Source organism: Pseudomonas sp. MWU16-30323 (assembly GCF_020515595.1).
Lineage (GTDB): Bacteria > Pseudomonadota > Gammaproteobacteria > Pseudomonadales > Pseudomonadaceae > Aquipseudomonas > Aquipseudomonas yamanorum.
In genome coordinates this window covers 1-54,413 of the sequence record NZ_JAIWYM010000018.1, presented here as the reverse complement: position 1 = coordinate 54,413, position 54,413 = coordinate 1, and the positions used below count along the sequence as shown (strand labels likewise).

At 60.2% G+C, this 54,413-nt stretch carries 60 protein-coding genes and 1 tRNA gene (1 of these 61 running past the window's edge); 21 read left to right on the top strand and 40 right to left on the bottom strand.

What is annotated here, in order from left to right; all coding sequences use genetic code 11:
• The 11 genes from sctJ to LIY45_RS19965 form a co-directional block, all read right to left on the bottom strand.
• A protein-coding gene (gene sctJ / locus LIY45_RS20015; RefSeq protein WP_226477346.1) for a type III secretion inner membrane ring lipoprotein SctJ crosses the window boundary here: on the bottom strand, positions 1–262 show its 5' portion. It extends 524 nt beyond the left edge of the window; 262 of the gene's 786 nt are visible here — the first part of the coding sequence; it begins with the start codon at positions 260–262; its stop codon lies off the left edge, out of view.
• A 4-nt stretch (positions 263–266) separates the two neighbouring features.
• Positions 267–626, bottom strand: coding sequence for a hypothetical protein (locus LIY45_RS20010; protein WP_226477345.1), 360 nt, complete (start codon positions 624–626; stop codon positions 267–269).
• 493 nt (positions 627–1,119) lie between these two features.
• The gene (locus tag LIY45_RS20005) at positions 1,120–2,037 is read right to left on the bottom strand and encodes a sigma 54-interacting transcriptional regulator (protein ID WP_226477344.1); all 918 of its coding nucleotides are present in this window, start codon (positions 2,035–2,037) and stop codon (positions 1,120–1,122) included.
• Between the two features lie 402 nt (positions 2,038–2,439).
• Positions 2,440–3,540, bottom strand: a complete 1,101-nt coding sequence (ychF, locus tag LIY45_RS20000; protein ID WP_017475978.1) for a redox-regulated ATPase YchF — start codon at positions 3,538–3,540, stop codon at positions 2,440–2,442.
• 23 nt (positions 3,541–3,563) lie between these two features.
• A complete protein-coding gene (pth, locus tag LIY45_RS19995) occupies positions 3,564–4,148 on the bottom strand; it encodes an aminoacyl-tRNA hydrolase (protein ID WP_017475979.1) in 585 nt (194 codons plus the stop codon).
• A gap of 164 nt (positions 4,149–4,312) precedes the next feature.
• Complete coding sequence (locus LIY45_RS19990) at positions 4,313–4,912, bottom strand: 50S ribosomal protein L25/general stress protein Ctc (protein WP_017475980.1); 600 nt, start codon at positions 4,910–4,912, stop codon at positions 4,313–4,315.
• 138 nt (positions 4,913–5,050) lie between these two features.
• Positions 5,051–5,992 (bottom strand): ribose-phosphate pyrophosphokinase, encoded by a 942-nt coding sequence (locus tag LIY45_RS19985; protein ID WP_003208392.1) that lies wholly within the window; start codon positions 5,990–5,992, stop codon positions 5,051–5,053.
• Between the two features lie 45 nt (positions 5,993–6,037).
• A tRNA-Gln gene (locus LIY45_RS19980) sits at positions 6,038–6,112 on the bottom strand.
• Positions 6,113–6,148: 36 nt separating this feature from the next.
• Entirely contained in the window at positions 6,149–7,000 is an 852-nt protein-coding gene (ispE, locus tag LIY45_RS19975; RefSeq protein ID WP_226477343.1) for a 4-(cytidine 5'-diphospho)-2-C-methyl-D-erythritol kinase, read from the bottom strand.
• A 1-nt stretch (position 7,001) separates the two neighbouring features.
• On the bottom strand, positions 7,002–7,619 hold the full coding sequence (gene lolB / locus LIY45_RS19970; RefSeq protein ID WP_063033130.1) for a lipoprotein insertase outer membrane protein LolB: 618 nt from the start codon (positions 7,617–7,619) through the stop codon (positions 7,002–7,004).
• Between the two features lie 4 nt (positions 7,620–7,623).
• The gene (locus LIY45_RS19965) at positions 7,624–9,348 is read right to left on the bottom strand and encodes a tetratricopeptide repeat protein (protein WP_226477342.1); all 1,725 of its coding nucleotides are present in this window, start codon (positions 9,346–9,348) and stop codon (positions 7,624–7,626) included.
• Positions 9,349–9,530: 182 nt separating this feature from the next.
• Here LIY45_RS19965 and hemA point away from each other — a divergent pair, with 182 nt between their 5' ends.
• The 6 genes from hemA (at position 9,531) to LIY45_RS19935 (ending at position 14,896) form a co-directional block, all read left to right on the top strand.
• The gene (gene hemA / locus LIY45_RS19960; protein ID WP_226477341.1) at positions 9,531–10,820 is read left to right on the top strand and encodes a glutamyl-tRNA reductase; all 1,290 of its coding nucleotides are present in this window, start codon (positions 9,531–9,533) and stop codon (positions 10,818–10,820) included.
• A complete protein-coding gene (prfA, locus tag LIY45_RS19955) occupies positions 10,817–11,899 on the top strand; it encodes a peptide chain release factor 1 (protein ID WP_003208405.1) in 1,083 nt (360 codons plus the stop codon). The genes hemA and prfA overlap by 4 nt, the downstream gene beginning before the upstream one ends.
• Entirely contained in the window at positions 11,900–12,727 is an 828-nt protein-coding gene (prmC, locus tag LIY45_RS19950; RefSeq protein ID WP_226477340.1) for a peptide chain release factor N(5)-glutamine methyltransferase, read from the top strand. It begins immediately after the preceding gene.
• Complete coding sequence (locus LIY45_RS19945; RefSeq protein WP_226477339.1) at positions 12,724–13,479, top strand: molybdopterin-synthase adenylyltransferase MoeB; 756 nt, start codon at positions 12,724–12,726, stop codon at positions 13,477–13,479. The genes prmC and LIY45_RS19945 overlap by 4 nt, the downstream gene beginning before the upstream one ends.
• Positions 13,472–14,266 (top strand): glutamate racemase, encoded by a 795-nt coding sequence (gene murI, locus LIY45_RS19940; RefSeq protein ID WP_226477338.1) that lies wholly within the window; start codon positions 13,472–13,474, stop codon positions 14,264–14,266. Before LIY45_RS19945 ends, murI begins: the two co-directional genes overlap by 8 nt.
• A 111-nt stretch (positions 14,267–14,377) precedes the next feature.
• Positions 14,378–14,896, top strand: coding sequence for an acyloxyacyl hydrolase (locus LIY45_RS19935; RefSeq protein ID WP_017475990.1), 519 nt, complete (start codon positions 14,378–14,380; stop codon positions 14,894–14,896).
• Positions 14,897–14,971: 75 nt separating this feature from the next.
• On the opposite strand, the gene LIY45_RS19930 is transcribed toward LIY45_RS19935, so the two are convergent.
• The 12 genes from LIY45_RS19930 to LIY45_RS19875 all read right to left on the bottom strand — a co-directional run bounded on the left by LIY45_RS19930 (position 14,972) and on the right by LIY45_RS19875 (position 24,976).
• A complete protein-coding gene (locus LIY45_RS19930) occupies positions 14,972–15,277 on the bottom strand; it encodes a YkgJ family cysteine cluster protein (RefSeq protein WP_017475991.1) in 306 nt (101 codons plus the stop codon).
• Between the two features lie 54 nt (positions 15,278–15,331).
• On the bottom strand, positions 15,332–15,823 hold the full coding sequence (locus tag LIY45_RS19925; RefSeq protein ID WP_226477337.1) for a DUF2878 domain-containing protein: 492 nt from the start codon (positions 15,821–15,823) through the stop codon (positions 15,332–15,334).
• Complete coding sequence (locus LIY45_RS19920; protein WP_017475993.1) at positions 15,816–17,087, bottom strand: cyclopropane-fatty-acyl-phospholipid synthase family protein; 1,272 nt, start codon at positions 17,085–17,087, stop codon at positions 15,816–15,818. Before LIY45_RS19920 ends, LIY45_RS19925 begins: the two co-directional genes overlap by 8 nt.
• The gene (locus LIY45_RS19915; protein ID WP_226477336.1) at positions 17,074–17,880 is read right to left on the bottom strand and encodes a DUF1365 domain-containing protein; all 807 of its coding nucleotides are present in this window, start codon (positions 17,878–17,880) and stop codon (positions 17,074–17,076) included. Before LIY45_RS19915 ends, LIY45_RS19920 begins: the two co-directional genes overlap by 14 nt.
• Complete coding sequence (locus tag LIY45_RS19910) at positions 17,877–19,124, bottom strand: FAD-dependent oxidoreductase (RefSeq protein ID WP_226477335.1); 1,248 nt, start codon at positions 19,122–19,124, stop codon at positions 17,877–17,879. The genes LIY45_RS19915 and LIY45_RS19910 overlap by 4 nt, the downstream gene beginning before the upstream one ends.
• Positions 19,121–19,903: an SDR family NAD(P)-dependent oxidoreductase gene (locus LIY45_RS19905; protein ID WP_226477334.1), complete on the bottom strand. Its 783-nt coding sequence runs from the start codon at positions 19,901–19,903 to the stop codon at positions 19,121–19,123. Before LIY45_RS19905 ends, LIY45_RS19910 begins: the two co-directional genes overlap by 4 nt.
• Positions 19,900–20,322 (bottom strand): nuclear transport factor 2 family protein, encoded by a 423-nt coding sequence (locus LIY45_RS19900; protein WP_226477333.1) that lies wholly within the window; start codon positions 20,320–20,322, stop codon positions 19,900–19,902. The genes LIY45_RS19905 and LIY45_RS19900 overlap by 4 nt, the downstream gene beginning before the upstream one ends.
• Positions 20,315–21,760: a deoxyribodipyrimidine photo-lyase gene (phrB, locus tag LIY45_RS19895; protein WP_226477332.1), complete on the bottom strand. Its 1,446-nt coding sequence runs from the start codon at positions 21,758–21,760 to the stop codon at positions 20,315–20,317. Before phrB ends, LIY45_RS19900 begins: the two co-directional genes overlap by 8 nt.
• Complete coding sequence (locus LIY45_RS19890) at positions 21,761–22,690, bottom strand: MerR family transcriptional regulator (RefSeq protein WP_226477331.1); 930 nt, start codon at positions 22,688–22,690, stop codon at positions 21,761–21,763.
• Positions 22,691–22,693: 3 nt separating this feature from the next.
• Complete coding sequence (locus tag LIY45_RS19885; RefSeq protein ID WP_226477330.1) at positions 22,694–23,665, bottom strand: DUF523 and DUF1722 domain-containing protein; 972 nt, start codon at positions 23,663–23,665, stop codon at positions 22,694–22,696.
• A gap of 112 nt (positions 23,666–23,777) precedes the next feature.
• Positions 23,778–23,993, bottom strand: coding sequence for a TIGR02450 family Trp-rich protein (locus tag LIY45_RS19880; protein WP_226477329.1), 216 nt, complete (start codon positions 23,991–23,993; stop codon positions 23,778–23,780).
• Positions 23,990–24,976: an FAD-dependent oxidoreductase gene (locus tag LIY45_RS19875; protein WP_226477328.1), complete on the bottom strand. Its 987-nt coding sequence runs from the start codon at positions 24,974–24,976 to the stop codon at positions 23,990–23,992. The genes LIY45_RS19880 and LIY45_RS19875 overlap by 4 nt, the downstream gene beginning before the upstream one ends.
• A 209-nt stretch (positions 24,977–25,185) precedes the next feature.
• On the opposite strand from LIY45_RS19875, the gene LIY45_RS19870 reads away from it, so the two are divergent.
• Together LIY45_RS19870 and hemH are read left to right on the top strand one after the other, a co-directional pair.
• Positions 25,186–26,085, top strand: coding sequence for a TIGR01777 family oxidoreductase (locus LIY45_RS19870; protein WP_017476003.1), 900 nt, complete (start codon positions 25,186–25,188; stop codon positions 26,083–26,085).
• Between the two features lie 14 nt (positions 26,086–26,099).
• The gene (gene hemH, locus LIY45_RS19865) at positions 26,100–27,125 is read left to right on the top strand and encodes a ferrochelatase (protein ID WP_017476004.1); all 1,026 of its coding nucleotides are present in this window, start codon (positions 26,100–26,102) and stop codon (positions 27,123–27,125) included.
• Between the two features lie 140 nt (positions 27,126–27,265).
• Here hemH and LIY45_RS19860 read toward each other — a convergent pair whose 3' ends face one another.
• From LIY45_RS19860 to algW, 3 genes are all read right to left on the bottom strand, one after another.
• Positions 27,266–27,985, bottom strand: a complete 720-nt coding sequence (locus LIY45_RS19860; RefSeq protein ID WP_226477327.1) for a DUF4198 domain-containing protein — start codon at positions 27,983–27,985, stop codon at positions 27,266–27,268.
• Between the two features lie 12 nt (positions 27,986–27,997).
• Positions 27,998–30,109, bottom strand: coding sequence for a TonB-dependent siderophore receptor (locus LIY45_RS19855; protein WP_226477326.1), 2,112 nt, complete (start codon positions 30,107–30,109; stop codon positions 27,998–28,000).
• Positions 30,110–30,217: 108 nt separating this feature from the next.
• Positions 30,218–31,372, bottom strand: coding sequence for a Do family serine endopeptidase AlgW (algW, locus tag LIY45_RS19850; protein ID WP_017476007.1), 1,155 nt, complete (start codon positions 31,370–31,372; stop codon positions 30,218–30,220).
• 103 nt (positions 31,373–31,475) lie between these two features.
• On the opposite strand from algW, the gene LIY45_RS19845 reads away from it, so the two are divergent.
• The 3 genes from LIY45_RS19845 (at position 31,476) to cysN (ending at position 35,316) form a co-directional block, all read left to right on the top strand.
• Entirely contained in the window at positions 31,476–32,234 is a 759-nt protein-coding gene (locus LIY45_RS19845; RefSeq protein ID WP_010177002.1) for a Nif3-like dinuclear metal center hexameric protein, read from the top strand.
• A 256-nt stretch (positions 32,235–32,490) separates the two neighbouring features.
• Positions 32,491–33,408, top strand: coding sequence for a sulfate adenylyltransferase subunit CysD (gene cysD, locus LIY45_RS19840; protein WP_003208447.1), 918 nt, complete (start codon positions 32,491–32,493; stop codon positions 33,406–33,408).
• 9 nt (positions 33,409–33,417) lie between these two features.
• Complete coding sequence (gene cysN / locus LIY45_RS19835) at positions 33,418–35,316, top strand: sulfate adenylyltransferase subunit CysN (protein WP_093201693.1); 1,899 nt, start codon at positions 33,418–33,420, stop codon at positions 35,314–35,316.
• A 167-nt stretch (positions 35,317–35,483) separates the two neighbouring features.
• On the opposite strand, the gene LIY45_RS19830 is transcribed toward cysN, so the two are convergent.
• Genes LIY45_RS19830 through LIY45_RS19820 form a run of 3 tightly spaced genes read right to left on the bottom strand, consistent with a single transcriptional unit; the run spans position 35,484 to position 38,882 of the window.
• On the bottom strand, positions 35,484–36,383 hold the full coding sequence (locus tag LIY45_RS19830; RefSeq protein ID WP_017476009.1) for an acyltransferase: 900 nt from the start codon (positions 36,381–36,383) through the stop codon (positions 35,484–35,486).
• Positions 36,384–38,483 carry a phosphate acetyltransferase gene (pta, locus tag LIY45_RS19825; RefSeq protein ID WP_017476010.1) on the bottom strand — a complete coding sequence of 700 codons (2,100 nt, stop codon included), beginning with the start codon at positions 38,481–38,483 and terminating at the stop codon, positions 36,384–36,386.
• A 60-nt stretch (positions 38,484–38,543) separates the two neighbouring features.
• The gene (locus tag LIY45_RS19820) at positions 38,544–38,882 is read right to left on the bottom strand and encodes a DUF3565 domain-containing protein (protein WP_226477325.1); all 339 of its coding nucleotides are present in this window, start codon (positions 38,880–38,882) and stop codon (positions 38,544–38,546) included.
• On the opposite strand from LIY45_RS19820, the gene LIY45_RS19815 reads away from it, so the two are divergent.
• The 3 genes from LIY45_RS19815 (at position 38,851) to LIY45_RS19805 (ending at position 41,253) form a co-directional block, all read left to right on the top strand.
• On the top strand, positions 38,851–39,336 hold the full coding sequence (locus tag LIY45_RS19815; protein ID WP_017476012.1) for a peptidylprolyl isomerase: 486 nt from the start codon (positions 38,851–38,853) through the stop codon (positions 39,334–39,336). The two genes, LIY45_RS19820 and LIY45_RS19815, sit on opposite strands and share 32 nt — an antisense overlap.
• A 134-nt stretch (positions 39,337–39,470) precedes the next feature.
• Complete coding sequence (locus LIY45_RS19810) at positions 39,471–39,953, top strand: glutathione peroxidase (RefSeq protein WP_226477390.1); 483 nt, start codon at positions 39,471–39,473, stop codon at positions 39,951–39,953.
• A gap of 196 nt (positions 39,954–40,149) precedes the next feature.
• Positions 40,150–41,253: an NADH:flavin oxidoreductase gene (locus tag LIY45_RS19805; protein ID WP_017476014.1), complete on the top strand. Its 1,104-nt coding sequence runs from the start codon at positions 40,150–40,152 to the stop codon at positions 41,251–41,253.
• On the opposite strand, the gene LIY45_RS19800 is transcribed toward LIY45_RS19805, so the two are convergent.
• Positions 41,222–42,424, bottom strand: a complete 1,203-nt coding sequence (locus tag LIY45_RS19800; RefSeq protein WP_226477324.1) for a glycosyltransferase family 1 protein — start codon at positions 42,422–42,424, stop codon at positions 41,222–41,224. The two genes, LIY45_RS19805 and LIY45_RS19800, sit on opposite strands and share 32 nt — an antisense overlap.
• Before the next feature lie 64 nt (positions 42,425–42,488).
• Complete coding sequence (gene cysZ, locus LIY45_RS19795) at positions 42,489–43,244, bottom strand: sulfate transporter CysZ (protein ID WP_017476016.1); 756 nt, start codon at positions 43,242–43,244, stop codon at positions 42,489–42,491.
• A 293-nt stretch (positions 43,245–43,537) separates the two neighbouring features.
• Here cysZ and trxB point away from each other — a divergent pair, with 293 nt between their 5' ends.
• On the top strand, positions 43,538–44,500 hold the full coding sequence (gene trxB, locus LIY45_RS19790; RefSeq protein WP_010176992.1) for a thioredoxin-disulfide reductase: 963 nt from the start codon (positions 43,538–43,540) through the stop codon (positions 44,498–44,500).
• A 185-nt stretch (positions 44,501–44,685) separates the two neighbouring features.
• Here trxB and LIY45_RS19785 read toward each other — a convergent pair whose 3' ends face one another.
• Genes LIY45_RS19785 through LIY45_RS19760 form a run of 6 tightly spaced genes read right to left on the bottom strand, consistent with a single transcriptional unit; the run spans position 44,686 to position 47,620 of the window.
• On the bottom strand, positions 44,686–45,024 hold the full coding sequence (locus LIY45_RS19785) for a HopJ type III effector protein (RefSeq protein WP_226477323.1): 339 nt from the start codon (positions 45,022–45,024) through the stop codon (positions 44,686–44,688).
• Positions 45,017–45,313, bottom strand: a complete 297-nt coding sequence (locus tag LIY45_RS19780) for a DUF1244 domain-containing protein (protein WP_008432302.1) — start codon at positions 45,311–45,313, stop codon at positions 45,017–45,019. The genes LIY45_RS19785 and LIY45_RS19780 overlap by 8 nt, the downstream gene beginning before the upstream one ends.
• Positions 45,314–45,336: 23 nt before the next feature.
• On the bottom strand, positions 45,337–45,708 hold the full coding sequence (gene folX, locus LIY45_RS19775; protein WP_003208474.1) for a dihydroneopterin triphosphate 2'-epimerase: 372 nt from the start codon (positions 45,706–45,708) through the stop codon (positions 45,337–45,339).
• 2 nt (positions 45,709–45,710) lie between these two features.
• Complete coding sequence (folE, locus tag LIY45_RS19770; protein ID WP_017476020.1) at positions 45,711–46,271, bottom strand: GTP cyclohydrolase I FolE; 561 nt, start codon at positions 46,269–46,271, stop codon at positions 45,711–45,713.
• A 20-nt stretch (positions 46,272–46,291) separates the two neighbouring features.
• Positions 46,292–47,002: a dihydromonapterin reductase gene (gene folM, locus LIY45_RS19765; RefSeq protein ID WP_226477322.1), complete on the bottom strand. Its 711-nt coding sequence runs from the start codon at positions 47,000–47,002 to the stop codon at positions 46,292–46,294.
• 57 nt (positions 47,003–47,059) lie between these two features.
• Complete coding sequence (locus LIY45_RS19760; RefSeq protein WP_226477321.1) at positions 47,060–47,620, bottom strand: antibiotic biosynthesis monooxygenase; 561 nt, start codon at positions 47,618–47,620, stop codon at positions 47,060–47,062.
• A gap of 224 nt (positions 47,621–47,844) precedes the next feature.
• Here LIY45_RS19760 and LIY45_RS19755 point away from each other — a divergent pair, with 224 nt between their 5' ends.
• Complete coding sequence (locus LIY45_RS19755) at positions 47,845–48,792, top strand: MerR family transcriptional regulator (RefSeq protein ID WP_226477320.1); 948 nt, start codon at positions 47,845–47,847, stop codon at positions 48,790–48,792.
• A gap of 2 nt (positions 48,793–48,794) precedes the next feature.
• Here LIY45_RS19755 and LIY45_RS19750 read toward each other — a convergent pair whose 3' ends face one another.
• Both LIY45_RS19750 and LIY45_RS19745 read right to left on the bottom strand, forming a co-directional pair.
• A complete protein-coding gene (locus tag LIY45_RS19750; protein ID WP_226477319.1) occupies positions 48,795–49,400 on the bottom strand; it encodes a hypothetical protein in 606 nt (201 codons plus the stop codon).
• A gap of 58 nt (positions 49,401–49,458) precedes the next feature.
• A complete protein-coding gene (locus LIY45_RS19745; RefSeq protein WP_226477318.1) occupies positions 49,459–49,926 on the bottom strand; it encodes a PAS domain S-box protein in 468 nt (155 codons plus the stop codon).
• A 113-nt stretch (positions 49,927–50,039) separates the two neighbouring features.
• Here LIY45_RS19745 and LIY45_RS19740 point away from each other — a divergent pair, with 113 nt between their 5' ends.
• Positions 50,040–50,495 carry a flavodoxin gene (locus LIY45_RS19740; protein ID WP_003208486.1) on the top strand — a complete coding sequence of 152 codons (456 nt, stop codon included), beginning with the start codon at positions 50,040–50,042 and terminating at the stop codon, positions 50,493–50,495.
• Here the strand turns inward: LIY45_RS19740 and LIY45_RS19735 are convergent.
• The gene (locus LIY45_RS19735; RefSeq protein WP_017476027.1) at positions 50,476–51,372 is read right to left on the bottom strand and encodes a LysR family transcriptional regulator; all 897 of its coding nucleotides are present in this window, start codon (positions 51,370–51,372) and stop codon (positions 50,476–50,478) included. The genes LIY45_RS19740 and LIY45_RS19735 overlap by 20 nt on opposite strands.
• Positions 51,373–51,471: 99 nt before the next feature.
• On the opposite strand from LIY45_RS19735, the gene LIY45_RS19730 reads away from it, so the two are divergent.
• The 4 genes from LIY45_RS19730 (at position 51,472) to LIY45_RS19715 (ending at position 54,369) form a co-directional block, all read left to right on the top strand.
• Positions 51,472–51,858: a CidA/LrgA family protein gene (locus LIY45_RS19730; RefSeq protein WP_017476028.1), complete on the top strand. Its 387-nt coding sequence runs from the start codon at positions 51,472–51,474 to the stop codon at positions 51,856–51,858.
• The gene (locus LIY45_RS19725) at positions 51,848–52,534 is read left to right on the top strand and encodes an LrgB family protein (RefSeq protein ID WP_017476029.1); all 687 of its coding nucleotides are present in this window, start codon (positions 51,848–51,850) and stop codon (positions 52,532–52,534) included. Before LIY45_RS19730 ends, LIY45_RS19725 begins: the two co-directional genes overlap by 11 nt.
• A gap of 150 nt (positions 52,535–52,684) precedes the next feature.
• A complete protein-coding gene (locus LIY45_RS19720; RefSeq protein ID WP_017476030.1) occupies positions 52,685–53,467 on the top strand; it encodes a class II aldolase/adducin family protein in 783 nt (260 codons plus the stop codon).
• Positions 53,467–54,369, top strand: coding sequence for an alpha/beta fold hydrolase (locus LIY45_RS19715; RefSeq protein WP_017476031.1), 903 nt, complete (start codon positions 53,467–53,469; stop codon positions 54,367–54,369). The genes LIY45_RS19720 and LIY45_RS19715 overlap by 1 nt, the downstream gene beginning before the upstream one ends.
• Positions 54,370–54,413: the final 44 nt, after the last annotated feature.

The following is a 54,413-nucleotide window of genomic DNA, read 5'->3' as shown; positions in this document are numbered from 1 at the left end:
CCAAGGTGGAGCGGCCCACTTTGGGTAGACCGGCGGCCTCCAGCGTGCGAACAGCCCGGCTGATGTCGTTTGCCCGGACGCGAACGACCACGCCGTCTTTGGCCGGAATCTTCTGGGCGCGGATCTGCTTGTCCGCCAACTCGGCAACAACTTCGTTTGCTTCCTGCTCGGACAGCTGACGATGGAGTTCTACGCTCTCACCGCAGCCGGCGAGCATCAATGTCGATAAACAAAAGAGCGTGATGGATAGATAGCGATGCATGCGGCTATGCCAGGTTGGAGATTTTATCGAGGCCTTTCACCAGCATGCCGCACACCTTGACCGGAGCCACCACTTCAAAGTTCGCGAGGGCAAGTGCTTGTGGCAGCGCATGGGAGGCCTCGGTCTGCTTGTTCCGCAGCACGTCATCCATTCCTTTTTTCACGCGGGCGAACGACGACTTGGAATCGCTCAGGTTGAATAGGTTATCGGGCATAGAGGGGGCGATTCTTTTGTAGTGCGCTGCGGAATGATCAAGTTGCGCGTTGAAGAAATTCATATCGGAGGTCCCGTTAAATGCGGTGGGCGACTCAGCCGCAACATCCCAGGACCTTTTTTGCACCCTCTCGGCGTCGTTGATGTACATATGAAACTCCCTGGAACGTGTCCATTACAGTGCTAGTGGTAACACTGGCACTCCCCGGCACAGGCAGGGGAGGCCAGGATTATTTAGTTTGGAAACCGTACTTTGCCAGCGAGCGTCATTTTCGAGTTGGCGCTATCAATTGCCCTGCCCGTCTTCGTGTCCGCGACGCCGTCTATCATCCTTGATATGGCAACTTTGTTGTTTTCTTCCCTGGCCCACGCTGCCGTAGATTCTACCGCCGCCGAAGACGACCCTTGAGACGGACCACCGATTGGAGGAGTACTCATTTAATTTACCTTTGTATGAGGTAGGATGGTGTGCAGAGATTGTTCGTTCTGTATCTACACAGTTTGTGAGCAATTGTGATCGCTCGTAGGCTAAGTGGCTGATGCCGTGAGTTTCGTTCCTGACGTGAACAAGGTACATGTTTGTAAATGTTTCAAACCTGTTTGAAAGAGGCGCTTGAAATCAACTTGAATATCTCTGCTTGATTTCAAGGGGTAAATACTTTCAGTTGTTTCATTCGATAGTAAAGCGTGCGAAGCGCGACCCCCAACTCTGCCGCTGCACTGTCGACGCTGTGTTCATGACGCTGCAGCGACTCCTCAATCAATACTTTTTCGATCTGTTGCAGGCGTGCCTTCAAATTCATCTCGGTCTGTGGCGCAAGGCTTGTAGGGAGCGGGGCTAGGCCCAAAACGAAGCGTTTAGCGGCTGAGCGAAGTTCGCGAATATTACCGAGCCAAGGGTGACAGAGTAACTCCTGTAGCAGCGCGCCTGCTGGGGCTTGCACGGGGCACTTAAAGGCCTCTGCTTCTTGTTTGATCATATTAAGAAACAACGGGATAATTAACTCCCGACGCTCCCGCAAAGGGGGGAGATGGATATTGACGACATTGAGACGGAAATACAGATCCCGTCGGAAGGCACCTCGTTCCACCATCTCGTGCAACGATTGCTGGGCAGAAGCGATGACACGCATATCCACTTGGATTAATCGGGTCGAGCCCAGGCGTTCGACCCCTCGACATTCCAGTACCCGCAGCAGCTTGGCTTGGAGCGACAACGGCATGCTGTCGATTTCGTCGAGGTATAAGGTGCCCAGGTGTGCAGCTTCGACAAAGCCTGCCCGTGATTGCATTGCACCGGTGTAGGCGCCGCTGTTGACCCCGAATAGTTGGCTTTCCGCCAGGCTTTCGGGAATTGCAGCACAGTTGACGGCGACGAAGTTACCTCGCCGGCCCGACAAGCGATGGATGCGTTGGGCCAAAGTATCCTTACCAGTGCCGGTTTCTCCCAGCAAAAGTATATCGATGTTTAATGCCGCAGTATTGTTGATAGTGGCTTCAATGGTTGGGCATTCAGTAAATGGATCATCCGTTTCAAACTTGCTTTGATAGGAGGCCGACATATCGCTGTTGCTCCTATTGTATCCCATTGTTTTACTGAGGGGCTTCCCTGCTGACCTGCATAAGTAGAACGGAATTTATCTGGTTTGTCATTCTGTTGGAAAGTGCGAAATAGACGTTTGTGATGTGCGAAAACCAAAAAATCTTAAGTTAAATATTATTCAAGTGGGGGCTCACTCGTGATTGCCTGATAATGGGTCGGAATAATCTTAAGTTCTGGGGTGTTATGGAGGATTGGCGTATTTTTACGTATTGAGGGCTGTGGTTGTTTTATAGGTTTGCCGTATTAAGATGTTAGGGGATTTTTCAAAGTCGATCGTTGTAGAGGGTTGCAAACATCGCCCACAAAAAAGCCGATGCAGTGCATCGGCTTTTTGTGCTGCGGCATAGGCCGCAGATGACGCTTAGACGTTGAAGCGGAAGTGCATCACGTCACCATCCTTGACGATGTATTCCTTGCCTTCCAAGCGCCATTTACCGGCTTCCTTGGCACCGGCTTCACCCTTGAACTGGATGAAGTCGTTGTAGGCGATGACTTCGGCGCGGATGAAGCCTTTTTCGAAGTCGGTGTGGATCACGCCAGCCGCTTGCGGGGCAGTGGCACCGACCTTGACGGTCCAGGCGCGCACTTCTTCAACACCGGCGGTGAAGTAGGTCTGCAGGTGCAGCATTTCGTAGCCGGCACGGATCACGCGGTTCAGGCCAGGCTCTTCCAGGCCCAGGGCCTCGAGGAACATGTCTTTCTCTTCGCCGTCTTCCAGCTCGGCGATTTCCGCTTCGATCTTGTTGCACACCGGAACAACCATCGCGCCTTCTTCTTCGGCAATGGCCATGACCACGTCGAGCAGCGGGTTGTTCTCGAAACCGTCTTCAGCCACGTTGGCGATGTACATCACCGGCTTGGTGGTCAGCAGGTGGAAGCCCTTGATCACGGCCTTTTCGTCGGCGCTCATGCTCTTCATCAGGCTGCGTGCCGGCTTGCCCAGGGTGAAGTGGGCAATCAACTGCTCCAGCAGGGCTTTCTGGACCACTGCGTCCTTGTCGCCGCCCTTGGCGTTACGCGTCACTTTTTGCAGCTGCTTCTCGCAGCTGTCGAGGTCGGCGAAGATCAGTTCCAGGTCGATGATCTCGATGTCGCGTTTCGGGTCGACGCTGTTGGAAACGTGAATCACGTTCTCGTCTTCGAAGCAGCGGACCACGTGCGCAATGGCATCGGTCTCGCGGATGTTGGCGAGGAACTTGTTGCCCAGGCCTTCACCTTTCGACGCGCCGGCAACCAGGCCTGCGATGTCGACGAACTCCATGGTGGTCGGCAGGATGCGCTTTGGATTCACGATGGCCGCCAGGGCGTCCAGGCGTGTATCGGGCATCGGCACGATACCGGTGTTCGGCTCGATGGTGCAGAAGGGGAAGTTCTCCGCCGCAATCCCGGATTTGGTCAGGGCGTTGAACAGGGTGGACTTGCCGACGTTAGGTAGGCCGACGATGCCGCAATTGAATCCCATGGTGTTTCCCCTCGGGTAAAGAGTCAGGCCTTCTGGCTGTGCAGGTTTTTCATCGCACGGTTCCATTCACCGGCGAAGATATCCGGCAGCACGCCGAGGGCAAAATCGATGCTGGCATCGAGTTTTTCCTGTTCGGCGCGTGGCGCACGACCCAGGACGAAATTTGAAACCATACTGGCAACGCCCGGGTGGCCGATGCCAAGCCGCAAGCGGTAAAACGTATTCTGATTGCCCAACTGCGCGATGATGTCCCGCAGGCCATTATGCCCGCCATGGCCGCCGCCTTGCTTGAGCTTGGCAACGCCGGGTGGCAGGTCAAGTTCGTCATGGGCCACCAGGATTTCTTCGGGTTTGATCCGGAAGAAGCCCGCAAGCGCCGCGACAGCCTGGCCGCTGCGGTTCATGTAGGTGGTGGGAATCAACAGACGAACATCCTGACCTTGATGCGAAAAGCGTCCGGTCAGGCCGAAATATTTGCGATCGGCCGTAAGGTTTACACCTTGTGCGTGGGCGATGCGCTCAACAAAAAGGGCCCCCGCGTTATGCCGGGTCTGTTCGTATTCGGCGCCTGGATTTCCCAGGCCAACGATCAGTTTAATGGCAGTCACGACAGGGGCCCTTCCTTTGGAGTTGTGGATAACATCGCCGTGGGTGCGGCGAAAGTGGACGACAAAAACTCATTAACCGTAGAGGCCAACTTCGCATTCTCGCCCGCTTTCTCGCTACGTTCCGGTCCGCGATGTTTCCTCAAGCTCCGGCATTACAGAGTGAATTACTCTGCAGCGCCTTCTTCAGCTTCTGGTGCAACGCGTGGAGCGTGTACGTTTGCAACAGCTTTGTCATCACCGTGAGCCAGTGCAACAAACTCAACGCCTTTAGGGGCCTTGAGGTCGGACAGGTGGATGATGTCGCCGATTTCAGCAGCCGACAGGTCGACTTCGATGAACTCAGGCAGGTCTTTCGGCAGGCAGGTCACTTCGATCTCGGCTACAACGTGCGAGATTTCGCCGCCTTTCTTGACCGGAGCTTCTTCACCAACAAAGTGCACAGGCACGATAGCGGTCAGTTTTTGACCGGCTACAACGCGAATGAAGTCAGCGTGCAGTACGTGGCCCTTGGCTGGGTGACGTTGCAGTGCCTTGATGATGACGTTCTGCTTCTTGCCACCCACGTTCAGCTCGATGATGTGGCTGTAGGCCGCGTCGTTTTCGAGCAGTTTGGCGATTTCTTTAGCCAGCATGCTGATGGATTCAGGGGCTTTTTCGCCACCGTAAACTACAGCTGGAACCAGGCTTGCGAGACGACGCAGGCGGCGGCTCGCACCTTTCCCCAGGTCGGAACGCAGTTCAGCATTCAAAGTAAATTCGTTCATGTTGTATCTCCAAAATAACCACATTCGCCCTAGCGTTTGCGACCAGCGCTAAAGGCGATATGGGCAAAAAAGCCCCGCCCCAGCAGAATGCTGGGGCGGGGCGCTTTTCGTCAGGTTGATGCGGCTAAGGTTTGACCCTTAACGGAACATCGCGCTGATCGATTCTTCGTTGCTGATGCGGCGAACCGCTTCGGCAACTACCGGTGCGATATCCAGTTGGCGGATACGCGAACAGGCTTGAGCGGCAGCGGACAACGGGATGGTGTTAGTCACCACCAGTTCGTCCAGCATTGAGTTCTCGATGTTCTCGATCGCTCGGCCCGACAGCACAGGGTGTGTGCAGTAGGCGAAGACTTTTGCTGCACCGTGCTCTTTCAAGGCTTTCGCCGCATGGCACAGGGTGCCGGCGGTGTCGACCATGTCATCAACCAGAATACAGGTACGCCCTTCGACATCACCGATGATATGCATCACTTCAGAGTGATTGGCTTTCTCGCGGCGTTTGTCGATGATCCCGAGGTCCACGCCCAGGGATTTGGCAACAGCCCGTGCACGCACGACGCCACCAATGTCCGGGGACACGATCATCAGGTTTTCAAAGCGCTGGTCTTCGATGTCATCCACCAGGACGGGGGAGCCGTAGATGTTATCTACCGGAATATCGAAGAACCCCTGGATTTGGTCAGCGTGCAGGTCAACCGTGAGAACACGGTCGATGCCTACCACGGTCAGCATGTCAGCAACGACTTTCGCGCTGATAGCCACACGTGCGGAACGCGGACGGCGATCCTGACGGGCATAACCAAAGTAAGGGATTACAGCTGTGATTCGAGTCGCTGAGGAGCGGCGGAAGGCATCAGCCATCACGACGAGTTCCATCAGGTTATCGTTGGTCGGAGCGCAAGTCGGCTGAATAATGAAGACGTCTTTACCGCGAACGTTTTCATTGATCTCGGCAGTAATTTCGCCGTCGGAGAATTTACCGACAGAGATGTCACCGAGAGGGATATGCAGCTGACGTACAACACGCCGAGCCAGATCGGGGTTAGCATTCCCCGTAAAGACCATCATCTTGGACACGCGCAGTACCTAGAGGCTGAGGGTAACCTGGATGAGTATAGAAAATGGCAGGGGCGGCTGGATTCGAACCAACGCATGGCAGGATCAAAACCTGCTGCCTTACCGCTTGGCGACGCCCCTGTATCTGTTGCAACGAGTACCCAGTACTCGGTTCCTTTAGAGCAGACTTTGCAGCTTGCGATGCAACATCGAAACGTTGCTTCCCTTTGCTACAAACCCTGTAAGGGTCTCTGTAAGAAGGGCCGAGACTTTATCAGCTTCAGCTTTGTTTGGGAAGCCCCCAAACACACAACTTCCAGTTCCGGTTAATTTTGCTTCGGTAAATTTACCTAACAAATTCAAAGCGTTACGTACATCTGGATAACGCCTTGCTACAACCGGTAAGCAGTCATTTCGACTGTTTCCCTTGGGAACGGGGCGCACTTTAATGGGAGGAGAGTTACGTGTCAACAGTGGATCTGAAAAAATTTCTGCTGTACTTACAGATACTTGCGGAACAAGCACGACATACCACGGCTCTTCGGGGTCTACAGGGGTGAGTTTCTCCCCCACGCCTTCGGCAAAAGCAGCGTGCCCACGCACGAAAACCGGGACGTCCGCGCCCAGTGTCAGGCCCAGCGCCGCCAGGCGATCGTGGTCCCAACCCAGCTGCCACAAGTGATTCAGGCCGAGCAATGTCGTTGCGGCATTCGAGCTGCCGCCACCGATGCCGCCGCCCATGGGCAGGATTTTTTCGATCCAGATGTCGATGCCCAATGGGCAACCGGATTGTTCCTGGAGTTTTTTCGCGGCCTTCACAATCAGGTTGCTGTCGTGAGGCACGCCTTCGAATTCGGTGTGCAGTTGAATCACGCCGTCATCGCGAACGGCAAAGGTCAGCTCATCGCCGTAGTCGAGAAATTGAAAAATAGTCTGCAGCTCGTGATAGCCGTCTTCACGACGACCGAGAATGTGCAGCATCAAATTCAGTTTGGCCGGGGAGGGCAGGGTCAGACGTTGCGCTGTCATCTCACTGCCCCAGCTTGCGCGGTTGCCAGTCCTTGATCACCAGCGTGACGTCAAGGTCGGTGCCATGCAGCTTGATACGCTCAGGCAGCCAGTAACCGTTCTGTTGCACATAGCTCAGGTATTCGACCTGCCAGCCATCCTGTTCCAGCGAAGCCAGGCGGCTGTCGCCATTGAGGCTCAGGCGGCTCTTGCTGTCTGGCGCCGGAAGACCGCGTACCCACCACACCAGGTGCGATACGGGGAGTTTCCAGCCCATCTGTTCTTCCAGCAGGGCTTCCGGCGTCGGCGCCTCAAAGCGGCCCTGATTGGCCACTTCCAGGCTGACTTGCCCCGGTCGGCCGGTCAGGCGTGCCGCACCGCGGCCCAGCGGGCCGGACAGGCGAATGTCGTAATAGTCCTGGCGTTGCAGCCAGAACAAGGTGCCACTGCCTGAATCTTTCGGGGCGCGAATGCCGACCTTGCCCTCAATCTGCCAGCCATCAAGGCTGCTCAGTTGATCCTTGTGCTGCTGCCATTGCGCGGGGTTACCCGGGCCCTCGACAGATTCACGGGTGCCAAGGCCTGAACAGCCGGCGAGCAGGGCGATAAAGCTGAAAACGATGACGTGGCGCAAAAACATAAAATTAAAGGGTCTCGGATCCGGTCAGGCGCTTGATGGTACTGCGCAGGATTGGGCTTTCGGGCTGTTCCTTGAGGAACTTCTCCCAGATTTGTCGCGCTTCACGCTGCTTGCCGTTGGCCCAGAGCACTTCGCCCAGGTGTGCGGCCACTTCCTGGTCGGGGAAGCGCTCCAGCGCCTGGCGCAGCAGCCGTTCGGCTTCGTCCAGGTTACCCAGGCGGTAATTCACCCAGCCGAGGCTGTCGAGTACGGCCGGGTCTTCCGGGTTCAGCTGGTGAGCCTTTTCAATCAACTCCTTGGCTTCGGCGTAACGCGTTGTACGGTCGGACAAGGTGTAACCCAGGGCGTTCAGTGCCATGGCGTTGTCCGGATCGCGCTTGATGATCAGGCGCAGGTCTTTTTCCATCTGCGCCAGGTCATTGCGTTTTTCCGCCTGCATGGCGCGGGTGTACAGCAGGTTCAGGTCGTCCGGGTATTGCAGCAAGGCTTGCTGGAGGATTTTCCAGGCGCGATCGCCTTGCTTATTGGCCGACAACGTCTCGGCCTGGATCAGGTACAGCTGGATCGCGTAGTCCGGCTCGGCCTCCCGTGCGGCGGCCAGGCGTTTTTCGGCCTCGTCGGTGCGACCGTTGCTCATCAGGATATCGGCCTGGCGCAGTTGGGCCGGCAGGTAATCATTGCCTGGGCCGACCTGGGCGTACTCAAGCAATGCGGCCTGCGGGTCGTTACGCTCTTCAGCGATGCGGCCCAGGTTCAGGTGCGCTGAATCCACGTGGCTTTCGCGGGCGATCAAGTCTTCCAGGTAGCCCTTGGCCTCATCCCATGCCTTGGCTTCCAGGCACACCAGTGCCAGGGAGTAGCGCAGTTCGTCATCGTCCGGGTATTGCTGGACGAGGTTGGCGAACTGCACCTTGGCGTCTTCCATGCGGTCCTGTTCAACCAGCATGCGGGCATAGGTCAGCAACAGGCGCTTGTCGCCCGGGTACTTCTTGATGCTTTTTTCCAGCAGCGGAATCGCTTCCTTGCCGCGGTTGAGGTTCTGCAGCAGGCGGGCGCGCAGCAGGATCGGCGCGATCTCGCCCTCTTCCGGCGGGTGTTGCTCCAGCAACTTCAGCGCGGCCTCGGGCTCATCATCCTGTTGCAGCAACAGCGCCTTGCCGAAAATCAGCTGGCTGTTGTTCGGGTGTTTTTGCAGCAGGCGGTCGAAACTCTTCATCAGGCCGTTGCGGGTGTCCTGATCGGTGTCGGCGGCCGACAGCGCGAGGAAGTCGAAATGCGTGTCGCCCTTGCCCTGCAGGACTTTCTCCATATACACCATGGAGTCGTCATAGCGCCCGGCGCGGGCCAGTTGAATGGCGGCTGCCCGTTGCGCCTCGAGATCGTCCGGGGCGTTTTTCGCCCAGATCAGTGAGGTGTCCAGGGCGGCCTGATCGGCGCCCAGGTACTCGGCGATACGAAACGCGCGCTCGGAAATCCCCGGGTCCTGAGTATTGATGGCCTGGGTCACGTAGTTATCCAGGGCAATGTCGAAACGATTGCGCTGGCCGGCCAGCTCCGCGCTCAGCAGGCTGAAGACCGTTTCTTCACTGAACGAGGAATAAACCTTGGGCTTTTCAGGGGCGGGGGTGCTGTCTTCTACCGGCGGCGTACCGTCCGGCGACACGGGTGCCATGGCCTGGCAGCCGCTGAGAAAGACAAAAGCAAGGAGCAACGCGGAAGATCTATTCATATAGGAGGAGGACGACTAACCTGCGGTCGGATCATCATGACACAAGCCTTCGGCCAAACATAACCGAGTCTCAGTGGATGCCTTTATAGACACAAGGCATTAGGACAATAGACTACGGTGGTTGTTCTGAATCATTCGAAGTAGGACAATTGTCGGCTTCCCGACATCATCAGCGATATTGAATGGCCTTCCTTGCACTCGGTATTAACCACAAGACTGCTTCTGTAGACGTCCGCGAGCGCGTGGCTTTTACTCCCGAGCAGTTGGTTGAGGCCTTGCAGCAGCTCTGCCGGCTCACCGACAGTCGCGAAGCTGCGATCCTTTCGACCTGCAATCGCAGCGAGCTCTATATAGAGCAGGAACATCTTTGCGCGGATGGGGTGCTGCGTTGGCTGGCCGATTACCACCATTTGAGCCTTGATGAGCTGCGCCAAAGCTCATATGTGCACGAAGAGGATGCGGCAGTTCGTCACATGATGCGCGTCGCCTCCGGGCTCGATTCGCTGGTGCTGGGCGAACCGCAGATCCTCGGCCAGATGAAGTCGGCCTACGCCGTGGCCCGCGAGGCCGGCACTATCGGTCCGCTGCTGGGGCGCTTGTTCCAGGCCACCTTCAATTCCGCCAAGCAGGTGCGCACCGACACCGCCATCGGTGAAAACCCGGTGTCCGTGGCGTTTGCCGCCGTCAGCCTGGCCAAACAGATTTTCAGTGACTTGCAGCGCAGCCAGGCCCTGCTGATCGGCGCCGGCGAGACCATCACCCTGGTCGCCCGCCATCTGCACGAGCTGGGGGTGAAGCGCATCGTCGTCGCCAACCGTACCCTAGAACGCGCCAGCATCCTGGCCGAGCAGTTCGGTGCCCACGCGGTGTTGCTTTCCGACATCCCGGCCGAGCTGGTGCGCAGCGACATCGTCATCAGTTCCACCGCCAGCCAGTTGCCGATCCTTGGAAAAGGCGCGGTGGAAAGCGCGCTGAAACTGCGCAAGCACAAGCCGATTTTCATGGTGGATATCGCCGTTCCCCGGGATATCGAGCCTGAAGTCGGCGAGTTGGACGACGTTTACCTCTACAGCGTCGACGACCTGCACGAAGTGGTGGCCGAAAACCTCAAGAGTCGCCAGGGTGCAGCCCAGGCCGCCGAGGAGATGGTCAGCACCGGTGCCGACGATTTCATGGTGCGCCTGCGTGAACTGGCGGCAGTGGACGTGCTCAAGGCTTACCGTCAGCAAGGCGAACGCTTGCGGGACGAGGAATTGATCAAGGCCCAGCGTATGCTCGCCAATGGCAGCAGCGCTGAAGACGTGCTGATGCAACTGGCGCGCGGCCTGACCAACAAATTGCTGCACGCCCCCAGTGTTCAGTTGAAAAAGCTTACCGCCGAAGGCCGCCTCGATGCGCTGGCCATGGCCCAGGAACTCTTTGCCCTCGGTGAGGGCGCGACAGAAAGCTCTTCGGATAAAAAACCGCAATGAAAGCGTCACTGCTCAATAAACTGGACGTCCTTCAGGACCGTTTCGAAGAACTGACCGCCCTGCTCGGCGACGGCGAGGTCATCTCCGATCAGACCAAGTTCCGCACCTATTCCAAGGAATACGCGGAAGTTGAGCCGATCGTGGGCACCTATAAACAGTTGCTCAAGGTTCAGGCTGACCTCGAGGGCGCCCAGGCGCTGCTCAAGGACAGCGACCCGGACATGCGCGAAATGGCCGTTGAAGAAGTGCGAGAAGCCAAGGACAAGCTGATCGAACTGGAAGGCGACCTGCAGCGCATGCTGCTGCCCAAGGACCCTAACGACGGGCGCAACGTGTTCCTCGAAATCCGCGCCGGCACCGGCGGTGACGAGGCGGCGATTTTCTCCGGCGACCTGTTCCGCATGTACTCGCGGTATGCCGAACGTCGCGGCTGGCGGGTGGAGATCCTGTCCGAGAACGAGGGCGAACACGGCGGCTATAAAGAAGTCATCGCCCGGGTTGAAGGCGAGAATGTCTACGGCAAGCTGAAGTTCGAGTCGGGCGTGCACCGCGTGCAGCGGGTTCCGGCAACGGAATCCCAGGGCCGCATCCACACCTCGGCGTGCACCGTGGCCGTGTTGCCCGAGCCGGACGAGCAGGAAGCCATCGAGATCAACCCGGCAGACCTGCGGGTCGACACCTACCGCTCATCGGGCGCCGGTGGCCAGCACGTGAACAAGACCGACTCGGCGATCCGTATCACTCACTTGCCTTCGGGCATCGTGGTGGAGTGCCAGGAAGAACGTTCCCAGCACAAGAACCGTGCGCGGGCCATGTCCTGGCTGTCGGCCAAGCTCAATGACCAGCAGACCAGCGCCGCCGCCAACGCGATTGCCAGCGAGCGTAAATTGCTGGTGGGCTCGGGCGACCGGTCCGAGCGTATCCGTACCTACAACTTTGCCCAGGGCCGGGTCACCGACCACCGCGTCAACCTGACGCTGTACTCCCTGGACGAAATCCTTGCCGGTGGCGTTGATGCGGTAATCGAGCCATTGTTGGCCGAATACCAGGCCGACCAGCTCGCGGCGATAGGTGAATAAATGACCATTATCGCCAGCCTGTTACGCGCCGCCGACCTGCCGGACTCGCCCACTGCGCGCCTGGACGTGGAATTGTTGCTGGCCGCTGCCTTGGGCAAGTCCCGCAGCTACCTGCACACCTGGCCGGAAAAAATCGTCAGCAGCGAAGACGCACTGACCTTTGCCGACTACCTGCAACGCCGCCGCACCGGCGAGCCTGTGGCCTACATCCTCGGCCAGCAAGGCTTCTGGAAACTCGATCTGGAAGTGGCGCCGCACACGCTGATCCCGCGTCCGGAAACCGAGATGCTGGTGGAAGCCGCTCTCGAATTGCTGCCTGCCACACCGGCCAAGGTCCTGGACCTGGGCACCGGCAGCGGCGCAATTGCCCTGGCCCTGGCCAGCGAACGCCCGGCCTGGCAAGTCACGGCTGTCGACCGTGTGCTGGAAGCCGTGGCCCTGGCCGAACGCAACCGCCAGCGCCTGCACCTGAATAACGCCACGGTGCTGAACAGCCATTGGTTCAGCGCCCTTGAAGGTCGCACTTACAACCTGATCATCAGCAACCCGCCTTATATAGCCGATACCGATCCGCACCTGGTGGCGGGGGATGTGCGCTTTGAGCCGGCCAGCGCGCTGGTGGCCGGGCATGACGGCCTGGACGATTTGCGGCTGATCATCGCCCAGGCGCCTGCGCACCTCGACGCCGCGGGCTGGTTGTTGCTGGAACACGGTTACGACCAGGCGCCCGCCGTGCGCGACCTGCTGCTGGGCGAAGGCTTCGAAGACGTCCACAGCCGCATCGACCTCGGTGGCCATGAGCGCATCACCTTGGGGCGCCGGCCGTGATGAATGATCAGGAGCTGTTGCGCTATAGCCGACAGATTCTGTTGCAGCATGTCGACATCGAAGGCCAGTTGCGCCTGAAAAACAGCCGCGCGCTGATCGTCGGGCTCGGTGGCCTTGGTTCGCCGGTGGCGCTGTATCTGGCGGCGGCGGGTGTGGGTGAGCTGCATTTGGCGGATTTCGACACGGTCGACCTGACCAACCTGCAACGCCAGATCATCCATGACACCGACAGCGTCGGCCTGAGCAAGGTCGATTCGGCGATTCGCCGCCTGAGTGCGATCAATCCTGAAATACAGTTGGTCGCCCATCGCAGTGCGCTGGATGTTGATTCCCTCGCGGCTGCCGTGGCGGCGGTCGACGTGGTGCTCGATTGCAGCGACAACTTCTCCACCCGCGAAGCAGTCAACGCTGCCTGTGTCGCCGCCGGCAAGCCTCTGGTCAGCGGCGCGGCGATTCGCCTGGAAGGCCAGCTGTCGGTGTTCGACCCACGGCGCGCCGAAAGCCCGTGCTACCACTGTTTATACGGGCACGGCAGCGAAACCGAACTGACCTGCAGCGAAGCCGGCGTCATCGGCCCGTTGGTGGGCCTGGTCGGCAGCCTGCAAGCCCTGGAAGCCTTGAAATTGCTGGCCGGTTTCGGCGAGCCGCTGGTGGGGCGGCTGTTGTTGATCGACGCCCTGACCACACGTTTTCGCGAGCTGCGGGTCAAGCGTGACCCCGGTTGCAGCGTCTGCGGCAGTCAACATGGTTAAGGATGCGCCGATTGGTGTGTTCGACTCCGGTGTCGGCGGCCTGTCGGTGCTGGACGAAATCCAGCGGCTGCTGCCCCACGAATCGCTGCTGTACGTGGCGGATTGCGGGCACATTCCCTACGGCGAGAAAACCCCGGCCTTCATCCTTGAGCGCTCGCGACGGGTGGCCGAGTTTTTCCGGGAGAAGGGCGCCAAAGCCTTTGTGATTGCCTGCAACACGGCGACTGTTGCCGCAGTCGCCGACTTGCGCCAGGACTATCCCGACTGGCCGCTGGTAGGTATGGAGCCTGCGGTCAAACCCGCCGCCGCCGCGACCCGCAGTGGGGTGGTCGGAGTGCTGGCGACCACCGGCACCCTGCAAAGCGCCAAGTTCGCCGCCTTGCTCGACCGCTTCGCCACCGATGTGCGGGTGATCACCCAGCCGTGCCCGGGCCTGGTGGAACTGATCGAGACCGGCGATTTGGGCAGCCCGGCCTTGCGCCAACTGTTGCAGGGGTATGTCGAACCGCTGATCGCAGCGGGTTGCGACACCATCATCCTCGGCTGTACCCACTACCCCTTTCTCAAGCCGTTGCTCGCCGAAATGCTCCCGCCGACGATCATTCTGATCGACACGGGCGCGGCCGTAGCGCGTCAGTTGCAACGTCTGTTGAGTGATCGCGAACTGCTGGCCACTGGCAATCCCGTGCCGGCACAGTTCTGGACCAGCGGCGATCCAGAGCACCTAAGAAAAATCCTACCCACCCTATGGAATTTTCCCGGCGTTGTGCGTAGCTTTGGCCTGTGAAAAATTCGTGAAATAACCGAATTACTGACTGAACTTCTGCATAAACGGCGACTTCTATAGCAAGTTAGCCTGTACAAAATCATACAACTTCGTTCGTAAAGGATGTTTCTTATGAAGCGCTGGTTCTGTTTGGCCGCGATTGCGGCCGCTGTGGTGGGACACTCTATTTCAGCGCAGGCGGCAGGCCTGGAATTTGGAGTGGGGAGTACCAGCGATTCGACCATGACTTATCGGTTGGGGCTGACCTCTGATTGGGATAAAAGCTGGTGGCAGACCGATACGGGCCGCGTGACCGGGTACTGGAGCGGTGCCTACACCTACTGGGACGGTGACAAGCGCGCCAGCGTCAGCAGCCTTTCGTTCTCGCCGGTTTTTGTTTATGAGTTTGCCGGGGAAAGGGTGAAGCCCTACATCGAAGCTGGGGTTGGCGTGGCCGTGTTCTCCCGCACGCGGGTCGAAGACAACAACATCGGCCAGGCTTTCCAGTTTGAAGACCGACTGGGCTTTGGCCTGCGCTTTGTCGGTGGGAGTGAAGTGGGTATTCGGGCTACCCATTACTCGAATGCCGGGATCAGCAGCAACAACGATGGTGTCGAGAGCTATTCGCTGCACTACACCATGCCACTGTAATTCTTCAGAACAGCGCAAAACCATTGTGGGAGCGGGCTTGCTCGCTCCCACATTTGCTCATCGTTGGTTTCAACATCAGCGATACACCGTTGCCAGCCCCTGGCGCTCATCGATGCACTCCGGTGCGCCCATCTCGAACTCCCGGCAGATCAGCGGCCGCTTCTCATAAATCGTGCACATCATCGTGTCGCGATCCAGCGCCGCACACCAGCCATCATCCAGGCGCAACATGACTTCGCCGCCCCAATCGTCGGTATCGATAAAGCGGTCAGGCACGCCGGTGTCGGTGATCAGCATGACTTCCAACTGGCAGCAGCACGCGGCGCAGGTGGAGCAGGTGACGGCGGGTTCGTCGATTTGCGTATGGGGGATGTTGGTCATAGGCGCGCAGTGTAAGGCAAGCGGCTGATGTGTGTGTGAAAGGCCTGACGGACGTCAGTGTGCCAACTGCCGCGCGACCCAGTGCAGCAGCGGAAAGATCATGCCCCAGAGGACCGCCAGGCCGATAACGGTCGGCACGGTGCCATAGCCGAAACTGACTCCGGCCAACTGGCTGCCGGCGTAATAAGACAACGGCCCGCCCACCGCCCCCAATACGCTGGCGCGCCACCAGGGGTGGGCGCTCCAGGCCAGGCAATGGCGCAGGGTGGTTGCCAGCAGCGCCCACAACAGGATCAGCCAAAAAGGCGCCAGCGGCCCGGGCAAGCTGAAATGAAACACACCAAAGGCGCGCAGCGCGGTGTCGATCACCGTGCCCAGCAAGGTCACGGCCAGCATCACCTGGCCTTCTTCCGACCACGAACTTATCCACAGCAGGTGGACCGCCAGCACCGCCACTCCTACCAACAGCCACAGGCTGTCGCCGCCCAACACGCAGGCAAACCAACCGCACTGGAACAGCACGGCATTGGCCAGCGGTTTAAGCATCAAAGCGCCCGAGCAGGGGCTGGGTCAGGGCCGCCGGCTTGGCCAGGAGCATCTGTGCGGTGCCAATGGTGCGTTCCATAAAGCCGCCCTCGCAGTAGCACAGGTAAAACTCCCACAGCCGCAGGAAATATTCGTCGTAGCCCATTTCCGTCAGGCGGCTGTGGGCGCGGCGAAAGTTCTCATGCCACAGGCGCAGGGTTCGTGCGTAGTGCAGGCCGAAATCCTCCATGTGCAGCAGGTTCATGTCGGTGTCGCGGCTGACGATCTCGAGCATTTTCTGCACGCAGGGTAAGGCGCCGCCGGGGAAAATGTAGCGCTGGATGAAATCCACGCTGCTCTTGGCCTGTTCGTAGCGCTGCTCGCGAATGGTGATGGCTTGCAGCAACATCAGGCCGTTGCTCTTGAGCAACTGCGCGCATTGTTTGAAGTAGGTCGGCAGAAAGCGATGGCCCACGGCTTCGATCATCTCGATGGACACCAGCTTGTCGTACTGGCCGGTCAGGTCGCGGTAGTCCTCCAGCAGCAGTGTCACCTGATTCTGCAAACCCAGGGCCTCGATACGTTTTTCGGTGTAGGCAAACTGCTCTTTGGACAAGGTCGTGGTGGTGACCTTGCAGCCATACTGCTGCGCGGCATAGATCGCCATGCTGCCCCAGCCGGTGCCGATTTCCAGCAGATGGTCCGACGGTTTCAGCGCGAGCTTCTGGCAAATGCGTTCGAGCTTGTTCAGCTGTGCCTGTTCCAGGGTGTCGTCGGCGGTGAGGAACTGTGCGGCCGAATACATCATGGTGGGATCGAGGAATTCTTCGAACAGGTCATTGCCCAGGTCGTAGTGGGCGGCGATGTTTTTCTGCGAGCCCTTGCGGGTATTGCGGTTGAGCCAGTGCAGGCCTTGGGTGAAGGGCCGCGCGAGTTTCGCCAGGCCACCTTCCAGCGCATCCAGCACGTCGAGGTTGCTGACCATCACCCGCACCACGGCAGTCAGGTCCGGGCTGCTCCAGTAGCCATGAATAAATGCCTCGCCCGCGCCGATGGAACCGTTGGCTGCCACCAGCCCCCACACGGCCGAATCGAGGATCTGGATTTCCCCCAGCAGGTGCGCTTCCCGTGCGCCGAAGACTTGTCGCTCACCGTCCTCGATCACCACCAACTGGCCGTGGCGCAGTTGGCCGAGCTGGCGCAGCACCGCTTTGCGCAACAGCGCGGCGGTCATGCCGTTGACGTTCAAGCGATTGGATTTGACCGATAAGCTAGGGGATTTCATGGCGGCGATCCTTGGTGTACCCGACTGCGGTGCGAGAAGCGCCTTCGGCGGCGTGATGGGAAAAAATCGGCGTGCGTTTAAGCAAGAGGCGCAGGGCCTGCCAATAAATGGCCAGGCAGGTCTTGGCGGTCATCCACGGGAAGCGCCACAAATAACGGTGCAGGCTGGCGCGGTTCAATGCCTCGCGTTGCAGGCTCAAGGTGGCGTCGAAGACTTTCAGCTCGCCCTGCCAGTCGGCCATGTGCACGCCGAGTCTGGCGGCGGGCGGGCTGAAACTCATGCGGTATTCCAGGTCCCGGGGCAAAAACGGCGACACATGAAAGGCCTTGGCCACGGCGAAGTGCTGATGCTCACCAGCAGGCAGCGCCATGGCCGGCAACACGTAGTGATAGCGTTCGCGCCACGGGGTGTTGGTCACTTCACACAGAATCGCGGCCAAGGTGCCATCGGCCTCGAAACAGTAGAAGAAACTCACCGGATTAAAAGCCAGGCCCCAACTGCGGGCCTGGGTCAGCAGGCAGATTGCGCCCTCGGGGATGCGCCCGAGGGCCTTGCCGACTTCTTGGCGCACGGCATCGGTCAAGCTCATGCCGTGACGGGTAAACTCACGCAGGTAGTCCTGCTGGCGAAACGCGAACGGCGCCCAGCGGTCACCGGCCAATGGCGACAAGCCGAACACTTCGTTTTGTTCGCTGAGGTCCAGGTACAGCAGGCCTATCCGATAACGGAAGGTGTGGCCCTTGGGCGTAAAACGCCGATGGGCGATCCAGCCGCTGTACAGGGCGCTGTTCACAGGGTTTCCCCAAACGCCTTGGCCACGCGCAACGCGCTGACCACGCCGTCTTCGTGGAAACCGTTGGCCCAATAGGCGCCGCAATAATAGGTGTGCTGCGTGCCGTGCAATTCTTCCCAGCGCGCTTGAGCGGCCACGGCGGCCAGGCTGTATTGCGGGTGGGCGTAGGTGTAGCGGGCGAGGACTTTGAGCGGGTTGATCATCGCCGTCTGGTTGAGGCTGACGCAAAAGGTGGTGGCGCTGTCGATGCCCTGCAGAATGTTCATGTCGTAGGTCACGGCAGCCTGTTTTTGCGTGTTGCTGTTCAGGCGGTAATTCCAGCTGGCCCAGGCCAGTTTGCGCTGGGGCAGCAAGCGGGTGTCGGTGTGCAGGACGACGTCGTTGTCGGCGTAGGGCAAGGCGCCGAGGATCTGTTGCTCGGCCAGGCTCGCATCCCCCAGCAACCCCAGGGCCTGGTCGCTGTGGCAGGCGAACACCACTTTGTCGAACGCCTCGCTGCCCGCCGCGCTGTGGATAACCACGCCGATGGGGGTGCGCTCAACCCGGGTGACGGGGCAATTGAGGCGAATTTTTTCACGGAAGGATTGGGTCAGCGGCTCGATATAGCGGCTGGACCCGCCTTCGATCACGCACCACTGCGGGCGGTTACTTACCGATAACAAACCGTGGTTCTTGAAGAACCGCACGAAGAATTGCAGGGGAAACCCGAGCATGTCAGCCAGGGACATCGACCAGATCGCCGCCCCCATCGGCACGATGTAGTGCTGGATAAATCGCTGGCCGTAGCCGCCCGCTTGCAGGTACTCGCCCAGGGTCATTTCGGCATTGATGCGTTGCGCTTGCAGGTCCAGCGGTGCCTGGCGGTTGAAGCGCAGGATGTCGCGCAACATGCCCCAGAACCCCGGCGACAGAATATTGCGGCGCTGGGCGAACAGGCTGTTGAGGTTGTTGCCGTTGTACTCAAACCCGGCGTTCGGGTCGCACACCGAAAAACTCATTTCGGTGGGTTTGAACGTCACACCGATCTGCCCCAGCAGCTTGATGAAGTTGGGGTAGGTCCAGTTGTTGAACACGATAAAGCCGGTGTCCACTGCGTAGCTTTTGCCATCCACCGTGACATTCACCGTATGGGTGTGCCCGCCGATGCGGTCGCCCGCTTCGAACAGGGTGATGTCGTGGCGGCGGCTGAGCAGGTAGGCACTGGTCAGCCCGGCAATGCCGCTGCCGATAATGGCGATCTTCACAGCGTGTCCTTGCGCGGCGGCGGACTGCGTAACATGCGTTTGCCGATGATCAGCTTGGCGCGGTTCGGCAGTTTCGACAGCGGCCACAGCGCGGCAATAAACAGGGCAGGGAAGGCAATTTCCAAGGGCCGGTTTTGCAGCTTGGCAAAGATGTGCCGCGCAGCCTTGTCTGCCGGCCAACTCAAGGGCATCGGGAAGTCATTGCGGGCGGTCAGCGGTGTATCGACGAAGCCCGGGCTGACCACGGTGACGTCAATGCCCTCGGGCGACAGGTCGATGCGCAGGGATTCGAACAGATAACGCAGGCCGGCTTTGGAGGCGCCGTAGGCTTCGGCCCTGGGCATCGGCAGGTAGGTCACGGCGCTGGCCACGCCGACCAGGTGCGGTGTATGGCCGGCCCGCAATAGCGGCAGGGCGGCTTCGATGCAGTAACTGCTGGCCAGCAGGTTGGTGCGCACCACGTGCTCGATGATCGAGGAATCAAACTGTTTGGCGTCCACGTATTCGCAGGTGCCGGCATTCAGGATCACGGTGTCCAGCGAGCCCCAGACCCCCGCGATATGCTCGCCAATTTCCCGTACGGTCTGGCTGTTGGTCAGGTCGCCCGCCACCACCAGCACTTGCCCGGGGTACTGCTGGGCGAGCTGTTCCAGTGGCTCTTTGGAGCGGGAACTGACAGCCACATGGGCACCGCTGTCGAGCAGCGCTTTGGCCAGTTCGGCACCGATGCCACTGCTGGCACCGGTCAGCCAATAACGACGGGGCAGCGTAAGGTTCATCCCATTCTCCTTTTCAGCCAACTGACCACGCCGCCGAGGACCGGCACGTGTTCATACAGCAGCGCACCCGCATCGAAATAATCCCGGTGGTGGTACACCTTGTCGCGCCACAGCAGATGCGAGCAGCCTTCGACACGAATCACTTTCCCCCCGCCCAGGCGTGGGTGGCAGAAGCTCATTTTCCAGCGCAGGTAACCTTCGCCTTCAGTCACTTGATCGAAGCCATGGAAGTCAAAACGCAACTGGGTAACGTTGTCGTACAGCTCGGTGAAGTAACGGTGCAGCGCCGGCAGCCCGTGCACTTCGTGCAACGGGTCGGTGAAGCTGACGTCCTTGCTGTACAGGCTGTCGAGCAGGTGCAGGTTGTATTTGTCCACACTGGCAAAGGCCTGGGCGAAGCGGCGCAGAAAGTCACTCATAACCACCCCCGACTGCCTGGCGTGAAGGCAGGCTGCGGAAGGCGGCGAGGGCGCGATCACGGGATTTTTTCAAATCGACGATAGGACGAGGATAGTCCGCCACGCCAAAAAGGCCGCCCACCGCGTCGGGGTTGTGCACTTCCTTTTTGTTCAGCGCCGACAACTGTGGCAGCCAATGCTTGATAAACACGCCTTCACCGTCGAATTTTTCCGACTGGCTCAAGGGGCTGAAAATCCGGAAGTACGGCGCCGAGTCGGTGCCGGTGGACGAACTCCACTGCCAGCCACCGTTGTTCGCCGCCAGGTCGCCGTCGATCAGGTGACGCATGAAAAAGCGCTCGCCTTCGCGCCAGTCGATCAGCAGGTTTTTAGTCAGGAACATCGCCACCACCATGCGCAGGCGATTGTGCATCCAGCCGGTTTCCAGCAATTGGCGCATGGCTGCGTCGATGATCGGCAGGCCGGTGCGGGCTTCCTGCCAGGCCTTCAAGTCTTCCGGGCTGTTGCGCCAGGCCACGGCTTCAGTTTCCGGGCGGAACGCGCGGTGGCGCGAGACCCGTGGGTAACCCACCAGGATATGTTTGTAGAACTCGCGCCACAGCAGCTCGTTGATCCAGGTAATTGCACCGGTGTCGCCGCTTTCGAATTCCCCCTGGTTGCTTTGCAGGGCGGCATGCAGGCATTGGCGCGGCGAAACCACACCGGCGGCCAGGTAGGCCGAAAGTTGGCTGGTGCCGGGCTTGGCCGGGAAATCGCGTTCGTCCTTGTAGTAGCTGATTTGCCCGTCGGCGAATTGATCGAGGCGGCGCCGGGCTTCGGCCTCGCCGGCAGGCCACAGGGCGCGCAAGGCTTCACTTGGGGGGGCAAAACCCTCGACCTGATCCGGGATTGGGTCGCTTTTGAGCTTGAGTGCCGCCTGTGCCTTGGGTGTAGCGACCAGGCGCGGCAAGGCGCCGTGCAGACGGTTGTAGCAGACCTTGCGGAACTGGCTGAACACCTGGAAGTAGGTGCCGGTCTTGGTCAGTACGCTGCCGGGCTGGAAAAACAACTGGTCCAGGTAGTTGTGAAAGGTGACGCCCCGTGCTTCGAGGGCCTGGGCCACGGCGGCGTCGCGGCGCTCTTCGTGGATGCCGTATTCGTCATTGACGTGCACCGACTCGACCGACAGTTCCTGGCACAGGTCTGCCAGGACTTGCGGTGCCTGGTCCCAGGTCGAGGCATGGCGGATCAAAAGAGGAATGTTCAACTCCCCCAGCGCCACGCTCAGGCTCTTGAGGTTGCGCAGCCAGAAGTCGACTTTGCACGGCGCATCATCGTGGGCCAGCCATTGCTCGGGGCTGATCAGGTAGACAGCCGCTGTCGGGCCACGCTGTGCGGCGGCGGCGAGGGCGGTGTTGTCATGTAGGCGCAGGTCGGTGCGCAGCCAGATCAAGTGCATTTAAATAAGTCCACGCTGGATCAGTACCTGATGGGCCGACAATGGGTCCTCGGCCAGGAGCAATTCAGGAATGTCTTGGGTTAATACGGACAGCTCGGCGTGATGGATGCATACCGCTGGTCCGGTTATCAGTTTTGGGCAACTGAAGCCGCTCAAAAGTTTTTCCAGCGCCGACGTATGGAGCGTCTTGCTCGAATACAAGAGCACCGCGCGGGGTTGCAGGTGTTCGACGGCCAGGGCCAGTTCGCCCGCCGGCAATGGCCAGTCGAAGACTTCCACCGGGCAATCGGCGCTGCTGACGAGCCAGGCGGTGAGCCACAGGTGCGGCTCCAGCGGCAGGTCGGAATGGTTGATCAGCAGCAACGGCGCGCCGTTGAGCTGGCGGTTGTTGTGATACATCCGCGCGCCGAATTTGCTGCGCAGCCAGGAATAGAAAAACACCCGCTCCATCTGCGCACCGAACTGGCCTTGCCAGCGCAGTTCAAGCTCCTTGAGCAAGGGCAATAACAGTTGCTCGCACAAGGTGCGTGGCGGATACAGGGCCATGGCCTGGTTGAAGGCGTCATCCACCCGGCGCTCGGCCAGTTCGCTGATGGCCTGCACCAGGTGTTGGCGGCGGTTATGCCATTCGTTTTCCTCCGGCGGTTGGCTGGCGGTTTGTGCGGTGTCGATCAGGCTCTTGACCTGGCTGACCGGCACACCGCGGTTGAGCCAGGTCAGGATGGTGTGGATGCGTTGTACATGCTCGGCACTGAACAGCCGGTGCCCCTTGGGCGTGCGCTGGGGCACGATCAGGCCATAACGCCGCTCCCAGGCGCGCAGGGTCACGGCGTTGACACCGGTCTGGCGCGCCACTTCGCGGATCGGCAGCCAGCCTTGTTCGAGGGCCTCGGCGATGTCATCCACAGGTGCTTGCAGGGGGAAAGTCATAGGTTAAATCGCATTACGCAGGCTGAGGTTTTCCGGGTGCGGTTGCAGGTAAGCCTGCTGCGCGATGTAGCGGTCCGGGTGCTGGCGAAAGTGGTGCTTGAGCAGCGTCAGCGGCACCACCAGCGGCACGATGCCCTGGCGGTATTGGCCAATGATGGTCTGCATTTCCTGTTTGTCTTCGGCGCTGATGGCTTGCTTGAGGTAGCCGCTGATGTGTTGCAGCACGTTGGTGTGGGTGCCGCGTGTGGCGCACTGGGTCAGGGCGCTCATCAGTTCGCTGAAGTAGCCGGCGGCCAAGGCGTCGAGGTCGACGTCCTTGGGCATGCTGCCCAGCAGGTTGCCCAGGCTTTTGTAATGCACGGGGCTGTGGGCCATCAGCAGGTATTTGTAGCGCGAGTGAAATTCCAGCAGGCGATGACGGGTCAGGCCTGCGGCGAGTACCTGCTGCCAAGTGGCGTAGACGAACACCCGGGTCAGGAAATTTTCCCGCAGCACCGGGTCATTCAGCCGACCGTCTTCTTCCACCGGCAGATTGGGGTGGCGCGCGCAGAATGCCTGGGCGTAGATGCCGCGTCCGCCGCCGTCGATGGGCATGCCGTTGTCTTGATAGACCTTGACCCGTTCCAGGCCGCAGGACGGCGATTTCTGCATGAAGATGTAGCCGCAGAGGTCAGTGTGTTCAGCGGCCATTTGCCGGCCGTAATCGTGCAGCGGTTGGGTCACGTTGAGCTCGCGGTGCACGGTGCCGACGGCCTGGGGATTAAGCGGGTCGCCCACCAGGCGAATCGGCTCGCGGGGAATGCCCAGGCCGATGGCGACTTCAGGGCACAGCGGCACGAAGTCGAAATAATCGGCAAGGGTCTGGCTGCACAGTTGGGATTGTTTGTGCCCGCCGTTGAAGCGCACGTTCTCGCCCAACAGGCAGGCGCTGATGGCGATTTTCGGTTTTCCGGTGGCGGGCAGGGTGCTGGACATGGCCAAACCTCAATGAAATTCCTGTACAGACTTAAATTTCTGTACAACTTAATCTCATCATAGGTTTGAAGCTGTACAAGTCAAATAATTTGTACAGGTATTTGCGTAATAGCTATTTCCAGCCGATTTTCCAGTCTTCAGCGTTTTGCAGGGTTTGCCAGGGCAGGCGCTGAACGCGATGGCTCATCACCGCTTCCAGTTCGATTTCCTGCACATCGCCTTCATCGTCGCGCAGCAACTGGGTGACCAGGAAATGTTTTTCCTTGTGCTGCGGGCGGGCTGCTGTCCACTTCGACAGCAGCAACTTGGCGGGATTGATGCGGTTCATTGCAGATGCTCGATCAACCGCCGCGCCGCCTCCTGGCCGCTGAGCCAGGCACCTTCCACACGGCCCGACAGGCACCAGTCGCCACACACGTACAAGCCCAGGTCGGCGTCAGCCAGCACGCCAAATTCATGGCTGGTGGACGGCCGTGCATACAGCCAGCGGTGGGCGAGGGTGAAGGATGGCGCCGGCATGGCGCTGTGCAACAGTTCGGCGAAGGCACCGTGCAGGTGTTCGATCACCGCTTCCTTGGACAGGTCCAGGTGTTGCTTGCTCCAGGTACTGGTGGCGTGCAGTACCCAGGTGTCGAGGGTGGTGTCGCGCCCAGGTTTGCTGCGGTTGCGGGCCAACCAGTCCAGCGGGCTGTCTTGCACGAAGCAGCCTTCCATGGGGGTATCCAAGGGTTTGTCGAAGGCCAGGGCGATGGCCCAGGTCGGGTCCATCTTCACGCCGGCGGCGGCACTCGCGAGTTTGGGCGCGGCGGCCAGCAAGGCGGTGGCTTGGGGCGCCGGGGTGGCAATGACGACGTGGCTGAACGGGCCGTGGCTTTCGCCGTCGGCGTCCAGCAGGTTCCAGTGGTGTTTGCCCTGGAACACTTCGGTGATGCGGCAACCGAACTGCACCGGCAAGTCATCCAGCAGGGCGCGGGTGATCGCACTCATGCGCGGCGTGCCGACCCAGCGGATCTGTTCATCGGGGGAGGGCGTGAGTTGCCCGGACTTGAAGTTGTACAGCTGCGGCTTCCATTGCTCGGCACAACCCTGGGCTTGCCAGCGTTGCACCTCGTTGACGAAGCGTCGGTCGCGGGCGGTGAAGTACTGCGCGCCCATGTCCAGTGCCCCCGCATCGCTGCGCTTGCTGGACATGCGACCGCCACTGCCGCGGCTTTTATCGAAGAGTTGTACAACGTGCCCCGCGTCTTTCAACGCTCGGGCGGCGGAGAGACCGGCGATGCCGGTGCCGATGATCGCGATGGGAACAGTCATGGGAGGCCTCGTTTTACCGTTGGGTACAGACTACGCCGACACCAATAGCTGTACAATATTGTTTTTTGGTATAAGTTTTGGCGTACCTGATCGTTTGGCGTGACCTATGGTTAACCCTGAGGGTTTAACCACCGTTGCGCCCGATTAAAACATTCCTGTTTATAAAATAGACTAACGGTGGTCGGCGAACGTTACACGAGGAACGACTCATGCACATTTTGCTGACCGGCGGTACGGGTTTGATCGGCCGCCAACTTTGCCAATACTGGCTTGCCCAGGGCCATCGCCTCACGGTCTGGAGCCGCCATCCCGAACAAGTGGCCAAATTGTGTGGTGCCCCAGTGCGTGGCATTGCTCGCCTGCAAGACATAAACGAGCCGGTGGACGCGGTGATCAACCTGGCCGGCGCACCGATTGCCGACCGGCCCTGGACGCATAAACGCAAGGCGCTGCTATGGAGCAGCCGCATCGGCCTGACCGAGACCTTGCTGGCATGGCTTGAGGGCCTTGAGCAAAAACCGGCGGTGTTGATTTCCGGTTCTGCGGTCGGCTGGTACGGCGACGGCGGCGAGCGTGAGCTGACCGAAGACAGCGGCCCGGTACAGGACGATTTCGGCAGCCAGCTCTCTATTGCCTGGGAAGAAACCGCCCAGCGCGCCGAAGCATTTGGCATCCGCGTGGTGCTGGTACGTACAGGACTGGTGCTGGCGGCCGAGGGCGGCTTTTTGTCGCGGCTGTTACTGCCGTTCAAACTGGCGCTGGGCGGGCCTATCGGCAATGGTCGGCAGTGGATGCCGTGGGTCCATATAAAGGATCAAATCGCCCTGATTGATTTTCTTCTGCACAAGAGCGATGCCCGCGGTCCTTATAATGCCTGCGCGCCACACCCGGTGCGCAACCTCGAATTCGCCAAGACTTTGGGCAAGGTGCTGCACCGCCCGGCGTTCATGCCCATGCCGGCGTTTGCTTTGCGCATTGGCCTGGGCGAGTTGTCCGGGTTGTTGCTGGGTGGCCAGCGGGCGTTGCCGCAGCGGCTGTTGGCCGCTGGGTTCATTTTCCAGTTCACTGAGTTGCACGCGGCCCTGGACGACTTGTCCAGCCGCCTCTAGAAATAGGATGTTGCATGACGGATCACGCGTTGTTACTGGTCAACCTGGGTTCACCGGCGTCCACCTCGGTGGCGGATGTGCGCAGCTACCTTAATCAATTCCTGATGGACCCTTACGTCATCGACCTGCCGTGGCCGGTTCGGCGCTTGCTGGTGTCGCTGATCCTGATCAAGCGCCCGGAGCAATCGGCCCATGCCTACGCCTCGATCTGGTGGGACGAAGGCTCGCCGCTGGTAGTCCTTAGCCGTCGCCTGCAACAACAGATGACCGCACAGTGGACCCAGGGGCCGGTGGAATTGGCAATGCGCTACGGCGAGCCGTCGATTGAAAGCGTACTGACTCGGCTGGCGTCCCAAGGCATCAAGAAAGTGACCCTGGCGCCGTTGTACCCGCAGTTTGCCGACAGCACCGTGACCACGGTAATCGAAGAGGCTCGGCGCGTGGTGCGGGACAAAAAGCTGGCGATCGCGTTTTCGATTCTGCAGCCGTTCTACGATGAACCGGAGTACCTCGACGCCTTGGCCAACAGCGCCAGAGCCTATGTGGAGCAGGATTTCGATCACCTCCTGCTGAGCTTTCATGGGTTGCCCGAGCGCCACCTGAAAAAGCTCGACCCTACCGGACAGCACTGTTTCAAGGACGCCAACTGCTGCCAGAACGCCTCCCCCGAGGTGCTTGCCACGTGCTATCGCGCGCAGTGCTTCAGTGTTGCGCGGGACTTCGCGGAGCGCCTTGGCTTGCCGGAGGGCAAATGGTCGGTGGCGTTCCAGTCGCGGCTGGGCCGGGCCAAGTGGATCGAACCCTACACCGAGGCACGCCTTGAAGCGTTGGCTCAGCAAGGGGTGAAGAAGTTGCTGGTGATGTGCCCGGCGTTTGTCGCGGACTGCATCGAGACACTGGAGGAGATTGGTGATCGCGGCCTGGAGCAATTCCGCGAAGCGGGGGGCGAGGAGCTGGTGTTGGTGCCTTGCTTGAACGATGACCCGCAGTGGGCGGTGGCGCTCAATACCCTGTGTGAAAGAGCGCCGGTGGCCCTGTAATCAAGCCGAGTGAGGACTAAATGTGGGAGCGGGCTTGCTCGCGAATACGGTGGGTCAGTTAATGAATTTGGCGACTGACATACCGCCTTCGCGAGCAAGCCCGCTCCCACATTGACTGTGCCCACCCTAAATTTTCGGTGTTACTCGTGATGCGGCTCGCCCAGGAAAGTCAGGGAACTGAACAGTCCGCGAGTCGCGACATCAGCATTGTCTTTAAGCGGGATCTCCACCTGCGCCGCAATCACATTCAATCCTTCATTCCTCACCAGCACCTGGGCGCGACCGTCTTTATCGGTCTCGGTGCTCAAGGTGTTCGGTGCATTGCGATAGTCCCCGATCAGCTTGATTCCTGCCGCTGGCTTGCCATCCAGCAGCACCCGTACGGGCAGTGATTTGCCCGGTCCTACGGTCAGCGGGTCAGTTTCCGGCAATATCAGCAGTTTGATCTGATCCAGTTTCGGCAACTTCGCACCCGGTTGGTAGATCGCCAGGCTGTACTTGAAGGTTTGGGTCGACTCAATCGCCCCCGGCACTTTGCTGCGGCCCTCGTTGATCCATTTCTTGTCAGCCGTCTGCGACCACATCCCGTTATCCAGCGCCACGGCCAGAACAGCCGGCGATTTGAGCGGCTTCAGGCGCGCATGGTCGGGCAGGCGTTCCACGGTCACCGGGATCATTTTGCCGCTGGCGTCATAGGCCCAGGCGCCGCTGATTTTCTGGGCCTTGAACGCGTTGTCTTCGGCGCCGTGGCCGTAGATCACTTCGATATTGCCGCGCCGTTGTTCAGTCCACAGCCCGTGGGCCGAGACTTGGGTGGCAAACAGCAGGCCGAGCACGGCCAGGGATTTGAAGGCTTGCATGGAGACGTCCTTTTACAGGTTGAGGGTCAGGCTGACGGTGAAATTGCGCGGCTCGCCGGGGTTGACCCAGTAATTGCTGTAGGAGCGCTCGTAGTACTTTTCATCGAACAGGTTGTTGAGGTTCAGGCCCACGGTGACGTTGTCGCTGGCCTTGTAGTGGGCCAGCAGGTCGACGGTGTGGTAGGCCGGTAATTCAAAGCGTTTGCCGGCTTCGCCGGAGCGGTCGCCAACGTAGGTAAAGGCCGCGCCGAGGTCGGAGCCACGCAGCGGGCCGTCCTGGAATTCATACACCCCAAGCACGCTGCCGCTCCGTTTGGCCACGCCGAGAATCCGGCTGCCCGTAGGGATCACTGTGTCACCTTCAGTCACTTTGGCGTCGATGTAGGCAAAGGCGCCGATCACCCTTACCGCGTCAGTCACTTGCCCGGTCAGTTGCAGGTCGAAACCCTGGCTGCGGGCCTTGCCCATGGCCCGTTGGGTGTCGGTGGCCGGGTCCAGGGTCAAGACATTTTCTTTCTCGATATGGAAGACGGCGAGGGTGGTACTCAGGCGGTCGTCGAGCAGTTCGCTCTTGATCCCGATTTCATAACCCACGCCTTCCTCCGGCTTGAAGGATTTGCCGCCGGCGTCCAGGCCATTGTTGGGTTTGAACGAGGTGGAGGCGTTGGCGAACAGGCCCACTTCGGGCGTCAACTGATAGAGCAGGCCGGCGCGTTGGGTCAGGGCGTCATGAGTCTGCTGGCTTTTGGCGTGGTTGCGGGCGAAGTCGTCGGTGTGTTGTTCGACGTGTTCGAAGCGCGCGCCGATCATCCCGCGCAGGCGGTCGGTGAAGATGATCTGATCCTGCAGGTTCAGCGCCTGGCTCTTCACCTGTTCGAAAAAGTCGGTGCCCGAGCGCTTGCCATTGGGCTTTGGCTGGCCGTAGACCGGGTTGTAGATGTCGATGGCGTAGTCGCCGCCAGCAATCGCCGTCACTCGTTCTTTCTTGCGGTAGTCTTCGTATTCGGTACCCATCAGCAACTCGTGCTGCCAGCTGCCGATGTCGAACCGGCCACGTAGCTCGAGTTGGGTGATGCTGTCGTGCCAACCAGTGGAGCGTTCGCGGTAGCGACGGTTGAGGGTGTGGCCGTCGGCATCCAGTGGGCGGTTTTCCGAGGCATCGCCCCACAGGCTGCCCTGTTTGTAGTGGCTGGCCAGGCGCAGTTGCCAGGCATCGTTGAGGTGATGCTCGAGGGTGGCTTGCAGGCGGTTGTTGTGGTTACGGATATCGCCGTCGTTGGGCTCGCCGAGGAAGGTCGAGCGGGAAACGCCGCTCCAGCGGTTGTTGGGCGCGACGATGCCACGGTCGAAGGTGGAGCGGTGGCGCACGAATTCGCTTTCCACCAGCAGGCGGGTGTCCGGGTCCAGTTGCCAACTGATGGAGGGTGCGACGAAGACCCGTTTGGCCTCCACGTGGTCACGGAAGCTGTGGTTGTCTTCCACCGCCAGGTTGACCCGTGACAACACGTTACCGTCGCTGTCGAGCGGCGTGTTCACGTCCAGTGCGGTGCGATAGCGGTCCCAACTGCCGGCACTGGTCTGCACGGTGGTGAAGGCTTCAGGTTGCGGCTTCTTGCTGACGATATTCACCGTGCCGCCCGGGTCGCCACGGCCATACAGGCTGGCGGCGGGGCCCTTGAGCACTTCGATGCGTTCGATATTGGCGGCATCCGGTGTGCTCGGGTAACCGCGGTTGGCGCTGAAACCGTCCACGTAAAACTCTGACGTGGTGAAGCCGCGGACGCTGTATTCGTAGAGCGTCAGGCCGCCGAAGTTGTTCTGTCTGGATACGCCGCCGGCAAATTCCAGGGCACGCTCGACGTTGGTACTGCCCAGGTCCTTGAGCACCGAGGCAGGAATCACGCTGATGGATTGTGGGATGTCTCGCAGGGCGGTGTCGGTTTTGGTGGCGCTGGCGGAGCGGGTGGCGCGATAGCCTTTGACCGGGCCAGTGGCTGATTCGTACGCCTCGCTGGTGATGCGGGTGGCCTCCAGTTCAAGGGTGGCAGTGTCTTCGGCGTAGGCGGGGTCCACCAGCAAACCCAGGGCGATTCCCGCCAGTGGGGCAAATCTTCGAGACGGCATGATAGAACGTTCCAATAGCGATATTGAAACAATATAACATCTCTATTGAAGGTAATTTTCTTCTGAAACATTAGGTAACAGGAGCCCTGAAACGGGCTCCTTCAGAGGTTATTCCTCTTCTTTCACCGGCGCCGGCGGCGGACGCAGGCCGATTTCTGCCGACAGCTTGATTTCCTTGCCATTGCGCATCACCTGGATCGCCACCTTGTCGGTCGGCTTGATCCGCGCCACCTGGTTCATCGACTTGCGGCCATCACCGGCCGGTTCGCCGTCGATGCTGAGGATCACATCACCCAGTTGCAGGCCGGCTTTCTGCGCCGGGCCGTCGCGGAAGATCCCGGCGACCACGATGCCTGGGCGCCCGGTCAGGCCAAACGACTCGGCCAGTTCCTTGGTCAGCGGTTGTACTTCAATCCCCAGCCAGCCACGAATCACCTGGCCATGCTCGATGATCGACTTCATCACTTCCGTGGCGAGTTTGACCGGGATGGCGAAGCCGATGCCCTGGGAGCCGCCGGACTTGGAGAAGATCGCGGTGTTGATGCCGGTCAGGTTGCCGTTGGCATCCACCAGCGCGCCGCCGGAGTTGCCCGGGTTGATCGCCGCGTCGGTCTGGATAAAGTCTTCGTAGCTGTTGAGGCCCAACTGGTTACGCCCGGTGGCGCTGATGATGCCCATGGTCACGGTCTGTCCCACCCCGAACGGGTTGCCGATGGCCAGCGCCACGTCACCTACGCGCAAGCCTTCGGAACGGCCGATGGTGATCGAAGGCAGGTTTTTCAGATCGATTTTCAGCACCGCAAGGTCGGTTTCCGGGTCGCTGCCGACCACCCGGGCCAGGGTTTCCCGGCCATCACGCAGGGCCACGACAATCTGGTCGGCGCCGGTGGTCACGTGGTTATTGGTGAGGATGTAGCCTTCCGGGCTCATGATCACGCCGGAGCCGAGGCTGGATTCCATCCGTCGCTGCTTGGGCGAGTTGTCGCCGAAAAAGCGCCGGAACTGCGGGTCTTCAAACAGCGGATGTGCCGGTTTGTTGATGACCTTGGTGGTGTACAGGTTCACCACCGCAGGCGCGGCGATCACCACCGCGTCGGCGTAAGTCACCGGGCCTTGTACCACCGCGCTGGTTTGCGGTGCCTGTTGCAGGTTGACATCGAGGGTCGGCAGGCCGACCAGTTGTGGATAACGCTGAATAATCAGCATCGCGATCAGCACGCCAGCCAACAATGGCCATCCAAAAAAACGCAGTGCCTTGAGCATTAAGAAAAATCCTGACGGGTTGCAGGGGGCGGGAGAGCGCCCATAATGTCGCGCATTATACGAGGCCGTGAGCGCCTCTGAACGGGATATTTAGGAGTCTTTTATGGCCGTCGCCCTGAGCACCTTAGTCGAGGAAGCGGACCGCTACCTTAATAGTGCAAAAATCGCCGATTACTGCCCCAACGGCCTGCAAGTCGAGGGTCGCCCGCAGGTGCTGCGCATCGTCAGCGGCGTGACCGCCAGCCAGGCATTGCTGGACGCGGCCGTCGAAGCCCAGGCCGACCTGGTGCTGGTGCACCACGGTTATTTCTGGAAAGGCGAAAGCCCGTGCATCACCGGCATGAAGCAGCGCCGCCTGAAAACCCTGCTCAAGCACGACATCAGCCTGCTGGCCTACCACTTGCCCCTGGACCTGCACCCTGAAGTCGGCAACAACGTGCAACTGGCCCGGCAACTGGACATCACCGTCGAAGGCCCGCTGGACCCGGACAACCTCAAGGTCGTCGGCCTGGTGGGCTCCCTGGCCGAACCGGTGTCGCCCCGCGACTTCGCCCGCCGCGTGCAGGAAGCCATGGGCCGCGAGCCGCTGCTGATCGAAGGCAGCGAGATGATCCGCCGCGTGGGCTGGTGCACCGGGGGTGGCCAGGGCTACATCGACCAGGCGGTGCTGGCCGGGGTCGACCTGTACCTGAGCGGCGAAGCCTCGGAGCAGACCTTCCACAGCGCTCGGGAAAACGACATCAGTTTCATCGCGGCCGGGCATCACGCCACTGAGCGGTATGGGGTGCAGGCGTTGGGTGATTACCTGGCACGGCGCTTTGCCCTCGAACACCTGTTCATCGATTGCCCTAACCCGATCTAACGAACACCACCAATCAAATGTGGGAGCTGGCTTGCCTGCGATGCAGACAGCTCGGTCTGTCAGATACACCGAGTCGATACCATCGCAGGCAAGCCAGCTCCCACATTGACCGCGTTCTGCGGGCCAAACCCAGCGGTATATTGATATACCGTTTCGATCTAGCCAGCCCCCTCAATAGAATCAGGTGCTGTGCTAGCATGCCCCGCTCGAACACGGCCCGCTGGCCGTCCATAAGATCGTTTTTCCGTGAGTAGCCATGGTCGACAAACTGACGCATCTGAAACAGCTGGAGGCGGAAAGCATCCACATCATCCGCGAGGTCGCCGCCGAGTTCGATAACCCGGTGATGCTCTACTCGATCGGTAAAGACTCCGCCGTGATGCTGCACCTGGCACGCAAGGCCTTTTTCCCGGGCAAGTTGCCGTTTCCGGTGATGCATGTCGACACCCGCTGGAAATTCCAGGAGATGTACAAGTTCCGCGACAAGATGGTCGAAGAGCTTGGTCTTGAGTTGATCACTCACGTCAACCCGGACGGCGTGGCACAGGGCATCAACCCGTTCACCCACGGCAGCGCCAAGCACACCGACATCATGAAGACCGAGGGCCTGAAGCAGGCGCTCGACAAATATGGTTTCGACGCTGCGTTCGGCGGTGCCCGTCGCGATGAAGAGAAATCCCGCGCCAAAGAGCGCGTGTACTCGTTCCGCGACAGCAAGCACCGCTGGGACCCGAAAAACCAGCGCCCGGAGCTGTGGAACGTCTACAACGGCAACGTCAACAAGGGCGAGTCGATCCGCGTGTTCCCGCTGTCCAACTGGACCGAGCTGGACATCTGGCAGTACATCTACCTGGAAGGCATCCCGATCGTGCCGCTGTACTTCGCCGCCGAACGCGAAGTGATCGAGAAGAACGGCACGTTGATCATGATCGACGACGACCGCATCCTCGAGCACCTGTCCGACGAAGACAAAGCCCGAATCGTCAAAAAGAAAGTACGTTTCCGTACCCTTGGCTGCTACCCGTTGACGGGCGCGGTGGAGTCCGAAGCCGAGACGCTGACGGACATCATTCAGGAAATGCTCCTGACGCGAACTTCCGAGCGCCAGGGCCGTGTCATCGACCACGATGGTGCAGGCTCGATGGAAGATAAAAAACGTCAAGGCTATTTCTAAGGGGCTGTCATGTCGCATCAATCTGATTTGATCAGCGAGGACATCCTCGCCTACCTGGGCCAGCACGAGCGCAAGGAAATGTTGCGCTTCCTGACCTGTGGCAACGTCGACGACGGCAAGAGCACCCTGATCGGGCGCCTGCTGCACGACTCCAAGATGATCTACGAAGATCACCTGGAAGCCATCACCCGCGATTCGAAAAAGTCCGGCACCACCGGCGATGACATCGACCTGGCCTTGCTGGTCGACGGCCTGCAGGCCGAGCGTGAGCAGGGCATCACCATTGATGTTGCCTACCGCTACTTCTCCACCGCCAAGCGCAAATTCATCATCGCCGACACCCCCGGCCATGAGCAGTACACCCGCAACATGGCCACCGGTGCCTCCACCTGTGACCTGGCGATCATCCTGATCGACGCCCGCTACGGCGTGCAGACCCAGACCCGTCGCCACAGCTTTATCGCCTCGTTGCTGGGCATCAAGCACATCGTGGTGGCCGTCAACAAGATGGACATCAATGGCTTTGACCAAAGCGTGTTCGAGTCGATCAAGGCCGATTACCTGAAGTTCGCCGACGGTATCGCGTTCAAGCCGAGCACCCTGGCCTTCGTGCCGATGTCGGCGCTCAAGGGCGACAACGTGGTGAACAAGAGCGAGCGCTCGCCCTGGTACACCGGCCAGTCGCTGATGGAGATTCTCGAAACCGTCGAGATCGCCAACGACCGCAACTACACCGACCTGCGTTTCCCGGTGCAGTACGTCAACCGTCCGAACCTGAACTTCCGTGGTTTCGCCGGCACCCTGGCCAGCGGCATCGTGCACAAGGGCGACGAAGTCGTGGTGCTGCCGTCGGGCAAGAGCAGCCGCGTGAAATCCATCGTCACCTTTGAAGGTGAACTGGAAAACGCCGGCCCCGGCCAGGCCGTGACCCTGACCATGGAAGACGAGATCGACATCTCCCGTGGCGACCTGTTGGTGCATGCCGACAACGTGCCGCAAGTGACCGACGCCTTCGACGCCATGCTGGTGTGGATGGCTGAAGAGCCGATGCTGCCGGGCAAGAAATACGACATCAAGCGCGCCACCAGCTACGTGCCGGGTTCCATCACCAGCATCGTGCATCGCGTGGATGTGAACACCCTGGAAGAAGGCCCGGCGAGCGCCTTGCAGTTGAACGAGATCGGCCGGGTCAAGGTCAGCCTCGACACGGTCATCGCCCTGGACGGTTACGCGAGCAACCGCACCACCGGCTCGTTTATCGTCATCGATCGCTTGACCAACGGCACCGTGGCCGCGGGCATGATCATCGCACCGCCGGTGACTCACGGCAGCGCGGCGCAGCATGGCAAGTTGGCTCACGTGGCCACCGAAGAGCGCGCCCAGCGCTTCGGCCAGCAACCGGCGACCGTGCTGTTCAGCGGCTTGTCGGGCGCCGGCAAAAGCACCCTGGCCTACGCGGTTGAACGCAAGCTGTTCGACATGGGCCGTGCGGTGTTTGTGCTGGACGGCCAGAACCTGCGTCACGACCTGAACAAGGGCCTGCCCCAGGACCGTGCCGGGCGTACCGAGAACTGGCGCCGTGCCGCGCATGTGGCGCGCCAGTTCAACGAAGCCGGCTTGCTGACCCTGGCGGCGTTTGTTGCCCCGGATGCCGAAGGGCGTGAACAGGCCAAGGCGCTGATCGGCGCTGATCGTTTGCTGACCGTGTACGTGCAGGCTTCGCCGCTGGTGTGTGCCGAACGGGATCCGCAAGGCCTGTACGCGGCGGGCGGGGATAACATCCCGGGTGAGTCGTTCCCGTATGACGTGCCGTTGAACGCCGACCTGGTGATCGACACCCAGGCACTGTCGCTGGAAGACAGCGTCAAGCAAGTGCTGGAACTGCTGCGTCAGCGCGGCGCGATCTAAGCGTCACGCGCACGAATAGCCCGCCATGTTGGCGGGCTTTTTTATGGAGCCTTGGAGACAACTCGGTCAAATGTGGGAGCGGGCTTGCTCGCGAAAGCAGAGTGTCAGCCGCCACATGTATCGGCTGGCACACCGCATTCGCGAGCAAGCCCGCTCCCACATTTTGATCAGTGACTGGCGGGATAATCTGTGTGCAATTTGGCGAGCAACACATCCTTCTCTTCCCACAGCCGGTTGATCCAACCCTGGAACGCCAACCGATACTCCCCATCCTGCTCATAATTCTTGCCGATAAACTCGGCCGGAATCTGCACCTCTTCAAACTGCACGACCACGTCCTTCACATTCCCGCACAGCAAGTCCCAATAACCGGGGCGTCCACCCGGATAGTGAATGGTCACGTTCACCAGCGACTTCAGCTGTTCACCCATGGCATCCAGCACAAACGCGATACCACCGGCCTTGGGCTTGAGCAGATAACGAAACGGTGATTTCTGCTGCGCATGCTTGCCGGGGGTAAACCGTGTGCCTTCGGCAAAGTTGAAAATGCCCACCGGGTTGTGGCGAAACTTCGCGCAGGTCTTGCGGGTGGTTTCCAGGTCCTTGCCTTTCTTCTCCGGGTGTTTTTCCAGGTACGCCTTGGTGTAGCGCTTCATGAACGGGAAGCCCAGTGTCCACCACGCCAAGCCGATCACCGGGACCCAGATCAGCTCTTGCTTGAGGAAGAACTTCAGCGGGCGAATACGCCGGTTGAGCACGTATTGCAGCACCATGATATCGACCCAGCTCTGGTGGTTACTGGTCACCAGGTACGAGTGTTCATAGTCGAGGCCTTCCAGGCCCTTCAAGTGCCAGCGGGTGCGACACACCAGGTTCATCCAGGCTTTGTTGTTGCTGATCCAGGCCTCGTGAGTCTGGTTCATCAGCCATTCACTGAAGCGCTTGGCAAACGGCAACGCCTTGAACAGCGCCACGATAAACAGGAACGAGCACAGCAGGATCGTGTTCAACGCCAGCAACAGCGAGGCGATCACCCCGCGCACGGCGGCAGGTAGAAAATCCAGCATTTAGACATCCATAGGTCGGTTGGCGGCTTGAATCGCGGTCAATGCGATGGTGTACACGATGTCGTCCACCTGCGCCCCACGGGGCAGGTCGTTCACCGGTTTGCGCAGGCCTTGCAGCATCGGCCCCAGGCTGACGCAATCGGCGCTGCGTTGCACGGCCTTGTGGGTGGTGTTTCCGGTGTTCAGGTCGGGGAACACGAACACCGTGGCCTTGCCCGCCACCAGGCTGTTGGGCGCCAGTTGCCGGGCCACGGTTTCGTTGGCCGCGGCGTCGTACTGCAACGGGCCGTCGATCAGCAGTGAGCTTTGGGCTTCGTGGGCCAGCAGGGTGGCTTCGCGGACTTTCTCGACTTCTTCGCCCGTGGCGGAATCACCGCTGGAATAACTGATCATCGCCACCCGTGGCGTGATCCCGAACGCGGCAGCCGAGTCGGCGCTTTGCAGGGCGATTTCTGCCAGTTCCGCGGCGCTTGGGTGCGGGTTCATCACGCAGTCGCCGTACACCAGCACTTGCTCGGGGAACAGCATGAAGAACACCGACGAGACCAGGGTGCAGCCCGGCGCGGTCTTGATCAGTTGCAAGGCCGGGCGAATGGTATTGGCAGTGGAGTGGATGACGCCGGAGACCAGGCCGTCGACTTCATCCAGGGCGAGCATCATGGTAGCGATCACCACGGTGTCTTCCAGCTGCTGCTCGGCCATCGGCGCGTTGAGGCTTTTGGTTTTGCGCAGGGCCACCATTGGCTCCACGTAGCGCTGGCGAATCAGGTCGGGGTCGAGAATCTCCAGGCCTTCGGGCAGCTCGATCCCATGGGCGCGGGCCACCGCTTCCACGTCCGCCGGCTTGGCCAGCAGTACGCAACGGGCAATCCCGCGCGCCTGGCAGATGGCGGCAGCTTGTACGGTCAGCGGCTCGCTGCCTTCCGGCAAAACGATGCGCTTGTTGGCGGCCTGGGCGCGCTGGATCAGTTGATAACGGAATACAGCGGGCGACAGGCGCATCTCCCGTGGCGTACCGCAGCGCTGGTGCAGCCAGCGTGCGTCGAGGTGGCTGGCGACGAAATCGGTGATGATCTCCGCACGTTCGCGGTCATCAATCGGGATTTCCTTGTTCAGGCTGTTGAGCTGGTTGGCGGTGTCGTAGGAGCCGGTGCTCACCGACAGCACCGGCAAACCGGCCTGGAACGCGCCCCGGCACAGGTCCATGATCCGTGGGTCGGGCAGGGTGTCGCTGGTCAGCAACAGGCCGGCCAGCGGCACGCCGTTGATGGCGGCCAGGCTGACGGCGAGGATGATGTCGTCGCGGTCGCCGGGGGTCACTACCAGCACGCCGGGCTTGAGCAGCTCCACGGTGTTACGCATGGTACGGGCGCAGATGATGATTTTGGTCATGCGCCGGGTTTCGTAGTCACCGGCGTTGAGGATCTGCGCACCCATCAGGTCGGCCACGTCGCGGGTGCGCGGGGCGTTGAGCTCCGGCTGGTATGGGATGCAGCCCAACAGGCGGAAATCGCCGCTGCGCAACAACGGCGAATGCTCTTTGAGCCGTGCCGAGAACGCCTCCATGCTTTCGTCGGTGCGCACCTTGTTGAGGATCACGCCCAACACTTTTGGATCTTTCGGGCCGCCAAACAACTGGGCCTGCAATTCCACGCGGCCGGAGAGTTCGGTGAGCACTTCGTTTTCCGGGGCCGAGACCAGGATCACTTCGGCGTCCAGGCTCTTGGCCAGGTGCAAGTTGACCCGGGCCGCATAGCTGGCGCTGCGGGTCGGCACCATGCCTTCGACAATCAGCACGTCCTTGCCCACGGCGGCTTGCTGGTAAAGGGTGATGATTTCTTCCAGCAGCTCATCCAGCTGGCCGTCGCCGAGCATCCGCTCCACGTGGGCCAGGCCCAAGGGTTGGGGTGGTTTCAGGCCGTGGGTGCGGGCCACCAGTTCGGTGGAGCGCTCGGGGCCGGTGTCGCCGGGGTGCGGCTGGGCAATCGGTTTGAAGAAGCCGACTTTCAGCCCGGCCCGTTCAAGGGTACGCACCAGCCCAAGGCTGATGGAGGTCAGACCCACACCAAAATCGGTGGGCGCGATAAAAAAAGTCTGCATGCGAATTCTCTGGAGGTGCATGGCTTCGGTGGCGGCCTATGGCTGGCTGCCTACCGGGAATCAGGTGCCAAGGTTATCTTTATCTGAGCCTTGCGCACACCAGCCGCACGTAAAGGGCTTGTCTATTTTTTCAAGGCGTTGCGCCGGGTCCGTGACCCAGGCCCGGCATTGCCAGGGCGGCTGGTGACGCAGGTGCTGGGTGTGGCCGCAGGAAAGCTCGACGACCCAGTGCCGGTCTTCGTCCTGGTGAAATCCGACGACCGTCGGGTCAGTTGTTCGACCCCGTCCGTCCGGGTTGTGTTCGCTTTCGGGCAAATCCTTGTTTAGACTTGTCCGTTCTTCATTCTTCTGCAAAAGGTCTCGCCCCATGCCGATCGCCGCCAATAAGGCTGTCTCCATTGACTATACCCTGACCAACGACGCTGGTGAGGTCATCGACAGTTCTGCCGGCGGCGCGCCGCTGGTCTACCTGCAAGGTGCAGGTAACATCATCCCGGGCCTGGAAAAGGCCCTGGAAGGCAAAGAGGTCGGTGACGAACTGACCGTTGCCGTAGAACCTGAAGATGCCTACGGCGAATACTCTGCCGAACTGGTCAGCACCCTGAGCCGCAGCATGTTCGAAGGCGTCGACGAGCTGGAAGTGGGCATGCAGTTCCACGCTTCCGCTCCGGACGGCCAGATGCAGATCGTCACCATCCGTGACCTGGACGGCGACGACGTGACCGTCGACGGCAACCACCCGCTGGCAGGCCAGCGCCTGAACTTCCAGGTGAAGATCGTCGCTATCCGTGACGCTTCCCAGGAAGAAGTGGCTCACGGCCACGTGCACGGCGAAGGTGGTCACCACCATTGATTGATTGAGCGACGCTCTGTCAGTTGGAAAAAGGCGCCTTCGGGCGCCTTTTTCATTTGGCGGCTATTCTTGCCGACTTGGCGGCTGTAATCTCGAGTGGCCGTTACAAGAACATGGGATATCTGGAGTTCGTCATGAGTGCTTTCCACGACCTTAAACTCAAAGCCCTGGATGGTCAGGAGCTGCCTCTGGCGCCCTTCAAGGGGCAAGTCGTGCTGGTGGTCAACGTCGCCTCCAAATGTGGTTTGACACCACAGTACGCCGCGCTGGAAAACCTCTATCAGCAATACAAAAGCCAGGGTTTCACCGTACTCGGGCTGCCGTGCAATCAATTTGCCGGGCAGGAGCCGGGCACTGAAGAAGAAATCCAGGAATTTTGCAGCCTCAATTACGGCGTGACCTTTCCTCTGGGCAGCAAGCTCGAGGTGAACGGCCACGATCGCCACCAGCTGTATCGATTGCTGGCGGGCGAGGGCGCCGAGTTTCCCGGGGACATCACCTGGAACTTCGAAAAATTCCTGCTGGGTAAGGATGGTCGGGTCCTGGCGCGTTTCTCGCCGCGTACACCGCCTGATGACCCCTCCATTATTCAGGCGATCGAAAAAGCCTTGAGCTGATACTTTCAGCATTATCGAGCGAGCTTCCGTGGCAAGGGAGCTTGCTGTGGCGAGGGAGCTTGCTCCCGCTGGGCTGCGAAGCAGCCCCATGCCCTCCCGCTTTTACCCCTTAATCACCCCAATCAATAGTGCTACCCAACACGCTGCCCACTCCATATTATCCACATCATAAATTCCTTTCTGATGGAGTGCTCCCATGCCTGTCCAAGCCTTGTTCAAACCGTTCCAGCTCGGCGCACTGCAACTGCCGACCCGCGTAGTCATGGCGCCGATGACCCGTTCGTTCTCCCCGGGCGGCGTGCCTAACGCCAAAGTCATCGAGTACTACCGCCGCCGCGCCGCTGCGGGTGTGGGCCTGATCATCACCGAAGGCACCGTGGTCGGTCACCCGGCGTCCAATGGCTACCCGAACGTCCCGCATTTCTACGGTGAGGCGGCCCTGGCCGGCTGGAAGAAAGTGGTCGACGCGGTACACGCCGAAGGCGGCAAGATCGTCCCGCAACTGTGGCATGTGGGCAGCGTACGACGCATCGGCACCGAGCCGGATGCCAGCGTGCCGGCCTATGGTCCGACTGAAAAACTCAAGGACGGCAACGTCGTCGTCCATGGTATGACCGTGCAAGACATCAAGGACGTGATCGCCGCGTTCGCCCAAGCCGCCAAGGATGCCCAGAGCATCGGCATGGATGGCGTGGAAATCCACGGCGCTCATGGCTACCTGGTGGACCAGTTCTTCTGGGAAGGCACCAACCAGCGCACCGACGAATACGGCGGCAGCCTCGCCAACCGTTCGCGTTTCGCCATCGAATTGATCCAGGCCATCCGCGCCGCCGTGGGCCCGGACTTCCCGATCATCTTGCGCTTCTCCCAGTGGAAGCAGCAGGACTACACCGCGCGCCTGGTGCAAACCCCGGAAGCGCTGGGTGAGTTCCTCAAGCCGCTGTCTGACGCCGGCGTGGATATTTTCCACTGCTCCACTCGCCGTTTCTGGGAGCCGGAATTCGAAGGCTCCGAGCTGAACCTGGCCGGCTGGACCCGCAAGCTCACCGGCAAGCCAACCATCACCGTGGGCAGCGTCGGCCTGGACGGCGAGTTCCTGCAGTTCATGGTCAACACCGACAAGGTCGCGCAACCGGCCAGCCTGGAAAACCTGCTGCAGCGCCTGAACAACGACGAGTTCGACCTGGTCGCCGTCGGCCGCGCACTGCTGGTGGATCCGGATTGGGCACTGAAGGTTCGCGAAGGCCGTGAAGGCGATATCCTGCCGTTCAGTCGTGAGGCGTTGACGACGTTGGTGTAAGGGGCGACAGGGCGGGCACCGGTTGCTCGTCCTCGCATACTCCGCGTAACTGCCGCTCAAACTGCTCGATAATCGCTGGCCAACCCTGACGGCTGGCGTGTTGCCGGGCATTGAGCCGCACCCGCCTTAGACTTTCCCGCTCTTCCAGCAGCCAATTAGCGGCATCGCAAAACGCCTCCTCATCCCCCGGCATCGCCAGCACACCGCTGTAGCCATGGCGAATATGCTGGGTTGCGGCCGCCTGGTCGTATGCCACTACACCCAACCCTGAAGCCATGGCTTCCAGCACCACGTTGCCGAAGGTTTCAGTGAGGCTGGGAAACAGGAACAGATCCCCGGACGCATAGTGCCGGGCCAGTTCTTCTCCGCGCAGGGTGCCGCAGAAAATCGCCTCCGGCAGTTCCTTTTCCAGCATCGCCCGTTGTGGCCCATCGCCGACGATGATCAGTCTCATCTGGCGCAGTGGATAGGTGTCCTGCAGCGTTTCAAAGCAGCGCTTGAGCAGCCCGAGGTTTTTCTCCTGGGCCAGACGGCCCACATGCAGCACCGCGATCTGGTCACTGTTCAATGCCCAGCTTTCACGCAGCGCATTGTCGCGCTTGGCCGGATGAAACAGCTGGCTGTCGACACCGCGGGCGAGCATGCCCAGGCGCTCGAAATGGCGGCGCTCCAGCTCCAGGCGCTGGCTGGCGCTGGGCACCAGGGTCAAGGTCGAGCGGTTATGGAACCAGCGCAGATAGTGGGTCAGCATCCGGCTCAACATACCCAGGCCGTACTGGTTGGAGTACTGCTGGAAATTGGTATGGAAGCCACTCACCACGCTGATCCCCAGGCGCCGCGCCGCACGTAACGCCGACAAGCCCAGCGGCCCTTCAGTGGCGATATACAGCACATCCGGGCGCTGGCGGGTCCAGCGCCGCAGCAATTTGTGCATCGACGACTGGCCCCATTGCAGCCCCGGATAACCCGGCAACGGCCAGCCGCGGCACAGCATCAGGCCATCGTCACTGGGCCGGCTCTGGTCGCTGCCTTGGCGCGGGCGAACCAATTCAACTTGATGCCCGCGTGCGCGCAAACCGTCACACAGGCGGCCAAGGGTATTGGCCACCCCGTTGATCTCAGGCGGGAAGGTTTCGGTGATCAGGGTGATGTGGAGCGAAGCTGTCGTCATGACCCACAGTCTCGGCGTGGGCCATGTCGTCATTGTGTCTTTTGGATGATGGATTTGTGACGGCTCAGGCCTTTTTAACGGCCATGGCCTCGGCGCCCTGTTCACGCACCCAGAACAACGTCGCCCCAGCGACTGCCGCCGGCATCATCAGCAGGTTCACCACCGGCACCAGCAGCACCAGGTAAACGATCCCGCCAAAACTCATGCTCTGCCAGCGCTTCTGGCGCAGCCAGGCGAGCATTTCGTTCCAGCCCAGCTTGTGGTTGTCCGCCGGGTAGTCGATGTACTGGATCGCCATCATCCACACGCCGAACAGCAGCCACAGCGGCGCAGCCACCAGGTTGACCACCGGAATGAACGACAGGATAAACAGGCCGATGGCCCGGGGCAGGAAGTAACCCAGTTTGCGCATCTCTCGGGCCAGGGTGCGCGGGACCATGGCCGCCAGCTCGCCCCAACTGAACGCCGGGAAGTCATCGGTACCGCGCACCACCACTTCGACCTTTTCCGACAGGAAGCCATTGAAAGGCGCGGCGATGATGTTGGCGAGCATGGTGAAGGTGAAAAACACCATCAGCACCACCAGCACCACGAATAAAGGCCACAACAGGTAATTGAGGAAGCTCAGCCAGCTCGGCAATGTCGGCATGAGTGTGTCGACCCACAGGCTGAACTGATGGCCAGCGAAGTAGATCAGTCCGACGAACAGGATCAGGTTGATCGCCAGCGGCAGCAGCACGAACAGGCGCAAGCCGGGGCTGAGTACCAGTTTGAGGCCTTCGCGCAGGTATTGTGGGCCTGAAAGAACGGGGGCGGGCATGGATAACTCCGGGCAATGGGGGCGAACGCGCCGACCTTACCGGCTTTGGGAGTACCGGGAAAGCACGGCCCGCCTCGCGACATTAACGGTAACAAAGGTGTCGATTAATAGAGGGCACGGGATAGAGACCACCTATGAGCTGGATTGTTATTCCGTATTTCCTTAATCTTGCCTCCCTCTATACGCTGCACCCATTATTTTCAGGATCTGCGAGTTAAAGCCTTCCCCAAGTGCTTCGCGGTCCTTTTTTATTCCAGCCGTTCTGTAGTCCGGGCGGTCGATAGGAGTGAGTCATGTCTGATACCCGTCATTCGCGAGTGATTATTCTCGGTTCCGGCCCTGCCGGTTACAGCGCTGCCGTCTACGCTGCCCGGGCCAACCTCAAGCCGCTGCTGATCACCGGCATGCAAGCGGGCGGTCAGTTGACCACCACCACCGAAGTCGACAACTGGCCGGGCGACGTCCACGGCCTGACCGGCCCGGTACTGATGGAACGCATGAAAGAACACGCCGAGCGTTTCGAAACCGAAATCGTGTTCGATCACATCAACAAGGTCGATTTCTCCAAGAAGCCTTACAGCCTGACCGGCGACAGCGGCGTGTACACCTGTGACGCGCTGATCATCGCCACCGGCGCCAGCGCTCGTTACCTGGGCCTGCCGTCGGAAGAAGCGTTCATGGGCAAGGGCGTTTCCGCCTGTGCGACCTGTGACGGCTTCTTCTACCGCAACAAGCCGGTCGCTGTGGTCGGTGGCGGCAACACTGCAGTGGAAGAGGCGCTGTACCTGGCCAACATCGCCAGCACCGTGACCCTGGTTCACCGCCGCGAGACCTTCCGCGCCGAGAAGATCCTGATCGACAAGCTGCATGCCCGCGTTGCCGAAGGCAAGATCATCCTCAAGCTCAATGCCACCCTGGACGAAGTCCTGGGCGACAACATGGGCGTGACCGGTGCTCGCCTGAAGAACAACGACGGCAGCTTCGACGAACTGAAAGTCGACGGCGTGTTCATCGCCATCGGCCACACCCCGAACACCTCGTTGTTCGAAGGCGTGCTGGATGCCAAAGACGGTTACCTGATCGTGCAGGGCGGCCGTGAAGGCAATGCGACTGCCACCAACATCGAAGGCATCTTCGCTGCCGGTGACGTGGCCGACCACGTCTACCGCCAGGCGATCACCTCCGCCGGCGCCGGCTGCATGGCGGCACTGGATGCCGAGCGTTACCTCGACGGTTTGAAGGACGCTGCGTTCTAAACCGCTGAAACAGAAAAACCGGCTGCGAGGCCGGTTTTTTTATGCGCGGGATTTGATGATTCAGCGCTATCTCAACTTGGTAACCCAATCACTGTGGGAGCTGGCTTGCCTGCGATGGCGGTGTATCAGTCACCACCGCCATCGCGGGCAAGCCCGGCTCCCACATTGACCGGGTTCAAATTGAATCAGCGGCGCGTCAATGGCTGCTGAGTGAACTTCACCCCGGCCAATCCATGTTCGATCAGCGCGCGAATGTTGCCATGGTCACTGCCCTCAGGCGTGGCCAGCACCGAACGGTAATGCTCGCCAAACGCCAACAGCGCTTCCTGGTCGCTAAAGCCTTCCAGCAACGCCAGGCCCAGGGTCTTGCACGAACCTTCGTTCTGCCCGGCGGCGTTTTCCACGCTGCCATTGGTGAACGCTTGGGGCTGGTAGTCGTAACCGGAGGCAACAAACGCCAGGGTATCGGCAAAAACATGTTCGCCGCTGGTGAGGCTGGCGCGCAGGGTGTTCAGGTCAGTCATGGGTTTTTCCTTTGGCGAATGCCGCTTGCTGTTCGGCACTGGCTTCTTGCTGGTATTGGGCTTTCCACTCGGCGTACGGCATGCCGTACACCACTTCACGGGCGTCATCGAGGCTCAGCTCGATCTGGCGCTCGTCGGCCTCGGCCTTGTACCACTTGGACAAGCAGTTGCGGCAGAAGCCCGAGAGGTTCATCAGGTCGATGTTCTGCACATCCTTGCGGCTGTCCAGGTGGGCCACCAGCCGGCGGAAGGCGGCGGCTTCGAGTTCGAGGCGTTGTTGATCGTTCATGGTACTCACTGCAAAGGTAAGGGTTAGCGACTGGCCGCCAGGGTGATCGACACCGATTCGGCAAAACGCAACGCATGGGGTTTGTCGACTTCGACTTCGGCGTACAGCACCGACGTATTGCTCATCACCAGGTCGAGGATCTCCTGGGTCAGGCGCTCCAGCAGGGCAAAGCGGTTGCCTTCCACATGGGCGATGATCGCCTTGGTGATGGTGCGGTAGTTCAGCGCGTGGTCGATGTCGTTGTCGCGTACGGCTTCCTGGGCGGCATACAGGATGGTCAGGTTGATCAACACATCCTGCTTGTTGAGGATTTCATCCTCGTTGATTCCGATAAACGTGCGCAGGCACAGGTCTTTGACCCGGATGCGCGCCATGCCTGGCTGAAGTTGTGGCATTGCTACTTGCTCCGTCCAATCAGTTGCAGGAACTCCATGCGCGTGGTGTTCGACTCGCGGAAGGCGCCGAGCATCACCGAGGTGTTCATGGTGGAATTCTGTTTTTCGACACCGCGCATCATCATGCACATGTGCTTGGCTTCGATCACCACCGCCACACCGGATGCCTGGGTGACTTGCTGGATGGCGTCGGCGATTTCCCGCGTGAGGTTCTCCTGAATCTGCAGGCGCCGGGCGAACATGTCGACGATGCGCGCCAGCTTCGACAGGCCAAGGACCTTGCCGGTCGGAATATAGGCCACATGAGCCTTGCCGATAAAGGGCAGCAGGTGATGCTCGCACAACGAATACAGCTCGATGTCCTTGAGGATCACCATCTCGTCGTTGTCGGAAGCGAACAGCGCACCGTTGACGATTTCCTCCAGGTTCTGCTCGTACCCATGACACAAATACTGCATGGCTTTGGCAGCGCGCTTTGGCGTGTCGATCAAACCTTCGCGCTCGGGGTCTTCACCCAGGCCCTTGAGGATCTCGCGGTAGTGGTGGGGCAGGGATAAGGTCATACAACATCCTCGCAAACGGCTTACTTGATATGCCGCCCGCCGTTGACGGTCAGGGTGGTACCGGTGACATACGGGTTATCCAGCAGGTAACGCACGCTCTGGTAAATCACCTCGGGGCCGGGTTCGATGCCCAGTGCCGCCTTGGCCAGGACCTTGGCGCGGTAGGCCGCGTCGTCGTCCTCGTTGAACATCACCATTGCCGGGGCAATGCCGTTCACCTTGATCGTTGGTGCAAGTTGTGCGGCAAACGATAAGGTCAGGCTGTCGAGCCCGGCCTTGGTGGCGCAGTAGGCAATGTGCTGGCGGCTGCCCTTGCGGGTCACGTCATCGCTGATGTGCACGATATCCGCAGGCGTGGAGCGTTGCAGCAGGTAAGCACAATGCAGGTTGATCAGGTACGGCGCAAGCATGTGCACACTGAACATGTCGGCAAACGCGCGGCTCTCGTCGCCGGGCGTTTCCGCCTCCCAGGCCGACGCATTGTGGATGATCGCTCGCAGGCTCTGGGTGTGTGCCTTAAGCTCGTCGATGAAGGCGAGAATGCCCGCTTCGCAGGAAAAGTCGGCAAACACGCCAATCGCACCGCGCTCGCGCAGGGTCTGCACGCCGGGACGTTCGCTGCGGTAACTGAAAATCACCGGCTGCCCTTCGTCCAGCAGGCGCAGGGCGCAATGCAGGCCGACACGCTGGCCGGCACCGGTGATCAGGATCGGGGCGGGAGTTGAAGACATGGGAAGCTCGCGTCGCTGGCAGGTTAAAACTATACCAGCGCGCGGCCTCCCTTGTACTCAAACGGTGGCTTCGCTGGCCTTTACCCGAACCGGGGCTGGATGCAGCCAGCCGGCCAGCAGGTGGGTCGACAACGGGATAAAGAAGTAAACCATCAGCGGCGTCAGCGCGAGGGTGCTGACGAGCACACGGCTCAACAAGCCCAACTCGCTGAGCAGCGGCTCAAGGCCGAAGTTGAACAGCAGCGACACCGGGAAAAACGCCAGCCAGATGGCCACGGCCTGCTTCCAGCGCGGCGGACGTGCGGCGGCGGCACCAAACCAGCCGTCGATACCGCGTACGCGATGCTCCGACGGCGCCGCAAACAGCTCACTGCCGCGCCCGAGCCATGCACCACGGGATGCGGAAAACTCCCAGGCATGCAGGGTTTTTTCGTCGGCGAAGCGGAAAATAATCTGGAACTCATCATCGTTGGGCGGCGGTGCAAGCACGCCGGAGCCCAGGTAACCGGGAAAGTCCGTGGCCAATTGCTCGCCTTCGCGCAGCCAGGCCATCAACTCTTCGTAACGACCCTTGGCCACGCGGCGCGCAACCATCAGGGTGACGGGGGAGGTAGACATTGTGTATCTCCATAAGGATCGGGTGCGCTGAACCGGGTAGGTGGCGCACGAACGAAGCTGCGGGGTAAGCAGCCACGTTGAAAAAACAGGCAAGGATTATTCCTGTTTTGAAGAAATACACCAGCGACATTGGTCGGCTGGCCTAAGACCTTGAAACGGACAGTCGTATCGGCGTTAAATGGGATCCAAGTTCCTCACAGTATATTAGTGCCCTGATGTCTGTAATGACTGCTCCATGCCCCGATATCGCCCTTGGCAACTCTGCCGATTCCGATGAGCTGTTCCCGATTCGTGAAGTGGCCAGATTGACAGGCATCAACCCTGTCACCCTGCGTGCCTGGGAGCGTCGTTATGGGCTGATCCAGCCGGTTCGCACCGAAAGCGGGCATCGCCTGTATTCACGCACCGATATAGAGACCGTTCATCGCATTCTCGATTGGATCGAGCGTGGCGTGGCAGTGAGCAAAGTCGGGAAAATCCTCGCCCGGGATGATCAGCAAGCCGCTGTTGCGGCGGTTACGCCAGCAGGCGCTGAGCATGAATGGAGCCAGTGGCAGCAGCAATTGCGAACGGCCATCGGTGCCTTCGACGACCGGCAACTGGACCGGTTGTATGGCCAGATTTTCGCGGCTTACCCGGTCGCGGTGGTTTTCCAGGACATCCTGATGCCCCTCTGGCAGCAGTTACTGCGTCACCAGGGACTCTTTGGCCAAACCAGCGAATGGCTGTTTTTTGATGGATTCTTGCGCAGCCGTACCTGGAAACGCCTGCAAATAGGCTGCGCATCCCCGGCGCCCCGGGTACTACTGGCCGCGATCGCCGGAGAATGCCGAGAGCTTGAACTGTTGGTCGCGGGTTTGCTGCTGAGCAGCGACGAGTTGGCGGTCAAGGTCCTGAGCGTGGGCCAACCGATCGATGAATTGACGCTTATCTGTGAAAAAACCAAGCCACAAGCCCTTGTGGTGTTCTCCAATCACTCGCCCACCAGTGAGTTGCCCCGGCGCCTCGAGCGGCTGGCCTTGACCATCGATTGCCCGCTTTTGCTGGCCGGCGATGCGGCGGAATTGGCCCAGGAGCAACTGAAGGGTTCGCCCGTCGGCTGCCTGGGTAATGAAGGGCGATTGATGCAGCGCCGCTTGCAGCAGTTTCTGCGCGGCAGCCTGGATACCTGACTTCAGGTGTGGACTTCGGGGTGGAACAGGCGGTGTTGCTGCAGGATAAACTGGCGCAGGCGCTCGGTTTCATCCACATCACTCTGGTTTAGGCGATAGGCGAACAACCCACGGGACGTTTCCCGCTCCAGGGTGCCCCGCACCGAGATGCGCTCGTACCCGGACGGACTGAACCACAGGGAAAAGGTTTTTGGCGCCTTGATCCGCCCGCGAATTTCCACCAGCAACCCTTTGAACGACACCTCATGCACCCAGAGTGCACCCGGCTGGCCCTTGATATTTTCCAACGGCACTGGCTCTTCAAGCGCCAGGCGCCACGGGCGAATCATCGGCCCGTCTTCGAAAATACTTGGTACACCCAGGCGCAAATGCACGGCATGAAACTCGTCTTCCACCAATTGCAGCGGAAAGGTCATTTGCTGGTTATCGAATTGTGCCTGAAGGGTGACATGGTCATGGGCGGCCAGTCGGGTGAGCAAATCACGAATCTGCGCACCGCCGTTGACCGTCAGGCTCGACGACGCATCCCGCACGTTGAGTTGCGGGTTGTGGTGCATGGTCTGAATAAAATCCAGCTCGTCCTGCGTCAGAAGCGCGTCGCGTTGCATTGATCTTGCTCAAAGAAGAGGTATTAAAACGCCATTATCTCTCTAAAGACCGCGTTTTCTAGTTTTTGTTAGATCCGCTCGTCGTCTTGAGTGCCGCAAGCTGCGCCTTGAGGTCCGCCAATTGGGCTTCCAGTTGCGCGACACGCTGCTGGGCCTTGACCTGAACGGTCACATCCTTCTGCACGCCGACAACGTAAGTCTGCTTGTCGGCCGGGTTGTAAACCGTCGATAACGACAGCTCGTTCCAGAAATGCGTGCCGTCCTTGCGGAAATTGCGCAGGATTTCCCGACAGGAGCCGCCACTCTCCAAGGCTTCGCGAATTGCCGTCAGCGCCTGCTGGTCACGGTCACCCGATTGCAGGAAGCGGCAATCCTGATAGAGGATTTCGTCGAGGGTGTAGCCGGTCATGCGCTCGAACGCCGGGTTTACGTAAATCAGTGGCATATCCTTGCCTTCGCGCTCGGCGATAACGATGCCGTCGTTGGAAGCGTTGATCACCAGTTGCATCAGCTTGGCGTTAATCATTGAGCGGTCCAGGGCTTGGCTCGGGGATTTGCAGTTTAAGGCATGCCAGCAGCCTGTCCACTTGCCCTAGCTGTTAATATCCCAGGCTTTTAGTCAGCTACAGGATCAGATTGATGAAAGTCGCCATCCTTTCCGGCTCGGTGTACGGCACGGCTGAAGAAGTCGCCCGGCACGCTGCAAGCATCCTTAACGCTGCGGGTTTCGACGCCTGGCACAACCCGCGCGCCACCCTGGCCGATGTGCAGGGTTTTGCCCCCGAGGCCTTTTTAGCCGTGACCTCCACCACCGGCATGGGCGAATTGCCCGATAACCTGCAACCGCTGTATTCGACCATTCGCGACCAACTGCCGGCCGCCTGGCGCGGCCTGCCGGGCGCGGTGATCGGCCTGGGCGACGCCAGTTATGGCGACACCTTCTGCGGCGGCGGCGAGCAAATGCGCGAGCTGTTTGCCGAGTTGGGCGTGCACGAAGTGCTGCCGATGCTGCGCCTGGACGCCAGCGAAAGCGTGACCCCGGAAGCCGACGCCGAGCCGTGGCTGGCCGAGTTGGTTACTGCACTGCGCGGTTGACCGGAAACTCGCGCAACAACGCCAGCCAGGCCTGGGCGGCTTTCGACAGATAGGCGCCCTCACGCCAGATAAAGGCAATGTCCCAGCGCAGGTATTCCGGCGCCTTGAGCGTCAGGCGCACCACCCCGGGTCGCACCAGGCCCCGGGCTACTACGCTGGGCAGCAACACCACGCCTTGGCCGGCGGCCACCAGGGCCGCGAGGAAATCCGCCTGGCCGCTGCGCCCGCTTTCTTTCGGGGTAAAGCCCAGTTGCTGACAGGCCTGGAGCAGGCGGTCGTTCAACACAAAACTTCTCTGGTACATCAGGAACGGCGTATCAGCCAGTTCTTCCAGGCGGATCTGCGCGTTATCGGCCAACGGATGGTCCATGGGCAGCAGGGCGTCCAGTGGCTCATCGCAGAATGCCTGCCAGGCGAATGCCGGATCGTTGGGCATCAGGCTGCCGCCCACCTCCAGTTCTCCACTCAAAATCGCCTGCTCGATACTGCGGCTGCCGCCTTCCAGCAACTGAATGGTGACATTCGGATAACGCCGTCGGTACTCGGCAAACAAGCCGGCAAACAGCGTGTCACCGCCCAGCTGCGGCAAGCCCATGCGCAGTTCGCCACGGGTCAGTTGATTCAAGTCGTCCAGTTCACTGAGCAGCTCGGCTTGCTGGCGCAGCATTGCCTCTGCCCGCTGCAACACCACTTGGCCAGCCGCCGTGAGGCGAATCTGCGAACCCAGGCGATCCAGCAGCGGCGTGCCCAGGCTTTGCTCCAGTTGTGCTACCTGCTTGCTGACCGCGGATTGGCTGATGTGCAGGGTTTTGCCGGCTTGGGTAAAACCGCCCCGGTGGATCACTTCGACAAAACTGCGCAGCTGTTTGAATTCCATTCGCCTGATTCCAGTTTGGAATAGATTGCAGTCTAACAATTCGCTGTGGGGATGCCAGGGGCCTCTTTAAAATGGGCGCCCTGGGAGGACCCAAAGCTCATGAAACGTTTAACCTTCAAATTCGTCGGTCGGTTGCTGGCTGAACTGATCATCCTGCTGGCCATTTACTTTCTGGGCTGCCAACTGGCGGCCTGGCTGAGCTGGCCTATTCCCGGTGGTGTGGTCGGCCTGGGCCTGTTGCTGCTGACCTTCGCCACTGGCCTGGTCAAGCCGGCAGCCTTGCAATTGGGCGCCGGTGTGTTGATGGCGGAGATGCTGCTGTTCTTCATTCCTGCGTTGATGAGCCTCTTGGACTACGGCGGCCTGGTAAAACACGACGGCTGGAGGATCCTGTTGGTGATCGGTTTCAGCACCTTGTCGGTCATGCTGGTGACGGCGTTTACCGTGGAATTCGTCTGCCGCTGGAAGTTGCGCCATGAAGCTTGAACTGATGCCTATGTTCTGGCTGGCGCTGACCCTGGGTGCCTACGGATTCAGCCGCTGGATCTACCGGCGCACCGGGCGTTACCTGCTGTCGCCGCTGATCCTGGTGCCTGCATTGTTACTGGCGGTGGCGGTTCCGATGAAAACCGCCTATGCCGAATATTCCACCGACACCCACTGGCTGATGCTGGTGCTGGGTCCGGTGACCGTGGCGTTCGCCATTCCGATCTGGCAACAGCGCCAGCTACTGATGCGCCATTGGTCAGCGTTGTTGCTGGGGATGGTAGCGGGCAGCGCAGCGTCCATCGCCACTTCGTATGGCCTGGCCAAGGCCCTCGCTCTCGACAGCTCGGTGACGATGTCGTTGGTGCCCCGTTCGATCACCACGCCGTTCGCCATGCCGGTGTCATCCGACTTGGGTGGCGTGCCGGAACTGACGGCCGTATTCGTGATGTTCACCGGCGTGTTCGGCGCCATGCTCGGCGGTGTACTGCTCAAGTGGTTGCCGTTGCGCACGCCATTGGCTCGTGGTGCGCTGTTCGGCGTGGGCGCTCATGGTGCGGGTGTCAGCCGGGCCCATGAAGTGGGCGGCGAGGAGGGCTCGGTGGCGGGCCTGGTGATGGTGCTGACCGGGTTGCTCAACCTGTTTGCCGCGCCTTTATTGGCGTCGCTTCTCTGACACGCATTGAGTAAATTCGAACTATTCTCAGGACTGACCCGTTCGGTCATCAAGGTGGCTGCCAATGCAACTCCGGCAGCCTCGACGTCTGACTAGACTGGCCCTTCACTCAAAAAAATAATAAGAAAACGCGCCAAGGAGGTCATTGCCGTGAGCCTAGCCACTGTTCAATCGACACACAGCGTAAAAGATCAGGTCAGCGCCGCCGAATGGCAGACCCGCGTCGACCTCGCCGCCTGCTATCGGCTGGTAGCGATGCACGGTTGGGATGACCTGATCTTCACCCATATCTCGGCCAAGGTGCCGGGCACCGAAGACTTCCTGATCAACCCTTATGGGCTGATGTTCCACGAGATCACCGCGTCGAGCCTGGTGAAGGTCGACCAGGCCGGCAACAAGCTGATGGACAGTCCCTACGAGGTCAACCCGGCGGGCTATACCATCCACAGCGCGGTACACGAAGTTCGCCACGACGTGGTCTGCGTGCTGCACACCCACACCGCTTCCGGCATCGCCGTTTCCGCGCAGAAGCAAGGCGTGTTGCCCATCAGCCAGCAATCCTTGTTTGTGCTGGCCAGCCTGGCCTACCACGCCTACGAAGGGGTGGCGCTGAACCACGAGGAAAAAGCCCGTTTGCAGGCTGACCTTGGCGAAAACAATTTCCTGATGCTGCACAACCACGGTTTGCTGACTTGTGGTGGGAGCATCGCCGATACGTTCCTGATGATGTTCATCTTCCAGCGCACCTGCGATATCCAGGTGATGGCGCAGAACGGTGGCGCAGAATTGATCACGATTGCACCACAGATATTGGCCGGTGCCCGGGCGATGATCGCCGGGGTCACCAAAAGCGCCCAAGGCATGGGCGGCGCGCTGGCGTGGCCGGCGTTGCTGCGCAAACTGGATGCACTCGACCCCGGGTATAAAAGCTGATGCCACTTGCCGAGATCCCGCTGCGCATCTGGCGCCAGCGCGCCCAGAGCTTCGAGTTTCGCGGCCGCACCATTCGGTACTGGGTGGCGGGGCAGGGCGAGCCGTTGCTGCTGATTCATGGTTTTCCCACGGCCAGTTGGGATTGGCATTACCTCTGGCAGCCGTTGGCCCAGCGCTATCAGGTGATTGCCTGCGACATGTTGGGGTTTGGCGATTCGGCCAAGCCGCTGGATCACACCTATTGCCTGCTGGAGCAGGCGGATTTGCAGCAGGCTTTGCTGGAGCATCTTTGGGTGCAGCAGCCGGTGCATGTGCTGGCCCATGATTACGGTGACAGTGTTGCGCAGGAGCTGTTGGCGCGGCATTACGAGGGGCGCTTTCAGATGGCCAGTGGCGTGTTTCTCAACGGTGGGTTGTTTCCGGAGACGCACCGTCCGGCGTTGGTGCAGAAGCTGTTGCTGAGCCCGCTGGGATGGATGATCGGGCGGGCGTTTGGGCGTAATGCGTTGGCCAACAGTTTCGGGCAGATTTTCGGGCCTTCGACCCGGCCCAGTGAAAGTGCGCTGGATGATTTCTGGAGCTTGATCGAGAGCCAGGATGGGCCGCGGATTTTGCACAAGTTGATTGCGTATATTCCTCAGCGTCGGCGGCAGCGGGACCGCTGGGTGGCAGCGATGCAGCGGGGGGAGGTGCCGTTGCGGGTGATCGATGGGGAGGTTGATCCGATTTCTGGGGGGCATATGGTTCAGCGCTATCGTGAACTGGTGCCGCATGCGGATACGGTGTTGCTGGCGAATATTGGGCACTATCCGCAGATTGAGGCGCCGGTGCAGGTGTTGAAGCATTATTTGGCGTTTCGGGAGGGGCTTGGGGTGGGGGCTTCTCGGGTGGCTTATTCTTGATTGGGGTTGAGTACATATCCGTTATTTAGGTAACGGCCACTTAG

Bases quoted from the DNA above. Each gene is read 5' to 3' on its own strand.
- LIY45_RS20010 (WP_226477345.1), bottom strand. From the start codon at position 626: ATGTACATCAACGACGCCGAGAGGGTGCAAAAAAGGTCCTGGGATGTT.
- LIY45_RS20005 (WP_226477344.1), bottom strand. From the start codon at position 2,037: ATGTCGGCCTCCTATCAAAGCAAGTTTGAAACGGATGATCCATTTACT.
- ychF (WP_017475978.1), bottom strand. From the start codon at position 3,540: ATGGGATTCAATTGCGGCATCGTCGGCCTACCTAACGTCGGCAAGTCC.
- LIY45_RS19990 (WP_017475980.1), bottom strand. From the start codon at position 4,912: ATGAACGAATTTACTTTGAATGCTGAACTGCGTTCCGACCTGGGGAAA.
- ispE (WP_226477343.1), bottom strand. From the start codon at position 7,000: ATGACAGCGCAACGTCTGACCCTGCCCTCCCCGGCCAAACTGAATTTG.
- lolB (WP_063033130.1), bottom strand. From the start codon at position 7,619: ATGTTTTTGCGCCACGTCATCGTTTTCAGCTTTATCGCCCTGCTCGCC.
- LIY45_RS19965 (WP_226477342.1), bottom strand. From the start codon at position 9,348: ATGAATAGATCTTCCGCGTTGCTCCTTGCTTTTGTCTTTCTCAGCGGC.
- hemA (WP_226477341.1), top strand. From the start codon at position 9,531: ATGGCCTTCCTTGCACTCGGTATTAACCACAAGACTGCTTCTGTAGAC.
- prfA (WP_003208405.1), top strand. From the start codon at position 10,817: ATGAAAGCGTCACTGCTCAATAAACTGGACGTCCTTCAGGACCGTTTC.
- prmC (WP_226477340.1), top strand. From the start codon at position 11,900: ATGACCATTATCGCCAGCCTGTTACGCGCCGCCGACCTGCCGGACTCG.
- murI (WP_226477338.1), top strand. From the start codon at position 13,472: ATGGTTAAGGATGCGCCGATTGGTGTGTTCGACTCCGGTGTCGGCGGC.
- LIY45_RS19935 (WP_017475990.1), top strand. From the start codon at position 14,378: ATGAAGCGCTGGTTCTGTTTGGCCGCGATTGCGGCCGCTGTGGTGGGA.
- LIY45_RS19930 (WP_017475991.1), bottom strand. From the start codon at position 15,277: ATGACCAACATCCCCCATACGCAAATCGACGAACCCGCCGTCACCTGC.
- LIY45_RS19925 (WP_226477337.1), bottom strand. From the start codon at position 15,823: ATGCTTAAACCGCTGGCCAATGCCGTGCTGTTCCAGTGCGGTTGGTTT.
- LIY45_RS19920 (WP_017475993.1), bottom strand. From the start codon at position 17,087: ATGAAATCCCCTAGCTTATCGGTCAAATCCAATCGCTTGAACGTCAAC.
- LIY45_RS19905 (WP_226477334.1), bottom strand. From the start codon at position 19,903: ATGAACCTTACGCTGCCCCGTCGTTATTGGCTGACCGGTGCCAGCAGT.
- LIY45_RS19900 (WP_226477333.1), bottom strand. From the start codon at position 20,322: ATGAGTGACTTTCTGCGCCGCTTCGCCCAGGCCTTTGCCAGTGTGGAC.
- phrB (WP_226477332.1), bottom strand. From the start codon at position 21,760: ATGCACTTGATCTGGCTGCGCACCGACCTGCGCCTACATGACAACACC.
- LIY45_RS19890 (WP_226477331.1), bottom strand. From the start codon at position 22,690: ATGACTTTCCCCCTGCAAGCACCTGTGGATGACATCGCCGAGGCCCTC.
- LIY45_RS19885 (WP_226477330.1), bottom strand. From the start codon at position 23,665: ATGTCCAGCACCCTGCCCGCCACCGGAAAACCGAAAATCGCCATCAGC.
- LIY45_RS19880 (WP_226477329.1), bottom strand. From the start codon at position 23,993: ATGAACCGCATCAATCCCGCCAAGTTGCTGCTGTCGAAGTGGACAGCA.
- LIY45_RS19875 (WP_226477328.1), bottom strand. From the start codon at position 24,976: ATGACTGTTCCCATCGCGATCATCGGCACCGGCATCGCCGGTCTCTCC.
- LIY45_RS19870 (WP_017476003.1), top strand. From the start codon at position 25,186: ATGCACATTTTGCTGACCGGCGGTACGGGTTTGATCGGCCGCCAACTT.
- hemH (WP_017476004.1), top strand. From the start codon at position 26,100: ATGACGGATCACGCGTTGTTACTGGTCAACCTGGGTTCACCGGCGTCC.
- LIY45_RS19860 (WP_226477327.1), bottom strand. From the start codon at position 27,985: ATGCAAGCCTTCAAATCCCTGGCCGTGCTCGGCCTGCTGTTTGCCACC.
- LIY45_RS19855 (WP_226477326.1), bottom strand. From the start codon at position 30,109: ATGCCGTCTCGAAGATTTGCCCCACTGGCGGGAATCGCCCTGGGTTTG.
- algW (WP_017476007.1), bottom strand. From the start codon at position 31,372: ATGCTCAAGGCACTGCGTTTTTTTGGATGGCCATTGTTGGCTGGCGTG.
- LIY45_RS19845 (WP_010177002.1), top strand. From the start codon at position 31,476: ATGGCCGTCGCCCTGAGCACCTTAGTCGAGGAAGCGGACCGCTACCTT.
- cysD (WP_003208447.1), top strand. From the start codon at position 32,491: ATGGTCGACAAACTGACGCATCTGAAACAGCTGGAGGCGGAAAGCATC.
- cysN (WP_093201693.1), top strand. From the start codon at position 33,418: ATGTCGCATCAATCTGATTTGATCAGCGAGGACATCCTCGCCTACCTG.
- LIY45_RS19830 (WP_017476009.1), bottom strand. From the start codon at position 36,383: ATGCTGGATTTTCTACCTGCCGCCGTGCGCGGGGTGATCGCCTCGCTG.
- pta (WP_017476010.1), bottom strand. From the start codon at position 38,483: ATGCAGACTTTTTTTATCGCGCCCACCGATTTTGGTGTGGGTCTGACC.
- LIY45_RS19815 (WP_017476012.1), top strand. From the start codon at position 38,851: ATGCCGATCGCCGCCAATAAGGCTGTCTCCATTGACTATACCCTGACC.
- LIY45_RS19820 (WP_226477325.1), bottom strand. From the start codon at position 38,882: ATGGAGACAGCCTTATTGGCGGCGATCGGCATGGGGCGAGACCTTTTG.
- LIY45_RS19810 (WP_226477390.1), top strand. From the start codon at position 39,471: ATGAGTGCTTTCCACGACCTTAAACTCAAAGCCCTGGATGGTCAGGAG.
- LIY45_RS19805 (WP_017476014.1), top strand. From the start codon at position 40,150: ATGCCTGTCCAAGCCTTGTTCAAACCGTTCCAGCTCGGCGCACTGCAA.
- LIY45_RS19800 (WP_226477324.1), bottom strand. From the start codon at position 42,424: ATGACGACAGCTTCGCTCCACATCACCCTGATCACCGAAACCTTCCCG.
- cysZ (WP_017476016.1), bottom strand. From the start codon at position 43,244: ATGCCCGCCCCCGTTCTTTCAGGCCCACAATACCTGCGCGAAGGCCTC.
- trxB (WP_010176992.1), top strand. From the start codon at position 43,538: ATGTCTGATACCCGTCATTCGCGAGTGATTATTCTCGGTTCCGGCCCT.
- LIY45_RS19785 (WP_226477323.1), bottom strand. From the start codon at position 45,024: ATGACTGACCTGAACACCCTGCGCGCCAGCCTCACCAGCGGCGAACAT.
- LIY45_RS19780 (WP_008432302.1), bottom strand. From the start codon at position 45,313: ATGAACGATCAACAACGCCTCGAACTCGAAGCCGCCGCCTTCCGCCGG.
- folX (WP_003208474.1), bottom strand. From the start codon at position 45,708: ATGCCACAACTTCAGCCAGGCATGGCGCGCATCCGGGTCAAAGACCTG.
- folE (WP_017476020.1), bottom strand. From the start codon at position 46,271: ATGACCTTATCCCTGCCCCACCACTACCGCGAGATCCTCAAGGGCCTG.
- folM (WP_226477322.1), bottom strand. From the start codon at position 47,002: ATGTCTTCAACTCCCGCCCCGATCCTGATCACCGGTGCCGGCCAGCGT.
- LIY45_RS19760 (WP_226477321.1), bottom strand. From the start codon at position 47,620: ATGTCTACCTCCCCCGTCACCCTGATGGTTGCGCGCCGCGTGGCCAAG.
- LIY45_RS19755 (WP_226477320.1), top strand. From the start codon at position 47,845: ATGACTGCTCCATGCCCCGATATCGCCCTTGGCAACTCTGCCGATTCC.
- LIY45_RS19750 (WP_226477319.1), bottom strand. From the start codon at position 49,400: ATGCAACGCGACGCGCTTCTGACGCAGGACGAGCTGGATTTTATTCAG.
- LIY45_RS19745 (WP_226477318.1), bottom strand. From the start codon at position 49,926: ATGATTAACGCCAAGCTGATGCAACTGGTGATCAACGCTTCCAACGAC.
- LIY45_RS19740 (WP_003208486.1), top strand. From the start codon at position 50,040: ATGAAAGTCGCCATCCTTTCCGGCTCGGTGTACGGCACGGCTGAAGAA.
- LIY45_RS19735 (WP_017476027.1), bottom strand. From the start codon at position 51,372: ATGGAATTCAAACAGCTGCGCAGTTTTGTCGAAGTGATCCACCGGGGC.
- LIY45_RS19730 (WP_017476028.1), top strand. From the start codon at position 51,472: ATGAAACGTTTAACCTTCAAATTCGTCGGTCGGTTGCTGGCTGAACTG.
- LIY45_RS19725 (WP_017476029.1), top strand. From the start codon at position 51,848: ATGAAGCTTGAACTGATGCCTATGTTCTGGCTGGCGCTGACCCTGGGT.
- LIY45_RS19715 (WP_017476031.1), top strand. From the start codon at position 53,467: ATGCCACTTGCCGAGATCCCGCTGCGCATCTGGCGCCAGCGCGCCCAG.